This window comes from Amycolatopsis sp. NPDC051716 (assembly GCF_040681595.1).
Lineage (GTDB): Bacteria > Actinomycetota > Actinomycetes > Mycobacteriales > Pseudonocardiaceae > Amycolatopsis.
The window spans coordinates 1-54,329 of sequence record NZ_JBFAZA010000052.1 but is presented as its reverse complement, the minus strand read 5'-3'; the positions used below and the strand labels follow the sequence as shown (position 1 = coordinate 54,329).

Sequence of the window (54,329 nt, the reverse complement as noted above, 5' to 3'; positions counted from 1 at the left end):
CGATCTTGGTCGACGCTGTTCTAGCAGGGACCCCGTTACCCATCTCACCGGGTTGACAGCTCCGCCCACTCCCTAACTTCCCGGCATTGGGGTTAGGCGGGTTCGAGCCGCGTGAACCGGCGGTCGTACAGGAGCGCGGCCGCCGCGAGCGCGGTGAAGAAGAGGCCGATGAAGACGCAGTTCAGCGCGACCTGGCCGTAGCCGAGGGCGCCCGCGTCGACGAACGGGTACGGGTAGAAGCCGGTGACCGCGCCACGCGGGAGCGTGAAGGCGAGCCAGGCCAGCGGGTAGAGCAGCGACCACCAGACCGTGCGCCACGTGAGAGCCCCGCGCGGGCCCGCCAGGAGCCAGCCGAGCACGAACAGGGCCGGGGTCACCTTGTGCAGCATCGTGTCGGAGAACAGCGGAAGTCCGTGCAGGTCGTACCGGCCGGCCAGGGCGACCTGGTAGACGATGCCGGTCACGATGATGCCGGCGAGCGCGTCGAGCCAGAGGACGGTGAACAGCCGCCCGCGCGCCCGGCCCAGCGCGACCAGCGCCGAGGTGAGCACGACCAGCAGGTTCGAGTCGATCGTGAAGAAGCAGAACAGGTTCGCGACCCGCCCGTCCGGGGCGCTCACGGTCGCGACGACCTGGGTGACGAGGCCGGCCAGGGCGACCACGGCGGTGACCGCGAACCAGGCGGGGGTGAACTTCTCGCTGCGCATCGCCGGAGCTTAGCTCCACTGTGGACATGAGTCGCGGACCGGCGAAGCCGCGGACCGCCGGGTGCGCCCCGGTGCCGTCCGCACCGGGGCGCCGGTCGTCACGCCGCGAGCAGCGAGTCCCGGAGCGCGACGAAGGCTTCGTACTCCGCCTTCTGCTCGACCGGCAGCTGGTAGGCGGCGGCCAGGAGCTTCGTCACGGACGGGAGGATGCTGAGCCGGAACGTCCGGCCCTCGGTCGTCTTGATGACGAACCGGCCCTGCAGGTCGCGCTTCTTGACCGAAGCCCGGTTGGCGTCGTCGATCGTCAGCGGCGTGCCCGCCGTGACGGTGCCGTTCTTCTCCTCGAGCGGAACGAGGACGAGATCGGTCTGCCCCGGCTTGAAGCCCAGGGCGAAGTTGGCGACCGAGGTGGTCCGGAAGACCAGGTAGTTCTTCTGCCTGATCTCCGCGGCGTACACCTTGGTGTAGCTCGCCCCGTCGGCGACGGCTCCGTCGAAGGCGGCGTGGATGGCCGCCTTCATCTGTTCCTTGCTGACCACTGCGTGCTCCTCCATGACCGCTCGGGAAGTGAGCGGGATCTCTGTGAAGGAGCGCACTCTAGGGATCATCGCCGTCGGCCATGGCGGGAAAATTCCCGTCAACTTCGGCCCTGAGCAGCACCCGGCGAACCGAGCGGCATCGGCCGTCGTCCACTTTGGCCGCGAAGGGCCGCGGGCACCAGCGACTTTCGTCTGTCCTTGCGTCAGCTCCCTTCCGAGCGGTCGCCGTGCAGCAGGCCGCGGACCGTGTCGATCGTGTCCGCGTCGGCCGGGTCCTTGTCCGGGCGGTAGCGGACCACCCGCGCGAACCGCAGCGCCAGACCACCCGGGTAGCGCGTGCTCACCTGCGCGCTGTCCAGCTCGATCTCCACCACGACCTCCGGCCGGACGTACACCGTCCAGTCGTCGCGGTGGGTCTCGATCTCCTGGAACGTCCTGGTCTGCCACGCCAGCAGCTCGTCGGTCATGCCCTTGAACGTCTTGCCCACCATGATCGGCGGGCCGCCGTCCGGGTCGCGCGCGCCCAGGTGCAGGTTGGACAGCGTGCCGGTGCGCCGGCCGTGACCCCACTCCGCCGCGAGCACCACCAGGTCGATCGTGTGCACCGGCTTGACCTTCAGCCACGCCCGCCCGCGCCGCCCGGCCGCGTACGGCGCGGCCAGGTCCTTGACCATCACCCCTTCGTGGCCCGCTTCCATCGCCGCTTCCAGGACCGAAGCGGCCCGCGAAGTGCCCACCTCGCCGGGGATCACGTGTGCCCCGGCGACCTTGCGCAGCGCCGCGTTGCGCTCCGACAGCGGCGCGTCCAGCAGGTCGACGCCGTCGAGGTGCAGGCAGTCGAAGAAGTACGGCCGCAGCAGCAGCGCCTTGACCTGCTCCTCGCGGGTGCTGCCGAACCGGCTCATCGTGTCCTGGAACGGCCGCGGCCGCCCGGCGTCGGTCAGCGCCAGCGTCTCGCCGTCGAGCACCACCGACTCGCACGGCAGCGCCCGCACGAGGTCCACCAGCTCCTGCACGCTCCCGGTGATCTCGCGCAGCGTCCGCGTCCAGACGTGCACCTCGTCGCCCTGGCGGTGCACCTGGATCCGCGCACCGTCCATTTTGTACTCGACGATCGCCTCGGCGTGCTCGGCGACGGCCTCGTCCAGCGACTCCGCCGGGGACGCCAGCATCGGCTTGATCGGCGTGCCGAGGGTGAGCCGGAACTCCGCCAGCGCGCCCGGGCCGCCGGTCATCGCCGCGACCCCGGTGACGCCGAGCTTCCCGGACAGCATGAAGGCCCGCCGCACCTCCTCGGCCGGCACCTCGGCCGCGGCGGCGATGGCGTCGACCATCACGCCTTCCAGCGCGCCCTGCCGCAACTCCCCGGTGACCAGCCGGAACAGGAACTGCTGCTCGTCCTTCGTCAGCCGTTCGAACAACGCCCGCAGCACTTCCTGCCGGCGCGTCGACGAACCCGTGCCCGCCGCGACCCCGGCCGCCGCGGTCAGCGCCGCGTCCACCTCCAGCACCGAGGCCACCGGTTCGGCGGCGGAGCCCGCGCCCAGCCCGGCCAGGGTGCGCCAGCCCGCACCCAGCCTGTCCTGCGCCGTCTGCCCGGTGAGGTACGCGATCACCGTGGGCAGCTCGGCGATCTCCGCCGCGCGCAGCACTTCGGCCAGGAGGGCGATCTTCGCCTTCCTGGACCTGGTCGCCGCCAGTTCGGCGGACGCGCGGACCAACTCGCTCAGCAGCACCCGGACATCATGACCCGGACCACCGACAGTTTCTAGTCGGCACTGTCAGGTCGGGCGAGCGTTTGTCCTGGTCAGCGGGGCCTCGGCAATCCAGCTGGCCAGCAAGCCGAGCGCGCGTTCGCTCGCCGACCCGGGTTCGGCGTGGTAGATCACCAGGCCCTGGTCCGGGTCGTCGGGCAGCCGCAGCGTCTCGTACCGCAGCCGCAGCTCGCCGACCACCGGGTTCATGATCAGCTTCCAGCCGCGGGCCTTCTCCTGGACCGCGTGCTCGGCCCACAGCTCCCGGAACCGCTCGCTCGCCAGCGAAAGCTCGCCGGCCAGCCGGGCGAAGTGCGGGTCATCGGGGTGCTTGCCGCTCTCGGCGCGCAGGTTGGCGACGACGTCCCGGCACACCTCGTCCCACTCCGGGTGCAGCTGCTTCGCGCGTTCGTCGGTGAAGACGAGCTTGGGCATGCTGAGCTCTTCGAGCCGGCCGAAGTCGAACGAGACCGCGCCGCCGAGGGCGTTCCAGGCCAGCACGTCCAGGTAGCGGCCGAAGACGAACGCGGGCGCCTGGACGGCGTCCAGCAGGTGCTGCAGCTCGGGCCGGACCCGCTGCGGCGCGCTCTTCTCCCGGCGCTTCGGCGCGGCGAGGTTGCGCAGGTACGACTCCTCGCCGGCGTCGAGACGCAGCGCGCGGGCCAGCGCGCCGAGGATCGCGTCCGAGACGTTCTTCCCGCGCCCCTGCTCCAGCCGCGTGTAGTAGTCGACGCTGATGCCGGCCAGCTGCGCCAGCTCCTCGCGGCGCAGGCCCTTGACCCGCCGCTGGGTGACCCCGGACGGCAGGCCGAGGTCGGCGGGGTCCAGGGCGGCGCGACGCGCTTTCAGGAAGGCGCCCAGCTCGGCGGCGTCGCTCATCAGTTGCCGCCGCGGGCCATGCGCAGCACGTCGAGGGCCTCGTCGAGCTGCTCCTCGGTGAGCTTGCCGTCCCGCACGTACCCGCGCTCGATGACGACCTCGCGGATCGTCTTCAGCTCCTTCAACGCCTGCTTCGCGACCGCGGCCGCCGCTTCGTAGCCGATGTACTTGTTCAACGGCGTCACGATCGACGGCGAACCTTCGGCGTAGGTCCGCGTGCGTTCCGCGTTCACCGTGATACCGGCGAACACCTTGTCCGCCAGCAGCCGCGAAACGGCCGCGAGCAGCCGCGCCGATTCGAGCACGTTCCGGGCGATCACGGGCAGGTTGACGTTCAGCTGGAAATTGCCCGCCGCGCCCGCGAACGCGACGGCCGCGTCGTTGCCGATCACCTGCGCGACCACCTGCAGCGTCGCCTCCGGGATCACCGGGTTCACCTTGCCCGGCATGATCGACGAGCCCGGCTGCAGGTCCGGCAGCGCCAGCTCGGCCAGGCCGGTGCGCGGCCCGGACCCCAGCCAGCGCAGGTCGTTGGCGATCTTGTTGAGCGACACGGCGACCGTGCGCAGGTGCCCGGACGTCTCGACGACGCTGTCCTGCGTCGCCTGCGCCTCGAAGTGGTCGCGGGCCTCGGTCAGCGGCAGCCCGGTCACCGTGGCGAGTTCCGCGGCGACCGACGAGCCGAAGCCGTCCGGCGCGTTCAGGCCCGACCCGACAGCCGTGCCGCCGATCGGCAGCTCGCCCAGCCGCGGCAGGCCCGACTTCAGCCGTTCGACGCCGAAGCGGACCTGGGACGCCCACGCGCCCGCCTCCTGCCCGAGCGTGATCGGCACCGCGTCCATCAGGTGCGTGCGGCCGGACTTCACCACGTCGGCCCACTCCGCGGCGCGCACCTCGATGGCGCCGGCGAGGTACTCCAGGGCCGGGATGACGTCCTTGAGCACGGCTTCGGTCGCGGCGACGTGGATGGTCGTCGGGAAGGTGTCGTTCGACGACTGCGACGCGTTGACGTGGTCGTTCGGGTGGACGTCCCGGCCGAGGGCGCGGGAGGCCAGCGTCGCGATGACCTCGTTGGCGTTCATGTTCGACGACGTCCCGGACCCGGTCTGGAAGACGTCGATCGGGAAGTGCGCGTCGTGGGCGCCGGCGGCGACCTCGTCGGCGGCGGCCGCGATGGCGTCCGCGACGTCGGCGTCGAGCACGCCCAGCTTGCGGTTCACGCGCGCGGCGGCGGCCTTGAGCAGGCCGAGCGCGCGGATCTGGGCGCGCTCCAGGCCCCGGCCGGAGATGGGGAAGTTCTCCACGGCCCGCTGGGTCTGCGCGCGGTAGAGCGCGTCGGCCGGCACGCGGACCTCGCCCATGGTGTCGTGTTCGATCCGGTATTCCTGATCAGCCATGACACCGATTCTGGACCTGTTCGCGAATCACCGCGGGGTGGCGTTGCGCACCCTGCGGCGTTCGCCGAGCACCGCGACGACGACGATCGCCGCCACCAGGCCGGCACCGCCCAGACCCGCGAAGACCAGGGCCACGGCCGGGTCCTGCCGTCCGGCGAGCTGCGTCGCGACGCGCCCGTCCGGGTCCTCGACGACGGCCACGCGGCTGCCGACCACCAGCCGCGTGTCGGTTCCCGGATCGAGCGAATCCGGGCTCCCGTCCGGGTTCCGCACGTCGTAGGTGTAGGCGGGCCCGCCTCTCAGCCGGTGCACGGACTCCGCGGTCACCAGCACTTCGACCGGCTTTCCCCGCGCAAGCAGGAGCTCGTCGCCGGCCGCGGTCCAGCCGCCCTGCACCGCGGCCAGCACCGGCAGCAGCCCGAGCAGCGCGAGCAGCAGGCCCGTCCGGGCCAGCCAGCGGCCGAACCCGATGAGGGCCGCGAAAGCGGCGATGACGAACGGAATGAAACCCACCGGCTCGGCGGACGGCAGCCCGAGCCACCCCGCGAAAACGAGCCAGCCGAGCAGCACCACGGCCGCCGCGGTCGCGCTCAGCAGTGTCCGCCGCACCCCCCACGGTGGGCGCCGGTCGTCCGGCCGCCGGTGTCGCACCCCGTCGAGTGAACTCCGATCCCGCTAGGATCGGGTGTGTTCTCGATCACCGCCATCCACCACTGGCTGGAGCGAGCATGACCGACGTTACTGGGGATTCCTACGACCTCGTCATCATCGGCGCGGGCCCGACGGGCCTGTACGCCGCCTACTACGCCGGGTTCCGCGGCCTTTCGATGGCGGTGGTCGATTCGCTGCCCGAGCCCGGCGGCCAGGTGACCGCGATGTACCCGGAGAAGATGATCTACGACGTCGGCGGGTTCGCCGAGATCCGCGGCCGCGACCTGGTCGAGGGCCTGGTGAAGCAGGCCGCGCCGTTCAAGCCGAAGTACCTGCTGGGGCGCAAGGCCGAAAAGCTGGAGCCGGCCGGGGACGGCGTCGTGCTGACCCTTGACGGCGGCGAAACGCTGCACGCCCGCGCGGTGCTGATCACCGCGGGCATCGGCGAGTTCACCCCGCGCCCGCTGCCGGCCGGCGACGGCTGGCTCGGCCGCGGCATGGTGCACTTCGTCCCCTCGCTGCAGGTGCACGCGGGGCAGCACGTCGTGGTCGTCGGCGGCGGCGACTCGGCGTTCGACTGGATCCTCGCGCTGCACCCGGTCGCGGCGAGCGTGACGCTGGTGCACCGCCGCGCCAAATTCCGCGCCGCCGAGTCGATCGTCCGGCAGGCGCGTGAGCTCGGCACCCGGATCATCACCGACGCCGAAGTCACGCGGTTCGTCGAAGCACCCGACGGCGCACTCGAAGCCGTCGACGTCTCGATCAAGGGCGCCGGCGACGAACGGCTCCCGGCCAACGCCGTCGTCGCCGCGCTGGGCTTCACCGCGGACCTCGGCCCGATCGAGAGCTGGGGCCTGGAGATCGACCACCGCGCCATCGCCGTCGACTCGACCATGGCGACCGCGCGTCCGCGCGTCTACGCCGCCGGCGACGTCGCCGCGTACCCGGGGAAGGTGAAGCTGATCGCGACCGGCTTCGGGGAGGCCGCGACGGCCGTCAACAACATCGCCGTCGCGCTCGACCCGGACGCCCACCTGTTCCCGGGCCACTCCAGCAACGCCGAGTGACTCAGGCCTTCGTCTTCTCGGCGATCCAGGGCGCGTAGGCGACGACGGAGGTGTAGATCGACGGCGCGGTCGCGCATTCCGGGTCGTTGTTGCCCGGGCGGCTGGTGACACCGGCGAGCTGCCAGTGGTCGCCGTCGCGGACGATCTCCGGGCCACCGGAGTCGCCGAAGCACGCCCCGGACTTGCCGCCCGGGTTGTCGGTGCACAGTTCGGCCGTGCCGTCGAACCCCGCAGTGCACTTGGTGCCTTCGACGATCTTCGTGTCGAGCTGCTGCAACGTCGTCGGGAGGCCGCCGCAGTTCAGCTTCGGGCAGGTCTGGCCCCAGCCGACGATCCGGGTCGCGGTGCCCGGCGACGCGGCCGTCGCGAGCCCGATCGGCGCGGTCGTGACCGGCGCCGCCAGCCGCAGCAGCGCGATGTCGCCCGCCGGGCTCTGGGTGTTGAACGCCGGGTTCACGACGATCCCGGCGAGCTGGGCGACCTCGCCGCCCTGACCCACGTCGTTCGTGCCGGTCCGCAGCGAGATGTCGGCCGGGGTCTTGCCGTACGCGCAGTGCGCGGCCGTGACCACCCAGGTGGGCGCGATCAGCGCGCCCCCGCAGAACAGCTTGCCCGACGAGGTGTGCAGCGAGACCGTGAACGGGTACGGCTGGTCCGCGGCGACGCCCCCGACGATGGCGGGGGCGGCCGCGGCCGTGCCGGGGACCAGGACGGCGAGGATCAGGACCAGCAGGGCCGGCAGTCGCCTGGTCACGGAACTCCTTACGGCAGCGGGGGCACGACGTCGTCGTCGGGCGCGTCCAGGTGGCCGTCGAAGTTGACCGAGGAGTACGCCCGCAGCTTGTTCAGCCGGTGGTAGCCGTCGATCATTCTGACGGTCCCGGACTTGGACCGCATCACGATGGACTGCGTCGTCGCCCCGCCCTCGCGGTAGTGGACGCCGCGCAGCAGGTCGCCGTCGGTGACGCCGGTGGCGCAGAAGAAGACGTTGTCGCCGCGCACGAGGTCGTCGTTCAGCAGCACGCGGTCGAGGTCGTGCCCGGCGGCGAGGGCCTTCTCGCGCTCGGCGTCGTCCTTCGGCCACAGCCGGCCCTGCAGCTCGCCGCCGAGGCACTTCATCGCGCAGGCCGCGATGATGCCCTCGGGGGTGCCGCCGATGCCGATGAGCATGTCGACGCCGGTGGTCGGGCGGGCCGCGGCGATCGCGCCCGCGACGTCGCCGTCGGAGATGAACCGGATCCGCGCGCCGGCGTCGCGGATCTCCTTGATGATCTGCTCGTGCCGCGGGCGGTCCAGGACGCACACGGTGACGTCGCTGACGCTGCTGTGCTTCGCCTTGGCGACGCGGCGGATGTTCTCCGCGATCGGGGCACCGAGCTCGACCTTGCCGGCCGCGTCCGGCCCGACGGCCAGCTTCTCCATGTAGAACACCGCGGACGGGTCGAACATCGCCCCGCGCTCGGCGACCGCGAGCACGGCGAGGGCGTTCGGCATGCCCTTGGCCATCAGCGTGGTGCCGTCGACCGGGTCGACCGCGACGTCGCAGTCCGGCCCGTCGCCGTTGCCGACCTCTTCGCCGTTGAACAGCATGGGCGCTTCGTCCTTCTCGCCCTCGCCGATCACCACGACCCCGCGCATCGACACCGTCGAGACGAGCTGGCGCATCGCGTCGACGGCCGCGCCGTCGCCGCCGATCTTGTCGCCGCGGCCGACCCAGCGACCGGCGGCCATCGCGGCGGCTTCGGTGACCCGGACCAGCTCCATCGCGAGGTTGCGGTCGGGCGCTTCACGACGACTGTCTGCGGCGGGCATCTGTGCCTCCCGGATCGTGGAACTGGCGGGTAGCCAGTCTGTCAGATACCCGCCGTGTTTCCAGATACCGAGGGCATGGCCTACCTCACTGCTCGGAGTCGTCCTCCACGGACGCCAGGGCGGCCTCGATCCGCTCGCGCGCGCCCTCGAGGTGGCGCTCACAGACCTTCGCGAGCTTCTCGCCCTTCTCCCACAACGCGAGCGACTGCTCGAGGGACAGACCACCGGCCTCGAGCTCGCGGACGACCTCGACGAGGTGGTCGCGGGCCTGCTCGTAGCCGAGTTCCTCGCTGGGTGTCTCACTCACGCTCGGTGTTCTCCGACCTTCCGGGCTGACGGGTGGGCGCTGTTCGCGCACACTACCGCGCTGGCCATCGCGTGGTCGTACCCGACGAACGCCAGCGCGAACTCCTGCCCGTCACCCTCCGCGATCGCCTCTTCGAGGTTCTCCTGCGCCCCGGCCACCCGCCGCCGGTGCCCCGCGCCGTCGGCGAACCACCAGCGCGAGCCGACCTGCATCGACGTCGCCTCGGACAGCCGCCGCAGCTGCGGGCCCAGGTCGCGGCGGGCGGCGGTGCCGCAGCCGGCGAGCAGGGCCGTCCAGCACTCGGCGGCGGCCCGGTCGGTGCGCACCGCCTGGTCCAGCAGCGGCCGCGCGCCGAGCTTCCTGGCCGCGTCCACGGTGAGCGGGAGGAACGTCACCTTCACCCCTGCTCTCCTTCCGTCACCGCCTTGATCGCGCCGTCGCCCACCCGCACGCGCAGCTGGGCACCGGCCTCGACTTCGGAGACGGAGCGGAGTACCTGGAGGTTGCCTTCGGCGTCGACGAACTGCACGACCGCGTACCCGCGGGCCAGCGTCGCCGCCGGCCCGAGCGCGGTGAGCCGGGCGCGCGCGTTCGCGACCTCGGCCTGGTCCTTGGCGAGCAGGCTCAGCATGGCGCGGCGGGCGCGTTCGCGGTGGACGTCGACGTCGTCCTGCCGCCGCTGGACCGGGCCCAGCGGGTCGGCCAGGGCCGGGCGGCTGCGGATCTGGTTGAGCAGCCGAGCCTGGGTGTCGACCCAGCCGTGCAGCGCGCGGCGCCCGCGGTCACGCATCTGCCGGACGCGTTCGGTCTCCTCGCGCAGGTCCGGGACGATCCGCTTGCCGGCGTCGGTCGGCGTCGAACAGCGCAGGTCGGCGACGTAGTCGAGCAGCGGGGTGTCCGGTTCGTGCCCGATGGCGCTGACCACCGGCGTGCCCGTGGCCGACACCGCGCGGCAGAGCGCTTCGTCGGAGAACGGCAGCAGGTCCTCGACGCTGCCGCCGCCGCGGGCGATGACGATGACGTCGATGTCGGGGTCCGCGTCGAAGATCCGCAGCGCGCGCATGACCTGCGGCACCGCCTGCGAGCCCTGCACGGCCGTGTTGAGCACCTTGATCCGGACGTGCGGCCACCGCCCCTGCGCGTTGGCCAGGACGTCCCGCTCGGCCGCCGACGCGCGGCCGGTGATCAGCCCGACGCCCTTCGGCAGGAACGGGATCGGCCGCTTGCGCTGGGCCGAGAAGAGGCCTTCGGCGGTCAGCAGCTTCTTCAGGCGTTCGATCCGGGCCAGCAGCTCACCGATGCCGACCGCGCGGATCTGGTCGGCGCGCAGGCTGATCGTGCCGCGGCCGAAGAAGTACGACGGCTTCGCGTGCACGACGACGCTCGAGCCCTCCCGCAGCGGCGGCTCCATTTCACGGATCAGCCAGTTCGGGCAGGTGACGGACATCGAGACGTCCGCCGACGGGTCACGCAGGGTCAGGAACGCGGTCTGGGTGTTGGGCCGGGAACTGACCTGGGTGACCTGGCCCTCGACCCAGACGGTGCCGAGCCGGTGGATCCAGTCGCCGATCTTGCGCGCGACGGTCCGGACCGGCCACGGCGATTCCGCGGTGCTCGCCGGAGCCGGTGCGGACTCGGTGCTCACCGGCCTTCCGCGCCGTCGCCGTCGTCTTCGGCTTCCTTGGCCCGGTCCGCCTTGCGCGCGTTGGCGATCCGGCGCGACAGCATGCCGGTGAACGAGGAGCGGTCGGCGTGGGTGCGCTCGTACTCGAGGATGGTCTCGAGCTGCTCGATCGAGAACTGGCGCAGCCGGGCCCGCAGCTGCGGGAGGGTGAGCTGGTCGTAGCCGGTCAGCCCGGCCGGGCCCTCGTACCCCGCGGCGCTCGTCCGCGGCGCTTCGCTCTTGGTCTTCTTGTCGACCTTGGGCGTACCGGGCTTGGGCTTCTTCGGCGGTTCGGCTTCGGCGGCTTCGCTGTCGTGCTCGCCGTCTTCGTGGTCCTCGGCGAGCGCGCGTTCCTCCTCGGCCCACGGATCGCCGAGCTCCGCTTCGAGCTCGGCGGCCGACGGCACGCGGCCGTTGATCTCCGAACGCGGTTCGGGCACTTCGGCGACCGGGGTGAGGTTCGGCCGCGCGGGCGGGACGTCGGGCTCGGCGTCTTCGTCGAACGTCGCCCAGCTCGGCGTGTCTTCGATCGGGCGCAGGCTCGACAGGGCGCTGTCGCCCTTGATCGCCAGTTCGGTGACGTGCTGCTGCACCCGCATGGACGCCTGCAGCACCTGGCTGACCACGGTCACCGGGAGGCCGGCCAGCTGCCGGGGAAGTTCGCGAACCCGCTCGGCGGTGGAGACGGCGAGGCCCGCGGCGACCCGGAGGGGGAGCGGGAATGGCTTCATGGGTCCAGCCTGCCGCATGAGCGTCCCTCCTGCCCAACCGGACGGGCGCAGCGCGTGACCTGCGGCACAACCCGGCAGGGGGACGAAGCTCACCCGAAAGGGACTTCGAGTCCGTCTCGGGGCTGCCCGTACCCTGGGGGCATGAGTGCAGCGAGTCCCGGAATCGAGCCCGCGGGTACCCCGACGATCACCGGAACCGCTTCCGGCAAGCGGGTGCTGCTCGCCAAACCCCGTGGTTACTGCGCGGGCGTCGACCGCGCGGTGATCGCCGTCGAGAAGGCCCTCGAGGTCTACGGCGCGCCGGTGTACGTCCGCAAGGAGATCGTGCACAACCGGCACGTGGTCGACACGCTGCGCGAGCGCGGCGCGATCTTCGTCGACGAGACGTCCGAGGTGCCCGAGGGCGCGCTCGTGGTGTTCTCCGCCCACGGCGTCTCGCCGATGGTGCACGCGGAGGCGGCCGAGCGGAACCTGCGCACGATCGACGCGACCTGCCCCCTGGTGACGAAGGTGCACAAGGAGGTCAACCGCTTCGCGAACGACGACTACGACATCCTGCTGATCGGGCACGAAGGCCACGAAGAGGTCGAGGGCACGGCCGGCGAGGCGCCCGACAAGGTCCAGCTGGTCGACAAGGCCGAGGACGTCGACAAGGTCGAGGTGCGCGACCCGTCGAAGGTGATCTGGCTGTCCCAGACGACGCTGTCGGTCGACGAGACGATGGAGCGCGTCGACCAGCTCCGCGAGCGCTTCCCGGGGCTGGCGGACCCGCCGAGCGACGACATCTGTTACGCGACGACGAACCGCCAGGTCGCGGTCAAGGCGATGGCCGCCGAGTGCGACCTGGTGCTGGTGGTCGGGTCGACGAACTCGTCCAACTCGAAGCGCCTGGTCGAGGTGGCCCTGAAGGCGGGGGCCCGGGCGTCGTACCTGGTCGACTTCGCGCACGAGGTCGACGAAGCGTGGCTTTCCGGCGTGACGACGGTGGGCGTGACCTCGGGTGCGTCGGTGCCGGACGTGCTGGTCATGGAGCTGCTCGACTGGCTGGCCGAGCGCGGCTACGGCGACGTCGACGAGGTCACGACGGCCAACGAGAAGATCACGTTCGCGCCGCCCAAGGAACTCCGGAAGGTCTGACCCTGCCCCGGCGGCGGGCCACGCTTGCGGCTCGCCGCCGTGTCGTCCCGCCAATCACGCGTGATGCCTTCCCAATCACGCGTGATGCCGCTCTGATCACAAGTGATGCCCTCCCGACTACGCGTGATGCCCCTCTGATCACCCGTGATGCCTTTGGGGGCACGCGAAACGGCGGTCACCTCGCGCTCGCGAGAGGTGACCGCCGTTCGTCAGCGTTCTTCTTCGTCCCAGGGCCGGTTCCGGCGCGGTGGAGCGTTCCGTCCACCGGACGGGCGGCGCGGCGGCGGGGTTTCGCGGCCGTCCTCGGGCGGGCGCGGGCGCCGTCGTGGAGCAGCGTCCCCGCCGCGCGGCTCGCGCCGGCGCGGGTCGCCCTCTTCCGGACGGGGCGTGCGCCGGTTGGCCGGCGGCGGCTTGCGCGTGCCGCGGGTGCCCGGGTCGCGTTCGGCGGGAGCGCGCGGAGTCCGGCGTTCGCCGTCGGCGGGCGGGCGGGGGCGTCGCGGCGGTTCGCCGTCCCGGCCGCGCCGAGCACCGGCCGGGACCGGGGTCTGCCCGGTCCGGTTCGAGCCGGCCGGCCGCGGCCGCCCACCGGCCGCGGCGCGCGGGGCGGGCTTCTCGTCGTCCTCGTCGGCCCGGCGGTCGGGCTTCTTGGCCTTCTTGGGGGCGTCCGGGTCGCGCTCGCGGAAGATCCGGGCGAAGCCGATCAGCAGCGTGATGCCGGTGGTGATCGCCATCATGGGGAAGCTGTTGATCAGCGGCGTGCCGATGTTCAACGCCTTCGACAGCATGTCGTCGCCCTGCGCCCCGGCCGTCGACCCCGAGGTCAGCAGGATCACACTGGGCACGGTGATGGCCAGCACGAGCGGCGGCATCACCATCGGCCCGAACAGCCCCCGCCGCCGCACCGCGCAGACCGCGAGCACGGCCCCGGCGATGTAGCAGACGATGAAGATCACCGGGATGTTCGTCTGGCTCGGCTTGCCCAGGAGGGCGCCCACGACCGCCAGGCCGAGGCCGATCAGGACCGCCGCCCACCAAGGCAGTCCGCGCCTCGAACCGACGACAGGACGCTCATCCCACGCAACGGGGACGTCGTCGGCATCTGGATCGCTCTGGCGATCGCGAATCGCGGTCACAGGGCAACACCGTATCTCGTGGTTGTGAAGATCTTGCCAGCACCGCCGCCGACGTGGGCCGACAGCCACCTGCGGGCACGATCCGGTGGCGCCGGGTAGCGGCGGTGGAGCGAACCGGGCGGCCCGCTCTCGCCAGGGTCCTCCGTGAGAGACGTCGAGGACAACCTGCGCTCGGAGGGTCGCTCTCGCCGGGCTCACCCGAAAGCGCTTGCCGCGCGCACCAGCAGCGGTCGAAACCCGGCCCGGATTCGCGGTTACCCCTGCTCAGACGCCTCTGCGGCGCTCGACCCGCGCAGCTCGCGCCCGGTGTCTTCGTACCCGGACGGGTCGGCCGAGGTACCCCACGGTCGGCTGGCGTACCCGGACGGTCGGTCCGCGTACCCAGACAGTCGGCTGGCGTACCTCGACAGTCGGCTGGCGTATCTGGACAGTCGACCACCGGCCGACTCCCCGGGTACCTGGGCCGACACTCCAGGTACGCGACTCGACCCTCCAGGTGCGCGGGCCGACTTCCCGGGTGCGCGGGCCGACCCTCTGGGTACTCGCGTGGGCGAGCCCGAGCGAGTGCGAGCCCGGTCAGCTGGCTGCCAGCTCGTCTCCCTTCCGCACCGTCGGCACGGCCGCCGGGCTGCCCGACGCGTCGGTGAGTGGCGCCACCGTGGCCCGGAACGTCTCCAGCGCCTCCAGCTCCCGCCGGCGGGCCGACAGGAACCGCTGCAAGTGCGTGCTCGACAGGTTCAGTGCCTCCACCGCGCCGCCCGCCGCGCGGTGGGCCGCCGCCGCTCCGGCTCGGACCTGCTCGACGTCCGCCTCCAGCGTGCGGTCGCTCGCCGCGAACAACGCCGCCGAGGCCAGCACCCCGAAGCCCGTGGGGCCGCACAGGAACACCCGCCGGTCGATCAGCCAGCGCAGCAGCTCCGGGTCTGTGTCCAGCGCCGCGACCACCGCCGCGTCGGACGGGACGAACATGATCGTGCCGTAGATCGCGTCCGCCCAGCGCTGGTAGCCCTTGCCCGCCAGGTCCGCCGCGCGGGACCGGATCTGCCGCACGTGCGCGCGCAGCGCGTCCATCCGCTCGTCCGGGTCGTCCGTCTCCACCGCCTCGGACCACGTCGCCATGCTCGCCTTCGCGTCCACCGGGACCGTGCGGTCGCCGCCCACCCGCAGCACCATGTCCGGCTTCGCCGAGCCGCCGCCGCCCAGGTCCGTCTGCAGGGTGAAGTGCAGGTCCTCGCGCAGCCCCAGCGCCCGCGCCGTCTCGACCAGCACCTGCTCGCCCAGCTCGCCCCGGCCGCTGATCGACGCGAACGCGACTTCGTAGCGCCGCAACGCCAGCTGCTGCTGGTCCGCCTTGGCCCGCTCGGCCGCCACCAGCCGGGCCGCCGCGTCCGCCCGGCGCATCCCGTCCTGGTACAGCCGCCACAGCACCGCGACGGCGAACAGCAGCAGGACCGCGAGCACGATCGCCGCGGTGGTCAGCACTGTCGCCACTTCGTCTCTCCCTCCGAGCTCCGGGCTCGCAGACATCATGGCGGACCGCACCGACAAAAAACGCACCCGATCCGTCGCTCTGGGTAGCTGACCTGCGAACACATCGATTCCGGTCAGGGCGTGTCCGATCTTGCCCGCTCGTGTTAGTACACACGTTCGAGTGAGCAGGCGGCGTGCCTGCGCGATTTCGTCGGAGCCGGGTCGTACCGTTGGCGCCCGTGAGATTCCTGCACACCTCCGACTGGCACATCGGCCGCACGTTCCACGGCGCCGACCTGCTGGCGGAACAGGAAGCGGTGCTCGGGCACCTCGCCGACCTCGTGGCCGGCGAGGCGATCGACGCCGTCCTGGTGGCAGGCGACGTCTACGACCGCGCGGTCCCCTCCGCCGAAGCCGTGCGGGTGGCCACGAAAGCCGTCGCCCGGATTCGCGCGGCCGGCGCGCAACTGGTCGTCACGCCCGGAAACCACGACTCGGCGCCCCGCCTCGGCGCCTTCGCGGAGTTCGCCGCGGCGGGCGGCCTCCACCTCCGCACCACCATCGCCGGGCTGGCCGAACCGGTGCTGCTCGACGACGAGCACGGCCCGGTCGCCGTCTACGGAATCCCTTACCTGGAGCCGGAACCGGCGCGTCACGCGCTGGGTGTACCGGACGCGCGCGGCCACACCGGCGTGCTCACCGAGGCCATGCGCCGGATCCGCGCGGACCTCGAAACCCGGCCCGGCGTCCGGTCCGTCGTGCTCGCGCACGCGTTCGTGACCGGCGGCGAACCGACCGACAGCGAACGAACCATCGCGGTCGGCGGCGTCGAGCAGGTACCCGGCTCGGTCTTCGACGGCGTCGACTACGTGGCGCTCGGCCACCTCCACGGCCCGCAGACGCTCGCCGAGCACCTGCGGTACTCCGGCAGCCCGCTGGCGTACTCGTTTTCCGAGGCCCGCCAACGCAAATCGGTCTGGTTGGTCGACGTCGATCGAACCGGCCTCGCCGAGGTCCGGCGCCACGAGCTGCCCGTGCCGAGAGCACTCGCCACGCTCACCGGCGAGCTCGAAGACCTCCTGCTGGACCCGGCGCACGACGCCTACCTCGACCACTTCCTGTCGGTCACGGTCACCGACCGGGTGCGCCCGGTCGACGCGATGCGGCGGCTGCGCGAGCGGTTCCGGTACGCCGTGCACCTGGAGTGGGAGCCGGCGGGCGGGCACGCCGGCGCCCCGCTGCGCTATTCCGACGCCGTCCGTGGCCGGTCCGACATCGAGGTCTCGCGCAGCTTCCTCGACGACTGCCGCGGCGCCCCGCCGACCGAGCGCGAAGAACAGCTCCTGTTCCGGGCCCTGGAAGCGGCCGACCGGGGGGCCCTCGCGAAATGAGGCTGCACAGGCTGGAGGTCGAAGCCTTCGGGCCGTACTGCGCACGCGAAGTGGTCGACTTCGACGTGCTCGGCGCCGACGGTCTCTTCCTCCTGCACGGCGAAACCGGCGCGGGCAAGACGACGCTGCTCGACGCGATCGCGTTCGCGCTGTTCGGCGTGGTCCCCGGCGCCCGCAACGAGGCCAAGCGGCTGCGGTGCGACCTCGCCGAGCGCGACCAGGTCACCGAGGTCGCGCTGGAGCTCACCGTGCAGGGCCACCGGCTGAAGATCGTGCGCAACCCGGAGTACCAGCGGCCGAAGCGGCGCGGCGAGGGCACGACCACCCAGCAGGCGCGGGTGTCGCTGAGCTGGGTCGGCACCGCGCCCGCCGGCCTCGCGCCGGAGGGCCTGATCCGGATCGAAGAGGTCGCGCGCACCGTCGAGCGGCTGCTCGGGATGACCGCGGCCCAGTTCTTCCAGGTGGTGTTGCTGCCGCAGGGCGAGTTCGCCCGCTTCCTGCGTTCGGACACCGCCGAGCGCGAGAAGCTCCTGGAGCGGCTGTTCGGCACCGAGCGCTTCGCCGACGTCGAACGCTGGTTCGCCGACCTGCGCGCCGAACGCGGCCGGGAGCTGGAGGCGCGGCAGCGGGACGTGCGGGAGCTGCTGGCCCGGTACGCGCAGGAGGCCCAGCAGGAGCCCCCCGAGACGGACGTGGCCGAGTGGGTCGACGTCGTGCTCACCGAATCGCGGGCGCGAGTCGGCCAGGTGACGGCCGAGGAGGAGCGGGCGCGCTCGGCCGCACAGCGGGCGGACGTCTACCTGCAGGAAGAACGCGCGGGCGCGGAAAAGATCCGCCGGGTGCGCACCGCGCACCTGCGGCTGCTCGAGATCACCGAACAGGCGCCGCAGCGGGCCGAGTGGGCGCAGGAGGTCGCCGCCGCGCGGCGGGCCGCCGGGGTCGCCGTGGAGGCCGACCTGCTGGATCGGCGGGCCGCCGAACTGGCCGAAGCCGAGCAGGCGGAGAAGGCCCGCGGGGCCCGGCTCCGGGAGTTCGGCACCCGGGCGACCGGTGACCTGAAGGCGCGGGCGGCCACCGCGCGCGAAGAGGCGGGCGCGGTCGCGGAACTGGTCGCCGAGGCCGAGCAGCAAGAGCTCGACGGCATGCGGCGGGACGACCGGAAGCTCGCCGCGGTCACGGCCCGCGAGCAGGTCGAGGCGTTGACCACCGAGCTGGCCGCGATCCCCGGCCAGCTGACGAAACTGCGGGCGGACGCCCTCGAAGCCGCCGAAGCCGAAGCCAAGCTCGACGGCGCCAAGGCGAAGGTGGACGAGCTGCGCGCCTTCGCCCGCGATGCCGCCGAACTGCCCGAGGCGCAGGCGAAGGTCGGCCGGGGTGAGGCGAAGCTGCGCGAAGTCGTCGACGCGCACCAGGCGGCCCGGCAGCGCCGGCTCGACCTGCGGGAGCGACGGCTCGACGGCATGGCGGCCGAGCTGGCAGCCGCGTTGCCGGACGGCGCGCCGTGCCCGGTGTGCGGGTCGGCCGAGCACCCGGCGAAGGCGAGCCGGGACGTCGAGCTGGTCGACCCGGCGGAGGAACGCGCGGCCGAGGAAGCCGAGCAGGCGGCGGACGCGGTGCGGCAGCGGGTGGTCGTCGCCCTGGAGGAAGCGAAGGCGCGGCTGGCCGGCCTGATCGAGCGGCTGGCCGGGCGCACGGCCGAGTCGATCACCGCCGAGCTGGCGGACGCCCGCGCCACCGTCGCCACGTTGACCGGGCAGGCGGCCGCCAAGGCCAAGCTGGGGCACCAGGTCGTCCTGCTGGAGCGGGACCTGGAAGCACGCACCGAGCGCCTTCGCCGGGCCGAACAGGCGGCGACCGAAGCCACGACCGACGTCCGCGCCCTGGAGGAGCGGCTGGCCGAGCGGGAGCGCCGCCTGGTCGCCGGCCGGGGCGAATTCGCGGACGTCGGCGCGCGGCGGACGCACCTTCTCGGGCTCGCCGAGGCGCTGGAGGCCGTCGCGGAGGCGCGCACAGCGGTCGCCGGTGCCCGGGAACGCGTCACCCAGCAGCGAGCGCTGGTCGACGCGGCGGTCGCGGCGAAGGGGTTCGCCTCGCTGAAGAAGGCCCGCGCCGCGATGCTGCCGGACGAGCAGATCGAGAAGCTGGAGCAGGGCATCGCCGAGGCCGAGGCGGCCGCCGCGGGCGCGCGGGCGCTGCTGGCCGAACCGGACTTGTTCGGGATCTCGCCGGACGACGTCGCGGACGTCGCGCGCGCGGCCGACGCGGCCCAGCTGGCCCGGGCGCGTGCCGACTCCGCGTACGCGGCGCTTCGGGCGGCCACCGCGCAGCACGAGGAGCTGACCCGGCTGGCCGGCCTGCTGCGCGCGGCGCTGGCTGGGCTCGCCCCGGCCGAGGCGGAGTACGCCGAGCTGCGAGCCCTCTCGGAGGTCGTCAACGGGCGCGGGCAGAACAGCCGCAAGATGTCGCTGCGGTCGTACGTGCTGGCGGCGCGGCTCGAAGAAGTCGCCGTCGCCGCCACGCACCGGCTGCGCACGATGAGCCAGGGCCGGTACTCGTTCGTGCACTCGGACGCGGCCGGGGCGCGCGGCACCCGCGGCGGGCTCGGCATCGACGTGCTGGACGACTACTCGGGCACCATCCGCCCAGCGAAGACCCTGTCCGGCGGGGAGTCGTTCCTCGCGTCGCTGGCCCTCGCGCTGGGGCTGGCGGACGTCGTCGCGGGGGAGGCCGGCGGCGTGCTGCTGGACACCCTGTTCGTCGACGAGGGGTTCGGCACGCTGGACGCCGAAACCCTCGACGTCGTGATGAACATCCTCGACGAGCTGCGCGCCGGCGGGCGCGTGGTCGGGCTCGTGTCCCACGTCGAGGAGCTGCGGCAGCGCATCCCGACGCGGCTGCGGGTCCGGAAGTCCCGCACGGGCTCGACATTGGAGGTGCGCGCGGGCTGATCACCCGGCCAAGATGGACCCATGACCGACCAGCCGCCGAACGGCCTGCCCCGCTACCGCGTGCTCACCGGCCCGGACGACGCGAAGTTCTGCCACCGGGTCAGCGAAGCGCTGGAACTCGGCTACCGCCTCTACGGCTCGCCGGCGGTGACCCACGACGGCGAGCAGGTCATCGTCGCCCAGGCCGTGCTGTGGCCGGGCGAACAGGGCTAGGCAGCGGCGTGCCGGAGGTACATCCCGGCGTAGGAACACCACGGCGTCCACGCGCGCGCCCGCTCCGGCAGGGAGTCCGGCGCGATGCCCAGCGCTTCGGCGCCGCGCCGGACCCGGGGGTCGCCGGTGAGCAGGACGTCCGGGGCGCCGAGGACGCGCATCAGCACGTAGTCCGCCGTCGACGCGTCGACCCCGGGGCAGCCCAGCAGCTCCGCGCGCAGTTCGGCCGCCTCCCGGCCGACGTGGACCTCCAGGCGTCCTTCGGCCAGGGCGGCGGCCACGCCGGTGACGGTTTCGCCGAGCCCGGCCGTCGCGATCCGGGCTGCCGTCGGGAAGAGCCCGCGCACGCCCCACTCGCCCGGCACCTCCTCGCCCGGCGGCACCTCGCGCAGCAGGGCGCGGAGCAGCAGTTCCTCGCCGTCGACGGCGCCCGGCACCCGGATCCCCGGCACGGCCGCGACCACCGGGGCCAACGCCGGGTCGGCGCTGAGGACGCGGGCGACCGCCGCGGGGTCGGCGTCGAGGTCGAGCAGCCGGCGCACCCGGCTGACCGCGCTGCCGAGATCGCGCAGGTCGGTCAGCATCAGCTCGCAGCGCACGTGGTCCGGCGCGGGCGTCAATCGCACGACTCCGGTGCCGTGGGCGAGCCGCAGGGTCCGCGCGTAGGTCTCCGAAGTGACTTCCTCGACGCCCGGCACCGCTTGGTCCGCGAAGAAGCGAAGCAACCCCGAAGCGTCGAAGGGCGGCCGGAACGGCAGCCGCAGGCTGAGCCGGGTCCCGGTCACGTCGCTCTGCCGGCCACGTCGTGAAGCCGCGAAGGCCCGAAGCTGCGAAGGCGTCGTCGCGAACACCTCGCGGATCGTCTCGTTGAACTGCCGCACGCTGGAGAAGCCCGCCGCGAAGGCGACGTCGGTCAGCGGCAGCTCGGACATCTCGATGAGCAGCCGCGCCGAGTGCGCGCGGTGCGCCCGGGCGAGGGCCAGCGGGCCCGCGCCCAGCTCGGCGGTGAGCACCCGGCCCAGCTGGCGTTCCGAGTAGCCGAGCCGCCGCGCGAGGCCGGGGACGCCGTCGCGCTCGACGGTCCCGTCGGAGATCAGGCGCATCGCCCGCGCGGCGAGGTCGGCGCGCACGTTCCAGTCCGGCGAGCCGGGCACGGCGTCGGGCAGGCAGCGGCGGCAGGCGCGGAAGCCGTTGGCCTGCGCGGCCGCCGACGTCGGGAAGAAGCGGACGTTCTGCACCTTCGGCGTCGACGCCGGGCAAGACGGACGGCAGTAGATGCCGGTGGTGCGGACGGCCATGATGAACTGGCCGTCGAAGCGCGGGTCGCGGGCGGTGACCACGCGGTAGCAGCGTTCGGCGTCGCGCCAGGGTGAGAGCGTTTCGGTGACCATTGATCCGAGCATGCCAGCAGGTCAGTGCGGTCGCTGGCGGAAATCCGCCACGGCGTTGGGTGCGTGGGGCGTGGGCGGGGCAGCCACGTAGACTGCGGGGTCGTGAGCCTCACCCTCGGTATCGTCGGCCTGCCCAACGTCGGCAAGTCCACCCTGTTCAACGCGCTGACCCGTAACAACGTGCTCGCCGCGAACTACCCGTTCGCGACGATCGAGCCGAACGTCGGGGTCGTGCCGCTGCCGGACCCCCGGCTGGACAAGCTGGCCGAGCTGCACAAGTCGGAGAAGATCGTGCCGGCCGTGGTGTCCTTTGTGGACATCGCGGGCATCGTGAAGGGCGCGTCCGAGGGTGCCGGGCTGGGCAACAAGTTCCTGGCGAACATCCGTGAGGCCAACGCGATCTGCCAGGTCATCCGCGTGTTCGACGACCCCGACGTGGTGCACGTCGACGGCCGCATCGACCCGTCGAGCGACATCGAGACGATCAACACCGAGCTGATCCTCGCCGACCTGCAGACCCTCGACAAGGCGCTGCCGCGGCTGGAGAAGGAAGCGCGGACGAAGAAGGAGAACAAGCCCGCGCTGGACAACGCCCAGAAGGCGAAGGAGATCCTCGACGCCGGGCGCACGCTCTTCCAGGCGCAGAAGGAAGTCGACTTCGACGCGCTGCGCGAACTGAGCCTGCTCACCACGAAGCCGTTCCTCTACGTCTTCAACGCCGACGAGCCGGTGCTCACCGACGAAGCCCGCCGCGAGGAGCTGACCAAGCTGGTCGCGCCGGCGGACGCGGTGTTCCTCGACGCGAAGGTCGAGGCGGAGCTGCTGGAGCTGGACGACGAGGAGTCGGTCCGCGAGCTGCTCGAGTCGGTCGGCCAGCCGGAGCCGGGGTTGTACTCCCTGGCCCGCGCGGGTTTCCACACCCTCGGCCTGCAGACGTACCTGACGGCGGGCCCGAAGGAGTCCCGGGCGTGGACGATCCCGCAGGGCGCGACGGCCCCGCAGGCGGCGGGCGTGATCCACACGGACTTCGAGCGCGGCTTCATCAAGGCGGAGATCGTCTCCTACGACGACCTGATGGCGGCGGGTTCGATGGCGGCCGCCCGGGCGGCGGGCAAGGTCCGCATGGAGGGCAAGGACTACGTGATGGCCGATGGCGACGTGGTCGAGTTCCGCTTCAACGTCTGAGTGAGCGTCAACTACTGACTGTTGCTTTCATTGGACGCAGGATATACTGCGTCCAATGAAAACGTCGCCGAGCCTGCTCCCCCTGCTGCGGTCCCGCATGCAGGGTGAGGTGCTGGCGCGGGTCCTGCTGCACCCGGAGCGCGAGTACAGCATCACCGAGCTCGCCGAAGCCTCCGGCGTCACCCCCACGGCCGTGTTGCGCGAGGTCGAACGGCTCGTCGGCGGCGGCATCCTGGAAGACCGGCGGGTCGGCCGGAGCCGGCTCGTCAAAGCCCGCACGGACACCCCGCTCTACCGGCCGTTGAGCGAGGTCATCGCGGTCACCTTCGGGCCGCTGCCGCTGCTCGCCGAGGCCCTGTCCGGGCTGGCGGGCGTGCGGGAGGCCTACATCTACGGGTCCTGGGCCGCGCGCTACCGCGGCGAACCGGGCCCGCCGCCCGGGGACGTCGACGTGCTCGTCGTCGGTTCGCCCGATCCGGACGCGCTCTTCGACCTGGCCGAGGGTGTGTCGCGGCGGCTGGGCCACGAGGTCAACGTGCACCGGATCTCGCCGGAGTCGTGGGCGGCGGACACGGCGGATCCGTTCCTCACCAGCGTGCGCGAACGTCCGCTGGCCCGGCTGAACCTCGACCAGGAGGCCTGATGCCCCAGTGGAACCAAGGGCGTGAGCGGATCGACGCCTTCATGGCCCGCGGCGCCATCGAGCGCGTCCCGGCGTCGCGGGAGGCGGCCGAGGCCGAACTGGCCCGGGCCCGCACCCACCTCGCGTCAGCGCGGCAGCTGCAGGACACCGACCCGGAAGGCGCCTACACGCTGGCCTACGACAGCGCGCGCCGCGCGTTGGCGGCGGTCCTGCAGAACCAGGGCCTGCGGGTGACGAGCCGGGGCGGCCACGTGACCGTCTACGAGGCCGTCCTCGCCCAGCTGGATCCGCCGCTGGGCTCGCTCCTGCGGCCCTTCAACCGGATGCGGGCCCGGCGCAACGAGATCGCCTATCGATCGTCGGAGACTCCGGCGATGACCGCCGAGGACGTGGCGGCCGACGTGCCGAAGGTGCTCGCGCTCATCGAAGTGGCGGAGAAGGCCATCCCGAACATGCCCCGGTACTGATCGTGGCGAGCCCTCGCCCGCTGACGCCGAACGAGCGGACGGCACTGGACACGCTGCTCGCGGCCGACTTCCCCGGTGCCGCGGAACTGCGCGCGCAGGCCACCACGGCCCGGGTGGTCGGCCGCTGCGGCTGCGGCTGCCCCACGATCGACCTCGCCGTGGACGACGCGACCCCGCGCTCGCCGAAGATGGAATCGGTGGCGGTGGAGGCCGACGTCCCGGACGGCGGCCTCATCGTGTTCGTCGACGAAGGCCGCTTGTCGTGCCTCGAGTACTGGTCCACGGCCGACGAGACCCCGGCCGAGTTCCCGCCGCCCGGGCAGATCACCTTGTAGCCCGCCGGACCCGGAGGTCCGGCAGGCTTGGGCGGACTAGCCGAGCAGGCCCAGCACCGCGATCACGATCAGCACCACCGCGGGGGCGAGGGCGTTGATCCAGGCGCGCTGGGCGGGGGTGAGGGCGGCGGTGCTGTTCATGGCGTTTCCTAGGGGCCGAACCGATGCTTCCGCAGGAACAGCGCGCTGATCATGCCGCCCGTTAACAGCTGTGATCGAACTCTCAGCCGTCCAGGTGACGGCGGTTGCGGGCGGTGAACCAGAGCACCCCACCGGCCGCCGCCACCATCGTCGCGAACGCCGCCGTGCCGACCACGATTGCCTGAGTCATCTGTCTCTCCTTCCCGAAGGTTCCGGTAACCGAGAGACGCCGAACCCGGGCGAAGGTGCACTGAGCGTAGCCGAGATCACACCGCGGCGAGCACCGCGTCGATCCGCGACGCCAGGTCGAAGTCCTTCGCCGTCAGGCCGCCTGCCGAGTGCGTGCTGAGCCGGAAGGTCAGCGTGCGCCAGCGGATGTCGATGTCCGGGTGGTGGTCGGCGGCTTCGGCGAGGTCCGCCACCCGGTTCACCACCTCGATCGCCTGGGGGAAGCTCGCCAGCTCCACCTCGCGCGCGATCACCGCGCCGGACCGCGTCCAGTCCGCACCGAGCCGGGCGTCGGCCTCGTCGTCGTTCAAGATTTCCGTCATGTCTCCATGGTCGGCCGTCCTGGACTACGCTGCACGGTTGCCACGGGAGTCCGGTGAGCCGGGCTGAGAGGCGGGGTCACCCGCGACCGTTCGCACCTGACCGGATCATGCCGGCGACGGGAGGGCTTCCCTCCGCGTCGGCGAAGTGCAGGAGGGTAGATGAAACGCAGGGCTGTGCGCGCCGCGACGGCCATCGCCGCCGTCGGTGCCGTCGCCGCGGCGTGCTCGCTGTCGGACGGTGACGGTGGCACGCAGCAGACGCCCACCGTCACCCTCGTGACGCACGATTCGTTCCTGGCGCCGCAGGAGGTGCTCGACGCCTTCCAGAAGCAGTCGGGCATCAAGGTCTCCGTGCTCAAGCAGGGCGACGCCGGTTCGCTGACCAACAAGCTCGTGCTGACGAAGGCGAATCCGATCGGCGACGTCGCGTACGGCGTCGACTCCACCTTCGCCTCGCGGGCGCTCAGCGAAGGCGTCTTCGACTCCTACACCAGCCCGGAAGCCGACCGTGGGCCGCAGCGCTACGCCGTCGACCCCGAGCACCGGCTGTCCGCGGTCGACGTCGGCGACGTCTGCGTCAACGTCGACACGAACTACTTCACCACCAAGGGGATCCCCGCACCGGAGACCTACGACGACCTGGCCGACCCGAAGTACAAGGACCTGCTGGTCGCCGAGGACCCGGCGACGGCGTCGCCCGGGCTGGCGTTCCTCCTCGGCACCGTCGCCAAGTACGGCGACGCCGGCTGGAAGGACTACTGGACGAAGCTGAAGGCCAACGGCGTCAAGGTCGTCAGCGGCTGGGAAGAGGCCTACACCAAGCAGTTCTCCGGCTCGTCCGGCAAGGGGCCGCGGCCGATCGTCGTCTCGTACGCGTCGTCGCCGGCCGCCGAAGTCGGGGACGACGGGAAGCCGCGCACCAAGGCGCTGCTCGACACCTGCTACCGGCAGGTCGAGTACGCCGGCGTGCTGGCGAACGGCAAGCAGGTCGAGAACGCCCGCAAGGTCGTCGACTTCCTGCTCTCGCAGCAGTTCCAGGCCACGGTCGCGGCCAACATGTACGTCTACCCGGCGCGCCAGGGCGTCGACCTGCCCGCGGGCTGGGCGCAGGTGGCCCCGCTGCCGCAGAGGCCGCAGGCGCTGCCCGCGGACCAGGTGCAGGCCGGACGCGAGAAGTGGATCGGCGAATGGCGCACGCTCCTGCAGTGAGCTCCGAGGCTCCACCGCGGAGTCCCGGGAAAGCGACAGCGCCACCGCGGACCGCTCGCGGGCTCGGCCTGGCGCTGCTCGGGCTGGCCCCGATCGGGTTCCTGGTGGTGTTCTTCGCCTGGCCGGTGCTGGCGATCATCGGACGCGGGTTCGCCGCGGGCGGGCTCGACGTCGTGCTCGGCGACGCGCGGACCTGGCAGCTGGCCGGGTTCACCGTCGCGAGCGCGGCCGCGTCGACGGTGGTCGCGGTGCTGGCCGGGCTGCCGGTGGCGTTCCTGCTGGCCCGGGTGCGGCTGCCCGGCGTCGGCCTGGCCCGGACGCTGGTGCTGGTGCCGTTCGTGCTGCCGACCGTGGTCGTCGGGCTGGCGTTCCGGGCGCTGTGGCCGGACGGCGGCGTGCTGCCGATCGTGCTGGCCAACGCCTTCTTCAACGTCGCCGTCGTCGCGCGGACCGTCGCCGGGCTGTGGGCGCGGCTCGATTCGCGGACGACCGACGCCGCCCGCGCGCTCGGCGCGTCGCCGTGGCGGGCCTTCCGGTCGGTGACGCTGCCCGCGCTGGCACCCGCGGTCGCGTCCGCCGCGGCCGTCGTGTTCCTCTTCTGCGCCACCAGCTTCGGGGTCGTCCTGATCCTGGGCGGGGCGCGCTACCGGACCCTGGAAACCGAGATCTACCTGCGGACGGTCGACCTGCTGGACCTTTCGGGCGCGGCCGCGCTCTCGCTGATCCAGTTCGCGGCCGTGGTCGCCGCGCTGGTCCTCGGCGGGCTGGCGCGGCGGCGCAAGGAGGGCGCCCGGATCGGCTCCGGCGGAGCACGGCCGCCGAGGGGCGGCGAGTGGTGGATCGTCGGTGCCGCGGGGGTCGTCCTCGCGTTGCTGGTGACACCGATCGTCGCGCTCCTCGCCGAATCGGTGTCCACAGAGGACGGCTGGAGCCTCGCCGGGTACCGGGCCCTGACGAGCACCGGCGAGAAGGGCGCACTTCAGGTGTCCGGCTGGGACGCCGCGCTGAACTCGCTCAAGGTGGCGATCGACGCGACGTTGCTCGCGCTGGTCGTCGGCGTGCTCGCGTCCGTCGTCCTCGTGGCGCTGCGGCGCTCGCCCGCCAAAGCCGCGCGCGGGCTGGGCGAGACGATGGACGCCGTGCTGATGCTGCCGCTCGGGGTGTCCGCGGTGACCGTCGGGTTCGGCTACCTGGTGACGCTCGACGCGCTGCCCGGCGACCTGCGGACCTCGCCCTACCTGGTGCCGCTGGCCCAGGCACTGGTGATCATCCCGCTGATCGTGCGGATGGTGCTGCCGGTGCTGCGCTCGGTCGACGTCCGGCTGCGGCAGGCCGCCTCGACGCTCGGGGCGAGCCCGCTGCGGGTGTGGCGGGAGATCGACCTGCCGCTGACGCTGCGGCCGCTGGTCGCGGCGGCGGGCTTCGGGTTCGTCGTGGCTCTCGGCGAATTCGGCGCGACGAGCTTCCTCGCCCGGCCCACGGCGCCGACGCTGCCGGTCGCGGTCGCGACGTTGATGGCGCGCCCGGGTGAGCTGAACAACCAGATGGCCTATGCGGCGTGCGCGTTGCTGATGCTCGTGACGGTGCTGGCGGTCGCGCTGATCGACCGGCTCGGGCGCGACGGGGTGGGAGAGTTCTGATGGCGTTGTCGGTGCGGGACCTGACCGTCCACTACGGATCGTTCGCGGCGGTGCGCGACGCCCGGCTGGACATCGCCGACGGCGAGGTGCTGGCGCTGCTCGGCCCGTCGGGCTCGGGCAAGTCGACGCTGCTGCGCGCGATCACCGGCCTCGAGCCGTCGGCGCGCGGCTCGGTGAGCTGGGACGGCGAGGACCTCGGCGCGGTCCCGGTCCACCGGCGCGGCTTCGGCCTGGTGTTCCAGGACGGCCAGCTGTTCGCCCACCGCGACGTCGCCGCGAACATCGCGTTCGGCCTGCGGATGCACGGCGTGCCGCGCGCGCAGTGGGCGCCGCGGGTCGCCGAGCTGCTGGAGCTGGTGGGCCTCGCCGGCTTCGAGAAACGGCGGGTGACGGAGCTGTCCGGCGGCCAGGCCCAGCGGGTGGCGCTGGCCCGGGCGCTGGCGCCGAAGCCGCGGCTGCTGCTGCTCGACGAGCCACTGTCCGGTTTGGACGCGGGACTGCGTGAGCAGCTGGCGATCGACCTGGCGGACCTGTTGCGGCGCAGCAAGATCACCGCGCTGCTGGTGACGCACGACCAGGAGGAGGCGTTCACGCTGGCCGACCGCGTGGCGGTGCTCGACGCGGGGGAGGTCCGCCAGGAAGGTGCGGTCCGGCGGGTGTGGCGGAATCCGGCGGACGACGACGTGGCCCGCTTCCTCGGCGTGACGACGTTCGCCGACGGTGTGGCCGCGGCCGGGCACGTGCACACGGAGCTGGGGGACCTGGAACTCCCGGACGCCGCCGACGGCCCGGTGCGGCTGGGGTTGCGGCCGCACGCGCTGCGGGTGGCGAAGTCCGGAGTGGACGGTGAGGTGGTGGCCGCGGTGCACCGGCGCGAGCACGTGCGGCTCGTGGTGAAACTCGCGGACTCCACAGTGGACGCCGTGGCGCCGGCCGCGTCGGACCTGCGCGCCGGGGACGCGGTGAAGCTGGAGCTCGACCCGGACGGCGTCGCGCTGGTCGGTTGACGCCGTCCGGAAGGAACCTCAGCCGTCTCGGGTCGACAGGCGGGCGTAGGCCAGCGAAAGCCCGATGACGATGTAGCAGGCCGCGCGCAACGCGCCTTCGCCCAGCATCTGCGTGCCCATCGGGTCCTGCAGGACCTCCGCCGGGGCCAGCGACCAGTTCTGCGTCAGCAGGAACGGGTGCAGCCAGTCCAGCGACGTCAGGAACCCGAGGATCGTGAACACGATGTCGCCCGCCAGGACGGAAGCCACCACCAGCATCGGGTGCTCGGTCCAGCTGGACAGCGCCAGCGCCACCGCGCCGACCGCCCACAGCTGCAGCACCACCCAGCCCGCCACCAGCAGGATCCGCGCCAGCGCACCGCCCAGGGACAACGTGGTGCCCGACAGCGTGAACAGCGAATCCGTGCCGTTGATAATGAGCCCGGTCACCACGCCCGTCACGCACATCGCCAGCACCGACACGACCGACACCGTCGCGACGCCGAACGCCTTGACCGCCAGCAGCCGGCCGCGGCCGACCGGAGCGATCAGCCAGCCGCGCAGCGTGCCGTGCGAGGTCTCACCCGCGATCGCGTCCGCGCCCGCCATGGCCGAAGCCAGCGGCAGCAGCAGCGCGAGCGACATCACGATCGCCGCGATGGGCAGCACGAACGCGTTGTTGACCGCGGACGAGAGCAGCGCTCCGCCGCCTTCGTCCGGGCCGCCGCCGGCGTTCGGGTTGTCGTCCACCAGCGTCAGGCCGATGCCGATCACCACCGGGATCAGCGCCAGCAACCCGAGCACGGCCAGCGTGCGCGGCCGCCGGAAGATCCAGCGCAGCTCCGCGGCCAGCAGCCGCGGCAACGGCACCGTGTCGTGGCCCGTGCGGGCCGCCGGTGCGTCGAGAACCGCCGTCGTCATTCCGCCCCCTCGGTCAGCCGCGCGAACAGGTCTTCCAGGCCGGTGCGGGCCCGCGTCGCCTCGTGGACCGCGACCCCCGCGCCCACCAGGACCTGCAGCACCCGCGGCGCCTCGGCCGCGGTCAGATCGGCCCGGATGCCGTCCGGCGTGAGCCGGGCGCCGATCCGGTTCTCCCGCAGCACTTCCACCGCCTGCTCCGCGTCCGGCGTGCGGACCAGCAAGGCCGCGTTCCCGGACTCCAGCAGCTCCGCCAGCTCGCCCTGCGCGACGACGTTGCCGGACTGCAGGACGGCCACGTGCGTGCACGTCGCTTCGACCTCGGCCAGCAGGTGCGACGACACCAGCACGGTGACGCCCTCGGCGTGCAGCTCGGCCACGATCCTGCGGATCTCCCTGGTACCAGCAGGGTCGAGGCCGTTGGTCGGCTCGTCGAGCACGACCATCTTCCGCGGCACGAGCAACGCCGAAGCGAGCCCGAGCCGTTGCTTCATGCCGAGCGAATACCCCTTGTACCGCCGGCGCGCCGCCCCGGTCAGGCCGACGCGCTCCAGCGCCGTGTCCACCGCGGCAGGGATCCCGGCGGAGGACAGCCGCGGTTCCGCCGCGGCGAAGCGCAGCAAGTTGTCGCGCCCGGAGAGGAACGGGTGGAAGCCCGGCCCCTCGACCAGCGCGCCGACGTCCGGCAGCGCGTGCGCGGCGGCGTCCGGCATCGGGCGGCCGAGCAGCTCGACCTCGCCCTCGGTCGGCCGGACCAGGCCGAGCAGCATCCGGATGGTGGTCGTCTTGCCCGAGCCGTTCGGCCCGAGCATCCCGACGACCGCGCCCTGCGGGATGTCGAGGTCGACGTGATCGACCGCGACGGTGCTGCCGTAGACCTTGCGCAGTCCCCGGGTCCGCGCGGCGAGCGGGACCGCCGGGGCGGACGCCTCCGAAGAGACGTCCGCCCCGGACTGGACAGTGGTGCTGGTCACTTCTGACCCAGCGCTTCGTACAGGACCTGCTCCGGCACCGCACCGGCGGCGAACCGGCCGTCGTCGGTCAGCACCGCGCTGCCGACCTTCGTGGTGACGAGGTAGCCGCTGCCCCACGCGCCGTTGACCTTCTTCGCGAACCGCTCGAGCAGCGCCTTCGGGTCCGCGTTGCCGCCGCGGCCTTCACGGCCGGACTGCTGCTTCGGCGCCGCGTTCAGCGCGTCCGCCGGGACCTTGCCGGTGACGACGGTGTCCCAGCCGTCGCCGACGACCTTGACGTCCTGCTTCGCCTGCTCGGCGAGGTCCTTGTGCTGCTGGTCGATCGTCGGCGTCTTCTCCTGCACCTTGGCGCCCTTCGGCGGGGTGAAGGTGAAGAGGTCGGCCGGCTGCTGGGTGAACTCGATCTCGGTGAACGCCACCTCGAGCGCCGGCGTCGCCGTGCCGTTGCTCAGCACCGACATCCGCAGCGGCATCCGCGTCTGCGAGTCGACCGCCACGCGGATCTCGCGCAGCAGCGTCCGCTCGGTCGGCTTCGGCGTCAGGACCAGCTCGTAGGCCGGGCGGCCGGCGACGGTCGCGGTGCCGTCGACCGAGACCGTGCTGCTCTCGCGGACCTTCGCGAGCAGTTCCGTCGAGGCCGCCAGCGGGTCGGCGGTCTTGTCGCTGCCCGCGCCCTTCTGCTGGGCCACGTCGGCCGGGATGGTCACCTTGGTCGCGGTGTTCGTCTTGGAGCTGTAGTCCCAGACGGTGGTGCCGTCGTGGACGACGGTCTGCTGGCTCGCGCCCTGCGTGACGGCCAGCCGGCTCTTGCCCGCTCCGTCGGTGAAGAGGTGGGCCGAGTCCATGTTCAGCGCCGACGCGCCCGGCACCGCGTTCCCCAGTGCGGGCAGGCCCAGGTCGTTGCTCACCTTCACCGTGCCGTCGAACGCGCCCGGCTTCGCCTTGGCCACCGACTGGACCAGGTCCTCGGCGCTCACCTGCGGCAGCGCCGGCTTGTCGTCGGCGCTGGCCGGCATCGCGACAAACGCGAGGCCACCGGCACCGAGCGCGGTGCCGAGGACCGCGGCGGTGATGCCCTTCGTCTTCGGTTTCATGCGTCTCTCCCTGTGGTGTTCCCGGGCTTGAGTGTGCCCGGCTCCCTGGCCACGACGCTTCCCTCTCGAGGCTGAGATACCCCTGAAGGTTCTCCCTCTCCGGCTGAGATCGCGCTGAGAACCGACGCACGACCTGCGAAAACCGGCCATGATGAGTCTCGTGAAACCTCGGGTGCTGGTGGTCGACGACGAACCGGGCGTGCGGAAGGCGCTGCAGCGCGGGCTGCGCGCGGAGGGCATGGACGTGGTCACCGCCGCGGACGGGCCCACCGGCCTGCAGCTGGCGAGCACCGGCTCGTTCGACGTCGTCCTGCTCGACATCATGCTGCCGGGCCTGTCGGGCTACCGCGTGCTGGAGCGGCTGCGCAAGGACGGCGTGACCACGCCGGTGCTGCTCGTCTCGGCGAAGGACGGCGAGGTCGACCAGGCCGACGGCCTCGACCTCGGTGCCGACGGCTACCTCGTCAAGCCGTTCTCGTTCGTGGTGCTGGTCGCGCAGGTCCGCGCGGTGCTGCGCCGGGCCGGGCCGGAAGCCGGCCGCGGCACGCTGCGGCTCGGCGCGCTGGCCGTCGACCGCGGGCTGCGGCAGGTGCACTGGCACGACGAAGAGGTCGGGCTGAGCCCGCGGGAGTTCGCGCTGCTGGAGGTCCTCGTCGGGCGGGCCGGCACGGTCGTCACGAAAGACGAGCTGCTGCGCGCGGTCTGGGGCGAGGAGCAGGCGGTGACCCGCAACCTCGTCGAGGTCTACGTCGGGTACGTGCGCCGCAAGCTCGACGCGGTCGGGGCCGGCGCGTTGCTGCGGACCGTGCGGGGGCACGGCTACCTGGCGTCCGACGCACAGCTCGACGAGGTCATCACCCCGTGACCGGCTGGTGGCGGGGCCGGACCCTGCAGGCCCGGATCACCGTGCTGGCCGCGACGATCACCCTGGTCTGCCTGCTCGGGCTGGCGGCACTGGCCGCGTCGAACCTCTCACCCCGGCTCATCGGCTCGGTCGACCACGAGCTGACGAGCGCGCTCGGCCCGGCCGGGGCCGAGGTGAGCGCGGGCCGTCCGCTGTCCGGGTCCGCCCCGGTGACGCTGCGGGTGCTCGACATCGCGGGCGCACCCGTGGACGGCGGCACCCCGACCGGACTCTCCGCTTCGGACGTCTCGGCGCTCAAGGCGGGGCAGCCGATCCAGCGCGACGGCGCGCGGTACCTGGGGACGGTCGTCAGCGCGCCGGACGGGGCGCAACGGCTGGTCGTCGCGGGCGCCGGCCTGGTCGGGTTCGCCGCCGCGGTGCACTACGGCGGAGTGTGGCTGGTGGTCGTCGCGGTGGTCGGCGCGCTGGTCGCGGGCTTCGCGACGTGGCTGGTGGTGCGCCTGTCGCTGCGGCCGGTCGCGCGCATGCGGGGTTCGGTGCGGTCGCTGCCGCCGGCGGCGCGGCTGGCGCTGCCGGACTCGCACGACGAGCTGCGCGCGCTGGCGGAGGAGTTCAACGCGCTGCTGGAACGCCAGGAACAGGCCAGCGACCGGCTCCGGCGCTTCACCGGCGACGCCGCGCACGAGCTGCGCTCGCCGGTCGCCTCGATCCGGGTGCAGGCCGAGGTCGCCGTCACCAACCCCGATCCGGAGCTCGCGCAGGAGACGTTGTCGGACATCTTGACCGAGGCCGAGCGGCTGTCGTCGCTGCTGGACGGGCTGCTGTCGCTGGCCCGCTCGGACGCGGGGGAGGTGCCGCCCGCTTCGCCGGTCGAGCTGGTGAGCGAGGTCCGCGCGGCGGTGGCCCGGCTCCCGGCGGGGACCCCGGAGACCCGGGTGAGCACGGCGGTCGCCCAGGCGTGGGCGTCGGCCGCGCACGCGGAGGTGGAGCTGGTGCTGGACAACCTGCTGCGCAACGCGTGCCGCTACGCGCGCGGCCAGATCGTGGTGTCGGTGCTGGCGTCGCGGTCGTCGGTGCGGGTCGTGGTCGACGACGACGGGCCGGGGATCGCGCCGGAGCACCGCGAGAAGGTGTTCGACCGCTTTTACCGGATCGCGGACGACCGGGCCCGGTCCTCCGGCGGCACGGGACTGGGCCTGGCGATGGTGGCGGAGACGGTCCGGCGCCGAGGTGGCCGCGTCCAGGTCGGCGAGTCCCCGGACGGCGGCGCGCGGTTCGTGGTCGTCTGGCGCGCGGTCCCCGCAGGCTGACGCCGGTCCCGGCTCAAGCGCCCCAAGGTGGCCTTCGGTGCGTTGAACGCACCCAATGTGGCCTTCGGTGCGTTGAACGCACCCAATGTGGCCTTGGGGCGTTTGGTCGTCTGGCGTGCGGCCGGCGGCGGGGCTTCCGGGTAGGTTCCGGGACTGTGAACGCTGTGATCGTGGGAGCCGCCCTGGTGCGGGACGGCAAGCTGCTGGCCCAGCAGCGGGCCTGGCCGCCGAAGCACGCGGGGCAGTGGGAACTGCCCGGCGGCCGGGTCGAAGAAGGGGAGTCCGAAGCGTTCGCGCTGGCTCGCGAGTGCAGCGAGGAGCTCGACGTCGTCGTCGAGGTCGGCGGCCGGGTCGGGGAGGACATCCCGCTGCCCGGTGGCCGGGTTCTCCGCATCTACGCCGCGAAGCTCGTTTCGCCGGGGGACGAGCCGCGGGCCGTCGAGCACCGAGCCGTGCGCTGGCTCGGGCCCGACGACCTCGACGACGTCGACTGGCTGCCCGCCGACCGGATCCTGCTGCCGGCCTTCCGCGCGCTGCTCAGTGACCAGTCCGGCCAAAAGTAGGCCGCCCCGCGCTCGGCACGCGACCGTTGCTACGAAGTCATGCGGCCGTGACTGTGGCCGGAGTGGTCACCGATCGGCGCAGCAGCGCCGATCATGCGCAGTGCTGCTTCGAGCCGGTGCGAGCCGCGTTCGCGGGCGCGCTCCGCGCCCGCCTTGCGCACGCGATCCAGCTCCGAGACGTCGTCGAGCAGCGAAGACGCGCGTTCCCGCAGCGGCCGCAGCTCTTCGATCACCGCGTCGGCGACGGCGTCCTTCACCGCTCCGTACGACGAAAACTCGTCAGCCAGTTCCGCCGGCGACCCGCCGCGGCAGGCGGCGAGGATCTCCAGCAGGTTCGCCATCCCCGGGCGCGTCTCCGGGGCGTGCACCGGCACCGAACCGCCGTCGGTGACCGCGCGGCGGATCTTGCGGCGGATCTGGTCGGGCTCGTCGAGCACGAACACCACGCCCACCGCGTCCCGGGCCGACTTCGACATCTTGCGCGTCGGGTCGGCCAGGTCCTTCACCCGCGCGCCGGCCGGCGGCAGCACCGCGCGCGGGATGGTGAACACGTCGCCGTAGGTGCCGTTGAACCGCTTCGCCAGTGTCCGCGTCAGCTCCACGTGCTGCCGCTGGTCCTCGCCGACCGGCACCTCGTCCGCGCCCTGCAGGAGGATGTCGGCGGCCATCAGCGCCGGGTAGGTCAGCAGCGACAGCCGCACCCCGGCCTGACCTTTGGACTTCTCCTTGAACTGGATCATCCGCGCGGCCTCGCCGTAGTTGCAGGTGCACTCCAGGACCCAGGTCAGCGCGCCGAGCTCGCGGGCCAGGTCGGACTGGACGAACACCCGCTCGGGATCGATGCCGGCGGCGATCAGCACCGCCAGCTGCTCGCGCGCCAGTGATCGGAGTTTCGATGGGTTGTGCGGGGTCGTCATGCCGTGCAGGTCGGCGACGAAGTACAGGTCCTCCGCGCCGCCCTCGATGGCCCAGCGGCGGACGGCGCCGAGGTGGTTGCCGAGGTGGACGTGACCGGAGGGCGTGATGCCGGACAGCTTGCTCATCGTGGGTTCCTTCCGCGGGGGGCCACCCCGGAGAAGGCACGAAAAAGGCCGCCCGTCCGGGGCGGCCACTGGCTGGTTCAGCGCAGGGTCAGCAGGCCGCCGAGGGCGGCCACCAGCTGGACGTCTGCGCGTGCATGGCGCCGACTATAGCTCGATCCGTCACCACTTCGCATCGTCCGGACGCGCAGGCGCGCGAGCGGGTCTACCGTCTTAACCATGTATGTCGTCCTGCTGAACTACACAGCACCGATCGAGGAAATCGACTACGCGCTCCCGGACCACGCCGAGTGGCTGAACAAGCAGTACGAACGCGGCCTCTTCCTCGCGTCCGGGCGGCGGAACCCGCGCACCGGCGGCGTGATCTTCACGCGCCCGATGTCCCGCGGGAAGCTCGACGCCGTCCTGGCGTCCGACCCGTTCTGCGTGAAGCACCTCGCGAAGTACGAGGTCATCGAGTTCTCGCCGACGAAGACCGCGCCGGAGCTCCGGCTGCTCAACGAGGCCGTCCCCCACTAGCACTCAGGCGGCCAGATCCAGCTTCGCCTTCTGCAGAGCCAAGACCGGGCACTTCTTGCAGCGCGGCTTCGACCGGCAGCACTTCTTCTTGACCTTGCCGGCCTTCATCAGCTTGCGCACGACCTTCCGCGGGTCTTTCGGCTTCTTGCCCACGGGCACGCACCTTCCGGATCGGCGACCTTCACCGGGTTTCCACGTTAGGCCAGCCTAACCGACAGGGGGGCGTGGGGCCGCTCACAATGGGGTGGCAGGTATCCTGGGTGAGGTCCGCGTGTGACCAGAGCCGGTCACGTGGTGCCCGAGGGCATACAGCCGAACGGCTTGCGCGGCCATCCAACCCTTGAAGTTCAGGAGTTCTCGCGTGCCCGCAGCCAGCGCTACCGTCGAAACCGGCCGGCCGACCGGTAAGACCCGGCCCGACCTGCGCAACGTCGCGATCGTCGCCCACGTCGACCACGGCAAGACCACGCTGGTGGACGCGATGCTCCGCCAGTCCGGCGCCTTCGCCGAGCGCGCCGAGCTCGTCGACCGCGTGATGGACTCGGGCGAGCTCGAGCGCGAAAAGGGCATCACGATCCTCGCGAAGAACACCTCGATCCACCGCCAGACGCCCGAGGGCCAGGTGACGATCAACGTCATCGACACCCCCGGCCACGCCGACTTCGGCGGCGAGGTCGAGCGCGGCCTGGCCATGGTCGACGGCGTCGTCCTGCTGGTCGACGCGTCCGAGGGCCCGCTCCCGCAGACCCGGTTCGTGCTCCGCAAGACCCTCGAAGCCGGCCTGCCGGTGATCCTGCTGGTCAACAAGACCGACCGGCCGGACGCCCGGATCGCCGAGGTCGTCGAGGAGACCCACGACCTGCTGCTCGAGCTGGCCAGCGACATCGAGGACGCCGACCACGACGCGATCCTCGACCTCCCGGTCGTCTACGCCTCCGCGCGCGCCGGCAAGGCGAGCCTGGAGCAGCCCGCCGACGGCGAGATCCCCGAGAGCGAGAACCTCGACCCGCTGTTCGACACCCTGCTCCGGCACGTGCCGCCGCCCGCCGCCGACCTCGACGCGCCGCTGCAGGCGCTGGTCACCAACCTCGACGCGTCCAACTTCCTCGGCCGCATCGCGCTGATCCGCATCCACGCCGGCAAGCTGCGCAAGGGCCAGACCGTGGCCTGGATGCGCGAAGACGGCAACGTGCAGAACGTCCGCATCTCCGAGCTGCTCGTCACCGAGGCGCTCACCCGCGTCCCGGCGACCGAGGCCAGCGCCGGCGAGCTCGTCGCCATCGCGGGCATCCCGGACATCACCATCGGCGACACCCTGGCCGACTCCGACAACCCGGTCGCGCTGCCCCGGATCACCGTCGACGAGCCCGCGATCTCGATGACCATCGGCGTCAACACCTCGCCGCTGGCCGGGCGCAACGGCGGCGACAAGGTCACCGCGCGGCTGGTCAAGGCGCGCCTCGACCAGGAGCTGATCGGTAACGTCTCGATCCGCGTCCTGCCGACCGAGCGCCCGGACACCTGGGAGGTCCAGGGCCGTGGCGAGCTGGCGCTGGCCATCCTGGTCGAGCAGATGCGGCGCGAGGGCTTCGAGCTGACCGTCGGCAAGCCGCAGGTGGTGCTGCGCACGATCGACGGCAAGCTCCACGAGCCGTTCGAGCGCCTGTACATCGACTCGCCGGAGGAGCACCTCGGCGCGATCACCCAGCTCCTGGCGGCGCGCAAGGGCCGCATGGAGGACATGAGCGGCAACGGCAGCGGCCGGATCAAGCTGGAGTACGTCCTCCCGTCGCGCGGCCTGATCAGCTTCCGCACCGACTTCCTCACCGAGACCCGCGGCACCGGCATCGCGAACCACGTGTTCGAGGGCTACTTCCCGTGGGCGGGCGAGATCCGCACCCGCCACAGCGGCTCCTTGGTCGCCGACCGCACCGGCCCGGTCACCGCGTACGCGATGATCCAGCTGGCCGACCGCGGCACCTTCTTCGTCGAGCCGGGCGCCGAGGTGTACGAGGGCATGGTCGTGGGCGAGAACCCGCGCTTCGAGGACCTCGACATCAACATCACCAAGGAGAAGAAGCTGACCAACATGCGTCAGTCCTCCGCCGACGTGATGGAGACGCTGGCCCGCCCGCGCAAGATGGGCCTGGAAGAGGCGCTGGAGTTCTGCTCGGTCGACGAGTGCGTCGAGGTCGCGCCCGAGGTCGTCCGGGTCCGCAAGGTCACCCTGGACGTCAACACCCGCGCGAAGGAGCGTTCGCGCGCCAAGAGCCGCGACAACGCCTGATCCCCGCCTTCGGAAAAACCTCCCGGTGCTCGTCACCGGGAGGTTTTTTCGTGTCCGTTCCCTTACGCTGGGTCGGCCGGTGGCGAACCCAGCGTCATGAATTCCGCCGTTCTTCTCCTTATATCTTTATAGGGGTCGCGGCGGTTTCAGCGCCTGGCGCCGACCACCGGCGTGAACCGTTTTCGTGTCCGGCCCGTGTTCGTTCCGCCGTTCCGGAACGGTCCGGGAACCCGGACGGTGTTCCGCGCGTCCTCTCCCATAGCGCCCACCTTGGGGCGGCGGGGCCGCCCGATCCGGGTATGGGAATCTCGGTTTCGGCGGCGAAGGGGGTCGTGGGAGCATGACTGACCCGATCGGGCGAAACTGGGAGGAACGGGGCGTGCGGGTGAATCGCAAGGCGGTGCCGGTGCTGGCACTCGCGGCCGTGCTGCTCACCGCCTGTTCCAACACCCCGCCACCCCCGGTCGTGTCGTCGTCGGTCGCGCCCGTGTCCACCACCGGCAAGACGCCGTCGCAGATCGTCGTCGGCGTCGACGACGTGCTCGGCGGGTACAACCCGCACAACCTCGCGGACTCGTCCCAGGTGACCTCCGCGCTCTCGCAGCTGCTGCTGCCCTCGGTGTTCCGCCAGAAGGACGACGGCACCACCCAGCTCGACAAGAACCTGATGAAGTCCGCGGAGGTGATCTCGCAGCAGCCGTTCGTGGTGGCCTACGAGATCCGGCCCGACGCCTCCTGGTCCGACGGCGCGCCGATCGCCGCCGAGGACTTCGACTACCTGCGAACCCAGCTGCGCGACCAGCCCGGCGTGATCGAGCCCGCCGGCTACCGGCAGATCACCGACCTGCAGTCCCGCGAAGGCGGCAAGCGCGTCGAGGTCACCTTCGCCAAGCCGTACCCCGGCTGGCAGACGCTGTTCTCCGACCTGCTGCCCGCCCACCTGCTCAAGGACGCGCCCGACGGCTGGCGCGGGGCGCTCGCGTCGAACTTCCCGGCCATCGCCGGCCCGTTCTCGATCAAGAGCCTGGACACCGCCCGCGGCGAGGTGATCCTCGAGCGCAACGAGCGCTACTGGGAGAAGCCCGCCGCGATCGACCGGATCGTGCTCCGCCGGTCGGACCAGAACACGCTGCTGGCCGCGCTGCGCAGCGGCAACGACCAGTTCGCGCTGGCGCGGACCACCGGTGACGAGCTCAAGCTGCTCGGCGAGCTCGGCTCCTCCGTGCGGCTGCACACCGTCGCCCGCCCGCTCGTGGCCGACGTGCTGCTGCGCCCGGTCAGTGCGACGCTGCAGGACGCCCAGGTGCGCGCCGGGGTGGCCGCGCTGATCGACCGCACCAAGCTGATCACCGAAGGCGTCAACGGCGGTCCGTCGTCGGCGCTCCACGCCGACGCCCAGGTGACCGCGCCGTCGGTGAAGGGCTACGCGGCGACGATCCCGCCCGGGCCGCCCACCGCCCCCGACGTCGCCAAGGCCGAGCAGTCGCTGACGGCGGCCGGCTACACCAAGACCGCGGGCACCTGGCGCAAGAACGGGCGGGCGCTCTCGCTGGTCATCGCCTCCCCGGCCACCCAGGAGCCGTACGCGACGATCGCCAAGGAGCTCACCGGCCAGCTCGCCGCGCAGGGCATCGAGGTCAACGCGATCACCCCGCAGCCGCGCGACCTGTTCAGCGGCCTGCTGGCGATGCCGGTCGTCGGCGGGGTCCAGCAGCCGACCGGCGACTCGGCGGGCAACGTCGGGATCGACATCGCCGTCGTCCCGCAGGCGGTCGGCGGCGACACCGCTTCGGTCCTCGCCTCGACCTTCGGCTGCCGCCCGGAGCAGACGGCCGAGGGCGTGGACAAGACCAAGCCCGTCGTCCCGGGCAACGCGGCCGGCTTCTGCGACCCGGCGCTGCAGCCGTCGATCGACGCGGCGCTGTCGGGATCGACCTCGGTCACCGAGGCGCTGACCACCCTAGAGCCTGAACTTTGGCGCCAGAACGTGGTGATTCCGCTGTTCCAATTGGCTGACACCCTGGCGATCGGATCCGGCATCTCGGGCGTCACGCCCGGTCCCCCCATGGTGGGCCCGTTCGGGTCGGCGGTGAACTGGACTCGCGGCCCGAAGTAATCGGTTGGCTACGCATTCAGTACTACCGGGTGATCTTTACCAACGCCTTCGAGTGGGGTGTTGTGAATCCATGAGGTAACCGTCGTATTTCTGGATGTCGACTGGAAGTCACCCTTTGGTCACGATCGACCCGGAACTGGTGACTGTCGGTGCTTTTCCTTTCTAGCGTGCTCCCGCAGTGCGCCAGTTGAGTGTCGCTTGGCGTGTCGTAGGCTCCGGCCCATCCAAACCGGAGCGGTGTGGGCCCTTGTCCCGATATTCAAGGGCTCAGTGCTAGGAGGGCACACTTCATGAGGAGATCCAAAGCTGTCTCCGCTTTGTCGCTCGTCGCCGGCGCTTCGCTGTTGCTGAGCGCCTGCAGCGGCGGCGATTCGGGTTCGGGCAACACCGACCAGAACGGATCGTCGACCGACGTCAAGGCGATGGCTGCCGGCAAGGCCGAGACCGGCGACCTGTTCAAGCTCGCGGACACCCCGGGGTACGACGGCACGGTCACGATCGGTATCGACGACGGGTACTCGGGGTACAACAACCAGACCCCGGACACCAACAGCTCGTACAACAACTACGTCCTGACCGCGGTGCTCTCCGGTACGTTGAAGCTCGACGGCAACAACAAGGTGCTGCTGAACAGCGACGTCTTCCAGTCGTGGGACATCACGCAGAAGGACCCGCAGCAGGTCACCTACAAGATCAAGCCGAACATCAAGTGGTCGGACGGTCAGGCCTACGACTGCAAGGACATGTACCTGGCGTGGCTGTCGCAGAGCGGCCTGGCCAAGGGCCCGGACGGCAAGAACCCGTTCAACTCGGCGTCGACCACCGGTTACTCGCTGATCAGCAAGGCCGAGTGCAAGGACCCGCTGACCTTCGTCACCGACTACAGCGAGCCCTACCTCGACTACAAGGGCCTGTTCAACTCGCCGGCGATCATGCCCGCGCACATCCTCGAGGCCAAGACCGGCATCGCGGACATCACCAAGCTGGCCCCGACCGGCGACGGCGCGCAGATCAAGGCCGCCGGTGACTTCTGGTCGAACGAGTGGAAGGGCTTCAAGGCGGACATCATGCCGTCGTCGGGCCCGTACAAGATCACCGCGTTCGACGCCAACCAGAAGGCCGTCACCCTCGAGAAGAACCCGATGTGGGCGGGCGGCAAGGGTGGCCCGTCGAAGATCATCGTGAAGGCCATGGAAGACACCAAGGCCATGGCGACCGCGCTGCAGAACGGTGAGATCGACGTTGCCGCGTCGACCCAGCCGGACGCCACCGCGGCCCAGACGATGAAGGGCCTCGCGGCCCAGGGCGTGGTCTACGGTTCGGCCCCGCAGCTGACCTACGAGCACCTCGACCTGAACTTCAAGCGCATGTTCGCCGACAAGGACCTCCGCAAGGCGTTCCTCGAGTCGGTCAACCGCAAGGAGATCACGGACAAGCTGCTCAAGGAGGTCCAGGCGGACGCGGAGCCGCTGAACAGCGTCGTCTTCTTCCAGGGTGAAGAGGGCTACACCGACCTGTACGGCAGCAAGGCGGGCCTGGGCGCCGACGCGGCGGCCAAGACGCTGACCGACGCCGGCTGGGCCAAGGGTGGCGACGGCATCTTCGCGAAGAACGGTGTGCGTGCTTCGTTCAAGATCACGCACAACCAGAACGCGCGCCGCAGCCAGACCGTCGAGATCATCATCTCGCAGGCCAAGGCGGCCGGCATCGAGGTCAAGGACGAGACCGACGCCAACTTCCTCAAGGGTGGCCGCGTCTCGACCGGTGACTACGACGTCGCGCTGTTCGGCTGGTCGGCCCAGCCGTTCAAGGCGGAGTCCCGCTCGATCTACGTCTGCCCGGACAACGGTGGTGAGCAGAACTACCAGAACCTGTGCGACCCGAAGATCGACGAGGCCTACACCGCCGCGGTGAAGGCGACCGACGAGCAGGTCAAGCTGCAGAAGTACCAGGAAGCCGACAAGGCCATCGCGGACGACTACGCGACCCTGCCGCTGTTCCAGACGCCGAGCATGTGGGCGTTCAAGGGCATCGACCGCGTCTACATGCAGTCGTACGACGGTGTCCTGTGGAACGTCGGCGAGTGGGAGAAGAAGAAGTAGGGCTCGTCCCGCCTCTTCTTTCCCCTCGCTCCAGATGACCTGGGAGGTACCGGGACCCGGCCACAAGCCGGGCCCCGGTACCCACCGGAAGTAGCTGTTGACCGTAGGGTTACCGCCACTACGGTAGACAACCGGGTAGCGGTCCAGCGCACTTCTGACGACCAGGCCCGGATGAGGAGCAGTTCGTTGAACCTGGTGATCTACATCCTTCGCCGTTTGGCGATATCGATCCCCGTCCTGCTGGTCGGGACGTTCTTGTGTTTCGTCATGGTCGCCGGCACCGGTGACCCGCTGGGTGAGCTGCGGCAGAACCCGACCATCAGCAAGGAAGCGCTGGCCGCCACGGCCGCCAAGCTCGGTCTCGACCAGGGCATCGTGCCCCGCTACTTCACGTGGCTGGGTGACTTCCTGAGCGGGAACTGGGGCATCTCGATCGCGCAGGGCAACGCCCTCGCGCCGGTCGCGCCCAAGGTGATGGCCGCCTTCGGCGTCACCCTCAAGCTGGTCGTCGGCGCCGAGATCCTCGCCCTGATCATCGGCATCATCGTCGGCGTGCTCGCCGCGGTGAAGCAGTACTCGATCATCGACTACCTCGCGACCACCCTCGCCTTCCTGCTCTTCTCGATGCCGATCTTCTGCGTCGCGATCGTGCTGAAGCGCTATGCGATCGAGATCAACGGCTGGGTCCGCGACCTCGGCCTGCAGGATGTCCTCGGCAACCCGTGGCTCCGCACGACCAGCCCGGAACAGCTGAAGACCGACGGCGTCGGCGACTTCATCACCAGCACGATCGGCGCGTACCTGCTGCCGACCCTGTCGATCATGGCGATCAGCTTCGCCGCGTACAGCCGGTTCCAGCGCGCCTCGATGCTCGAGGTGATGAGCTCGGACTACGTGCGCACCGCGCGCGCCAAGGGCCTCGGCAACGGCCGGGTCATCTTCCGGCACGCGTTCCGCAACGCCCTGATCCCGGTGTCGACGCTGTTCTCGGTCAACTTCGGCTCGGTGCTCGCCGGCGCGATCATCACCGAAACGGTGTTCAACTGGCACGGTATGGGCACATTGCTGGTGGAAGCCGTCTCGAAGAACGACACTCAAGTGATGATGGGTTGGCTCGTGGTGATCGCCAGCAGTGTCATCGTCGCCAACCTGATCGCCGACCTGATGTACGGCATCCTGGACCCGAGGATTCGCGTTGGCTGACTTGAACTCTCTCATCGCGGCGAGCGAGACCGAAACCAAGGACGGCACGCTGCCGCCGGAGGCGCTGCCGGAACCGCGCAGCCAGGGCCGGCTGGTCCTGCGGAAGTTCCTGCACCACAAGCTGGCGATGGCGTCGTCGGCCGTGCTGATCCTGATCGTGCTGCTCAGCATCCTGCTGCCGATCTTCTGGAAGCACGGCTACCAGGACAGCTCGTTCCCGTCCTTCGCCAAGCCGAGCAGCGACTTCCCGCTCGGGACGACGCAGGTCGGCAAGGACATGGTATCGCAGGTGCTGCGCGGCACGCAGTACTCGCTGCTGATCGCGCTCACGGTGTCGATCCTGGCGACGGTGATCGGCGTCGTGTTCGGGGCGATCGCCGGCTACCTGCGCGGGTTCTCCGACTCGGCCATCTCCCGGGTGACGGACCTGTTCCTGATCATCCCGCAGATCGCCGCGGCGGCCATCCTCGCCAAGGTGTTCGGCGGCGGCTCCTGGTACATCGTCGCGCTGGTGCTGGCGGCGTTCGGCTGGATGCAGATCGCCCGGATCACCCGCGCCGAGGCGATGTCGCTGTCCCAGCGCGAGTTCGTCGACGCGGCCCGCGCGTCGGGCGCCGGGACGTTCCGGATCATCTTCAAGCACCTGGTGCCGAACATGGTCGGCAGCATCACGGTCAACGCGACCCTCGCGGTCGCGCAGGCCGTGCTGGCGGAAGCCGCGCTGTCGTTCATCGGCCTGGGCGTCCAGCTGCCGGACACTTCGCTCGGCCGCGTCATCCTGGAGAACTACGCCCAGCTGCAGACGCGGCCGGCGCTGTTCTTCGGGCCGTTCATCGTGCTCGTGCTGATTTCACTGACGATCAACTTCATCGGTGACGGTCTTCGCGACGCCTTCGACCCGCGTCAGCGGAGAATGAAGGCCTGAACGCGTGCCGCGGGGGTGACCGGTTCCGGTCGCCCCCGCGTCCGTTTTCCAGCGGAGATCGCCGGACCTGGGGGTTTCGGATGAATCTCGTGCTTTACGTGTTCCGCAGGCTGGCCATCTCCGTCCCGGTCCTGCTGGTGGGCACGTTCCTGTGCTTCGTCATGGTGTCCAACACCGGCGACCCGCTCGGCGAGATCCGCAGCAAACCGGGGATCAGCGCCGCGGCCATCGCCGAGACCGAGCACAAGCTCGGCCTCGACCAGAGCGTCGTCGCCCGCTACTTCAGCTGGCTGGGGCACTTCCTGACCGGCGACTGGGGCATCTCGATCGCGCAGGGCAACGCCTTCGCCCCGGTCCAGCCGAAGGTGCTGGCCGCGTTCAAGGTCACCCTGGAACTGGTGCTGACGGCGTCGGTGCTGGCCCTGGTCTTCGGGGTGCTGGTGGGGGTCCTCGCCGCCGTCAAGCAGTACTCGATCTGGGACTACCTGGCGACGACGCTGGCCTTCCTGATGTTCTCGATGCCGATCTTCTGCGTGGCGATCGTCCTCAAGGGCTACGCGATCCGCGCCAACATCTGGGTGCGGGACCTGGGCCTGTCCGACGTCCTCGGCGACCCGTGGCTGCGGACGACGAGCCCGGAGAGCCTCTCGGCCACCGGCGTCGGCGACGCGCTCGCGAAGTACGTCGGCGCGTTCCTGCTGCCGACGCTGTCGATCATGGCGATCACGTTCGCCGCGTACAGCCGCTTCCAGCGGGCGTCGATGCTGGAGGTCCTGGGCGCCGATTACGTCCGCACAGCGCGCGCCAAGGGCGTCTCGAACAGCCGCGTGATCTGGCGCCACGCGTTCCGCAACGCGCTGATCCCGGTGATGACGCTGTTTTCGGTCAACTTCGGCGCCACGGTGACGGGCGCGATCATCACCGAGACGGTGTTCAACTGGCACGGCATGGGCACGCTGCTGGTGGAGGCGGTCAACAAGAACGACCCGCAGGTGCTGATGGGCTGGCTGGTGGTGATCGCGGCGAGCGTGGTGATCGCGAACCTGGTCGCGGACCTGCTGTACGGCATCCTCGACCCCCGCATCCGCGTCGGCTGACACGGCGCTCTGGCCCGGAAACGCCGAAGGGCCCGCACCACCCGGGTGCGGGCCCTTCAACGTAGGTACGTCAGTCGGCCACCGGGGCCAGCTTGCCGGCTTCCCAGGCCGCGCGGCGCTCGGCCTGCAGGATCGGGTCCGCGACCGGGGCCGCCGACAGCAGGCGCCTCGTGTACTCCTGCTGCGGCGAGTGCAGCACCTGGTCGCGGGTGCCGACCTCGACCAGCTTGCCGTGCTGCATCACCGCGACGCGGTCGGCCAGCAGGTCGACCACCGCCAGGTCGTGGCTGATGAACAGGCAGGCGAACTGCAGCGACTGCTGCAGGTCCAAGAACAGGTCCAGCACGCGGGCCTGCACCGACACGTCCAGCGCCGAGGTGGGCTCGTCCGCGATGAGCAGGGCCGGGTCGAGCGACAGCGCGCGGGCGATGGCCACGCGCTGGCGCTGGCCGCCGGAGAGCTCGTGCGGGTAGCGGTTCATGTAGTGGCCGCCCAGCTCGACCTTGTCGAGCAGCGAGCGCACGCGCGCCGACAGCGCCTTGCCGGACAGCACCTTGTGCAGCACCATCGGCTCCGCGATGGACTCGCCGATCGTCATCTTCGGGTCCAGCGTCGACGCCGGGTCCTGGAACACGATCGAGAAGAACCGGCGAAGCGGCCGGATCTCCTTCGCCGACATCGTCGTGATGTCCTTGCCCGCGATCGCGATCGTGCCCTGGGTCGCGCGCAGCAGGCCGACGGCGCAGCGGCCGACGGTCGACTTGCCCGAGCCCGACTCGCCCACCAGGCCGACGATCTCGCCCTTGGCGATGGTCAGCGAGACGTCGTCGACCGCGCGGTTCTTGGCCTGGCCGCGGCGGCCCGGGTACTCGAGCACCAGGTTCTTGATCTCGAGGGCCGGGGCGGCCTCCTCGATCACGGCCTCCAGCTCGGCGTCGGCCAGCCGGATCTCCTCGGCGATCTTGGCCGCCTCGGTGCTGTCGCTGGCGATGCCGGCGTCGTCGAGCAGGCGGCGGCCCTCGGGGCGCTGGCCGAGCACCGGCACCGCGGCGAGCAGCCGCCGGGTGTAGTCCTCCTTCGGCGACGCGAACAGCTCGCGCACCGGCGCCTCTTCGACGATCTCGCCCTGGTACATCACGATGACGCGGTCGGCCATGTCGGCGACGACGCCCATGTCGTGGGTGATCAGCACGATCGCCGTGTCGAGGGTGTCCCGCAGCTTGCGGAGCAGGCCGAGGATCTCCGCCTGGACCGTGACGTCGAGCGCCGTGGTCGGCTCGTCGGCGATGATGACCTTCGGGTCGCACGCGATCGCCATGGCGATGACGACGCGCTGGCGCAGGCCGCCCGAGAGCTGGTGCGGGTACTGCTTGAACCGCAGCTCGGGGTTCGGGATGCCGACCATGTCGAGCAGCTCGACCGCGCGCTTGTCGGCGGCGTCCTTGGCGATGTCGAGGTGGGACCGCAGGGCCTCGCGCAGCTGCCAGCCGACCGTGTAGACCGGGTTCAGCGCCGTCATCGGCTCCTGGAAGATCATCGCGACCTGGTTGCCGCGGATCTTCTGCATGTCCTTCTCTTTGAGATCCGCCAGGTTGCGCTCGCCGAGGCGCAGCTCACCGGCGATCCGGCTGGTCTTGGGCAGCAGGCCCAGCACCGACATCGACGTGACGGACTTGCCGGACCCGGACTCCCCGACCACGGCGACGATCTCGCCGGGCTGCACGTCGAACCCGATGCCCTTGACGGCGTCCACGACGCCGTCCTCGGTCTGGAACGACACGCTGAGGTCGGAGATGGACAGGACGGATCCGGACACGCCGGCGACGTTCGCCGAAGTTGCTTCAGTGCTCACCAAGATGCCCTTCGTGGGGGTACAGACGGTCACGACGCGGCGGTCGCGACTCGCGCGAGGATAACCGAGGGTGTCCCCGACGAAGGTCGGAGCACGGGAATTACGCTCAACCCGTGATCTCCCCGGTATCGCGAAGGCTGCTGTTCGTCCACGCCCATCCCGACGACGAAAGCATCACCACCGGCGCCTCGATCGCACGATACGCCGCCGAAGGCGCCGAGGTGACCGTGGTGACCTGCACGCTGGGTGAGGAGGGCGAGGTCATGGCCGGCCTGCCCGAGCTGGCCGGGCTGCGCGCCCAGGCGGCCGACCAGCTGGGCGGCTACCGCGTCGCCGAGCTGAAGGCCGCCTGCGCCGCGCTGGGGGTGTCGCGGCACTACTTCCTGGGCGGGCTCGGCCGGTGGCGGGATTCGGGCATGGCGGGCACGCCGCCGGCCTCGCACCCGCGGGCGTTCACCGGGGGCAGCGCCGAGGAGCAGGCCGCCCAGCTGGCGGCGGTCCTCGACGAGGTCCGGCCGCAGGTCGTCGTCACCTACGACGCCTTCGGCGGGTACGGCCACCCCGACCACATCCGCGCCCACGAGATCACGATGGCGGCGGCGACCCGGGCCGGCTCGGTCGAGCGGGTGTTCCACACCGTGACGTCGAAGAGCGCGCTGCGTGCCGGGCTGGCCGCGCTGCGTGCGGGCGAGCCCCGCTACCGCGTCCCGGACGACGACGAGCTGCCCGCGACGCCCGACGAGGAGATCACCACGGTGCTCGACGTCGCCGCGTACGTCCCGGCGAAGCTGGCGGCACTGCGCGCGCACGCCACGCAGCTGGCGGTGGTCGACGGCGACGTCCCGGCCTTCGCGCTGACGAACGAGATCGCCCAGCCGATCCCCGCGAAGGACTCCTTCGTGCTGGCCCACGGCCCGGCCGCGGGTGCGGCGGACGACCTGTTCGGCGGGCTGTGACCGTGGACGAGCGGCTGACGCTCGAGCAGGGCCTGCTGCTCGCGCTGCTCGCCGTCGACACGGTGCTGCTCGCGCTGCTGGAGCTGTTCTTCCTGCCGCTGCGGATCGGGGTGGTCCCGGTGCCGGTGATGGTGCTCGTGGGCGCCGTCACCACGCCGTGGCTGGTGTGGACCACGGCGAAGCTGGTGCGCCCCGGGCTTTCCTGGGTACCCCTGGCGCTGTGGGTGCTCGTCGTGTTCGGGGTCGGCCTGCTGGGCCCGGGCGGTGACCTGGTGCTGATCCAGGACTGGCGGGCGTTGCTGCTGCTCGGCGCGAGCGCGCTGCCGGGCGCGATGGTGCTCGGCGGCGCGCCGCGCCGGGCGGTGGGAAGGGGAGCGGGACGTGGGTGAGTCGATCTCCGATCGGCAGGTCGTGGCGGTGCTGCGGCCGTTCGTGCGGGCGTGCGGGCCGATGCTGGACGCGCTGCGCGAGTCCGACCCGTTCGGGCTGCAGGCGCGTGCCTCGGAGGACTTGGCCGAGGTCGAGTCGGGCTTGAAGGCGAAGCTGATCCACGGCGTCACGTCGGTGAAGGTGCCGGGCACGGCGGCGTGGGCGCGGATGACGGGGTACGACCGGTCGAGCTGGTGGATGAACCGCGTCGGCCGGTTCACGGCGCTGCTGACGTCGATCCCCGGGCTGGGTGGCGCGCTGGCCGACCGCCTGCCGGTGCAGGACGCACTGGGCGCGGCGTCGCAGGGGCTGCTGCTGTGCGCGATCGCGGGCGAGTACGGGGTGACCGACGTGGGCACCCGGGTCCGGCTCATCGCGTGGGTGCTCTTCGAGCGCGAGATCGACCCGGATCTCGCGGCGGGCAAGCACGCGGAGCACGACGAAGCCGCGGAGGCGGACGAAGCGGCGAAGCTGACCGAGGAGCTGAGGGCGTCGGAGAAGAAGCACGGCAAGGCGACGGTCAAGGCGGCCGGCCGCACGCTGTGGCGGCTCGGCCGCGGGCTCCTCGGCATCACGGGCGAGCTGGAGAAGCGCCCGCGCGGCAACCTGTTCCACCGGGCGCTGGGCATGCTCCCGGTCGTCGGTGCGGCGGGCGACTACCTCGGCGAGCGGTCGGGGTTGCGGGTCGTGTGGAAGCGCGCGCACGTGTGGCTGACCGAGCGCCGCACCTGATCTTCCCCGGCGGCGCCCGGTCCAAACCTCACTTCCAGAACTGGAAGAGGAAGAACCCCGACGAGGCACCGGGATAGCCCCCCAGCGCGTCGAAGATCCAGCCGGCACCGTCCCACAGGGCGGCGTTCGCCGGGGGGAACAGGAACAGGACCGCGAACAGGATGATCGGCGCCCACGGGCGCACCTGCGCGCCGAACGCCCGCGCCTGCGCCGGCAGGTACGGCTCGATCGCACCCCAGCCGTCGAGGCCCGGGATCGGCAGGATGTTGAGGATGAACGTCACGACCTGCAGCAGCGCGAGGAAGGACATCGCGATCACGAGGCCGTAGGCCATCGGGACGAGCGCGACCACCAGGCACAGCGCCGCGCCGACCGCGAGGTTGCTCAGCGGCCCGGCCAGCGACACCCAGGACGACGTCCCCCGGGAGCGCAACGCGCCGCGGTTGATCCAGACCGCGCCGCCCGGCAGCGGGATGCCGCCGATGAACAGGAAGATCAGCGGCAGGACGATCGACAGGACGGGGTCGGTGTACTTCCGGACATCGAGGTTCAGGTAACCCTTGTGGGCGACGCTGTAGTCGCCGCCGCGGTAGGCCACCATCGCGTGGCCGAACTCGTGCAGTGACAGTGACGCCACCCAACCGGCGGCGACGAAGATCACGACACCGGCCACGGCCAGTGCGTCGTGATCTCGGACGAAGAACGGATTGACGTGACCGAATGCGGCCATCACGCCACCGACGGCGGTGAGCGCGAGGATGCCGAGGAAGACCGGGCTGGGACGCACTGCTGACTTCTGCACGTGCTCCAGTCTTCCGTATGCCCGGTGTGAAGTTACCGGCGTGTCCCCTTGCGCGATCGGGCCGGAACGTCCCCCGAACTCGCTACTCCGCTTGACCTGACCGCACTACACGGGTGTAATCACAGTGATGTCATTCGCCGCCGAGAGGGGACGGCGAGTGTCGTTTCACCACCGCCAGCCTGGGGAGTGCTAGGGAGCGAGGAGGCGGACGTGCGGTTGGAAGCCGATGGGAAGGAATGGGGGCACGTCATGAGTTGGGGCGAGATCCCGGAGCAGGCTCTGGGAGATCTCACCGAGCTCATCGATGCCACCGAAGAAGAGCAGGATTGGCAGGAACGCGCCCTGTGCGCGCAGACGGACCCGGAGGCGTTCTTCCCCGAGAAGGGCGGTTCCACCCGCGAAGCCAAGCGGATTTGCCTGGGCTGCGAGGTCAAGGACGAGTGCCTGGAGTACGCACTGGCCCACGACGAACGCTTCGGCATCTGGGGCGGTCTGTCCGAGCGGGAGCGCCGGAAGCTCAAAAAACGAGCGGTTTAGGGACAGGTGTGTTCGCGGAACGCGCGAACCCTGATCGCTCGTTTCAGTGTCTTCTGGGGGTGCAACCCCCAGAACCCGCCCGGGGGCAAGCCCCCGGACCCCCGCGCGTGGCTGGGTTCGCGTTGACCTCGCCTGATTGCTTGGGTGAATCGCCGGTGACGCTTGCGTCACCGGTGATTCCGCTGTGCGGGGCGCTCGGCGTGGGTTCACCACCGGGTGACTGGTCGGGGCCGTAGGGTGGCCGCACCGACTGCCGCCTGATCTGGAGCGTTCGTTGCCCCGCACCGCCGCGCCGCCCGTCCCGCGCACCGCGCCCGTTCTGGCCATTGTGGTCTGTCACGACGGCGAAAACTGGCTGCCGCTGGCGCTTTCCGCGTTGCGCCGCAGCACCGTCCGGCCCCGGCACGTCCTCGCCGTGGACACCGGCTCCACCGACGCGACCCCGCGGCTGCTCGCCGAAGCCGCCGAGGATCCCGGCCTGGATTCGTCCCCCGTTCTCTCCGGGGTCATCACACTGCCGAGTGATACCGGCTTCGCGGCCGCGGTCGCCGAAGCCGTCGCGCACGCCACCGAGCGGTGGGGCGACCCCGGTTCCTGGCTGTGGCTGCTGCACGACGACTGCGCGCCCGAACCCGACTGCCTCGATCAGCTCCTGCACGTCGCCACGAAGGAACCGTCGGCCACCGTGCTCGGTGCCCTCGGTCTCGACTGGACCGATCCGCGGCTGATCGTCGAAGCCGGGCTGTCCACCGACGCGTCCGGGCACCGCCAGCAGGTCGCCACGACCGGCGAGGACCCGGTGGCGGTGCTCGCCGTGCCCAGCGCCGGCTCGCTCGTGCGCCGCGACGCCTGGGACTCCCTCGGCGGCTTCGACCCCGATTTCCCGTTGCTGCGGGAGGATCTCGACTTCGGCTGGCGCGCGAACGCGGCCGGGGGCGTGGTCCTGTCCGTCCCGCTCGCGCGGGTGCGGCACGCCCGCGCCGTGACCACCGGACGGCGGGCGGCGGACGCGCTCCCCGGGCCGCCGGCCGCCGCGAACCGCGCCCACGGGCTGCGCGTCTTCCTGGTGAACTGCTCGCCGTTTTCCTTCTGGCTCGGCATGATCCGGCTCCCGGTGCTCGCCGTGCTGCGCGCGCTGGCCTTCGTCCTGCTGCGCCGCACCGGCGAAGCGCGGGCCGAGCTCGCCGCCGCCGGGTACCTCCTCAGTGGACGCGGCGGATTGCGCGCCGCGCGGGCCCGCCGGCGGCGGAATCCGCGGCCGGGCACGGTTCGCGGGCTCTTCACCGGACGCGGGACCCGGCTGCGCAACGCCGTCCGCGCCGGCGTCGTCGGCCTGGTGCGCCGCGGCGTCGAGAACGACGTCGCGCTCGGCCGGGTGCCCGAGACCGTCGAAACCGAGTCGGCGTGGGTGACGCCGGAAGCGCTCGACGCCCGCGAGAACCGTCCGGTCGGCCCCGACGCGCTGCCCGCGGGCGCGCTGCGCGGCGTCAGCTCACGCGGGTCCGGGCTGCGCCGCCCGGGCACGCTCGTCGCCGTCGCGCTGCCGGAAACCCCGGCGCCGCTCGCCGAAGACGCGACCGAAGCCGAAGAGCCGGAGCCGGAACTCGTCTTCGTGGAGGTCAACCGCCGCCGGGTGCTGGCGGCCACGATCTTCGCGCCGCCCGTGGTCCTGCTCGTGGTGCTGACCACGCTCGGGCTGTTCGTCAACCGCGCCCGGCTGGGCCTCGACCTCTTCGGCGGCAAGCTGCTCCCGGTCGCCGGCCTGGGGGAGCTCTGGACGTCCTACCTGACGCCGTGGCACGCGATCGCGGGCGGCACCGGGGCGCCCGCGTCGGCCACCCTGCCGGTGCTCGGCGCGCTCGGCGCGGTGTTCGCGCCGATCGGCGGCCCGGCCGCGCTGGTCGCCGTGCTGCTCCTCGGCGACATCCCGCTGGCCGCGCTGAGCGCGTACGCGGCGACGCGGCGGCTTCGCGTACGCCGCTGGGTGCGCGCGGTCGTCGCGGCGACGTACGCGCTGTTGCCGGCCGCGACCGCGGGCGTGGCGCAGGGCCGGCTGGACGTCGGCGTGGTGCACCTGGTGCTGCCGCTGGTGGCCGCGGGCATCGCCGGGCTGCTCGTGCACGCGGACACGCGCTGGCTGCACGTGTCCGCGCTGTCGGCGTTCGGGGTGGCGCTGCTCGGCGCGTTCTCACCGCTGGCGCACGGGCTCGCGCTCGCCGGGCTGCTGATCGGGTTCGTCGTGCTGCCCGCCCCGACCGGGCTGGCGCGCCGGATCGCGTCGGTCGGGATCGTGGTGCTGCTGCCGCTGGCGCTGCTGCTGCCGTGGCCGACCGTGCTGCTGAAGCACCCGGGACTCCTCGTCCAGGGGCTCGGCGGTGCGACATCGGCCGTCTCCGGCACCGATCTGGCCGGGCTCGACCCGGGCGGGCCGGGCGCCTGGCCGATCGGCGTCGCGGTGATCGCCGCGGCGCTGGTGGCGCTGGTCGTCCGGCCGACGAAGCTCGCCGCCGGCGGGCTCGCGCTGGCGGCGCTGGGAGCGGGCGGGCTGGTGCTGGTGCGGCTGGTCACGGCACCCCCGTTGCAGGGCGGCGCGCCGTCACACGGCTACACGGGCGTGCCGCTGCTGATCGTCGGCGCCGGGCTGCTGTGGGTGGTGCTCGGCTCGTGGCAGCGCGGCGGCCCGACCGGCGTCCCGGCGACCTGGCTGCCGAAGGTGATGGCGGTGGCCGGAGTGGCGGTGTTCCTGGCGCTGGCGACCGGCGCGGTGATCGTCGGCTCGCAGGGCCCGCTACGAGCCGGTGAGCGGCCGTCGCTGGCCCCGGAGGTCGCGGCCGAGCTGACGGCGTCGGGCAGGTCGGTGCTCGACCTGGCCCCGGACGCGACGCGCCAGATCACCGGCCGCCTCCCGCACTACGGCGACGACGAGCTGGCCCCGACGCCCGGAACACCGGCCCGCTTGGCGTCCTGGCGCCGCGACCTGGGCCAAGGCGACGCGGCGGCGGTCCAACGCTCCTTCGCGGCGGCTGCGGCCGCGGGCGTCCAGTTCGTGGTGCTCCCGCCGGGCGTGGACCCGCAGGCCTACCCGCCGCTGGCGAAGGACCTGCTTTCGGTGGCCGCCCCGACATCGGACGGCCGCGGAGTGCTCCGCCTGCTCCCGCCGGCGGGCCAGGTGATCTTGATCTCCCCGGAGCAGGCGAAGGCAGCGGTCACGGGAGGCGGCGCACCGGGCACGGCACCGGGCGTGGCGCCGGTCCGCGCGGAGCTGCCGGACGTCCGCGTCCGCGTATCCGACGGCCCGACGGGCCGCCTCCTGGTACTGGCGGCGGAGCAGGAACCGGGCTGGAAGGCGTCGGTCGCCGGCAAGCCGGTACCGATCGTGCCGGCGTGGGGCCACCAGGTAGCGGTGTCGGTGCCACCGACGTCCGCGGAGGTGACGGTGGAGTACCCGGGAACGGAAAGAAACCTCCTCCTCCTGGCCCAGCTGGCGGCGGTGCTCTTCACCCTGCTGACGGCGGTCCCGGCCCGCCGGGCCCCCAGCTCCCCGCGCGGCGAAGGCTTGTAATCGCAGGAGCGGGGTGGTCATCCCGTCGCCTGAGGCCGTGAAATCACTTTGAGCCGGGCCCGCAACACAGAGCGCAGCGCGAGAAGACAGCGCAAGCTT

The 54,329-nt window shown here is 71.7% G+C and carries 51 protein-coding genes and 1 riboswitch; of the genes, 27 read left to right on the top strand and 24 right to left on the bottom strand.

Annotated elements, in window-relative coordinates:
- Nucleotides 1-92 precede the first annotated feature (92 nt).
- The 6 genes from AB0M30_RS43425 to AB0M30_RS43400 form a co-directional block, all read right to left on the bottom strand.
- Nucleotides 93-707, bottom strand: a complete 615-nt coding sequence (locus AB0M30_RS43425) for a Pr6Pr family membrane protein (RefSeq protein ID WP_364597226.1) — start codon at nucleotides 705-707, stop codon at nucleotides 93-95.
- Between the two features lie 98 nt (nucleotides 708-805).
- The gene (locus tag AB0M30_RS43420; protein ID WP_364597224.1) at nucleotides 806-1,246 is read right to left on the bottom strand and encodes a hypothetical protein; all 441 of its coding nucleotides are present in this window, start codon (nucleotides 1,244-1,246) and stop codon (nucleotides 806-808) included.
- Between the two features lie 203 nt (nucleotides 1,247-1,449).
- A complete protein-coding gene (locus AB0M30_RS43415) occupies nucleotides 1,450-2,982 on the bottom strand; it encodes an ATP-dependent DNA ligase (protein WP_364597221.1) in 1,533 nt (510 codons plus the stop codon).
- Nucleotides 2,983-3,027: 45 nt separating this feature from the next.
- The gene (locus AB0M30_RS43410; RefSeq protein ID WP_364597218.1) at nucleotides 3,028-3,879 is read right to left on the bottom strand and encodes a helix-turn-helix transcriptional regulator; all 852 of its coding nucleotides are present in this window, start codon (nucleotides 3,877-3,879) and stop codon (nucleotides 3,028-3,030) included.
- The gene (locus tag AB0M30_RS43405) at nucleotides 3,879-5,276 is read right to left on the bottom strand and encodes a class II fumarate hydratase (protein ID WP_364597215.1); all 1,398 of its coding nucleotides are present in this window, start codon (nucleotides 5,274-5,276) and stop codon (nucleotides 3,879-3,881) included. Before AB0M30_RS43405 ends, AB0M30_RS43410 begins: the two co-directional genes overlap by 1 nt.
- Nucleotides 5,277-5,303: 27 nt before the next feature.
- Nucleotides 5,304-5,927, bottom strand: coding sequence for a hypothetical protein (locus tag AB0M30_RS43400; protein WP_364597212.1), 624 nt, complete (start codon nucleotides 5,925-5,927; stop codon nucleotides 5,304-5,306).
- Between the two features lie 77 nt (nucleotides 5,928-6,004).
- Between AB0M30_RS43400 and AB0M30_RS43395 the strand changes: the two genes are divergently transcribed.
- Complete coding sequence (locus tag AB0M30_RS43395) at nucleotides 6,005-6,994, top strand: NAD(P)/FAD-dependent oxidoreductase (protein WP_364597209.1); 990 nt, start codon at nucleotides 6,005-6,007, stop codon at nucleotides 6,992-6,994.
- Between the two features lies 1 nt (nucleotide 6,995).
- Here AB0M30_RS43395 and AB0M30_RS43390 read toward each other — a convergent pair whose 3' ends face one another.
- From AB0M30_RS43390 to AB0M30_RS43365, 6 genes are all read right to left on the bottom strand, one after another.
- Nucleotides 6,996-7,748, bottom strand: a complete 753-nt coding sequence (locus tag AB0M30_RS43390; protein WP_364597206.1) for a serine protease — start codon at nucleotides 7,746-7,748, stop codon at nucleotides 6,996-6,998.
- Between the two features lie 8 nt (nucleotides 7,749-7,756).
- Entirely contained in the window at nucleotides 7,757-8,806 is a 1,050-nt protein-coding gene (glpX, locus tag AB0M30_RS43385) for a class II fructose-bisphosphatase (RefSeq protein ID WP_364597203.1), read from the bottom strand.
- 85 nt (nucleotides 8,807-8,891) lie between these two features.
- Entirely contained in the window at nucleotides 8,892-9,113 is a 222-nt protein-coding gene (locus tag AB0M30_RS43380) for an exodeoxyribonuclease VII small subunit (protein WP_103337055.1), read from the bottom strand.
- On the bottom strand, nucleotides 9,110-9,514 hold the full coding sequence (locus AB0M30_RS43375) for a hypothetical protein (protein ID WP_103337056.1): 405 nt from the start codon (nucleotides 9,512-9,514) through the stop codon (nucleotides 9,110-9,112). Before AB0M30_RS43375 ends, AB0M30_RS43380 begins: the two co-directional genes overlap by 4 nt.
- Complete coding sequence (gene xseA, locus AB0M30_RS43370) at nucleotides 9,511-10,758, bottom strand: exodeoxyribonuclease VII large subunit (RefSeq protein ID WP_364597199.1); 1,248 nt, start codon at nucleotides 10,756-10,758, stop codon at nucleotides 9,511-9,513. The genes AB0M30_RS43375 and xseA overlap by 4 nt, the downstream gene beginning before the upstream one ends.
- Nucleotides 10,755-11,507, bottom strand: a complete 753-nt coding sequence (locus tag AB0M30_RS43365) for a lipid droplet-associated protein (protein WP_364597197.1) — start codon at nucleotides 11,505-11,507, stop codon at nucleotides 10,755-10,757. Before AB0M30_RS43365 ends, xseA begins: the two co-directional genes overlap by 4 nt.
- Nucleotides 11,508-11,648: 141 nt before the next feature.
- Between AB0M30_RS43365 and AB0M30_RS43360 the strand changes: the two genes are divergently transcribed.
- Nucleotides 11,649-12,644, top strand: a complete 996-nt coding sequence (locus tag AB0M30_RS43360) for a 4-hydroxy-3-methylbut-2-enyl diphosphate reductase (RefSeq protein ID WP_364597194.1) — start codon at nucleotides 11,649-11,651, stop codon at nucleotides 12,642-12,644.
- A 209-nt stretch (nucleotides 12,645-12,853) separates the two neighbouring features.
- Here AB0M30_RS43360 and AB0M30_RS43355 read toward each other — a convergent pair whose 3' ends face one another.
- Entirely contained in the window at nucleotides 12,854-13,777 is a 924-nt protein-coding gene (locus AB0M30_RS43355) for a DUF6542 domain-containing protein (protein WP_364597191.1), read from the bottom strand.
- Nucleotides 13,778-14,353: 576 nt separating this feature from the next.
- Nucleotides 14,354-15,268 (bottom strand): DNA recombination protein RmuC, encoded by a 915-nt coding sequence (locus AB0M30_RS43350; RefSeq protein WP_285986141.1) that lies wholly within the window; start codon nucleotides 15,266-15,268, stop codon nucleotides 14,354-14,356.
- A 218-nt stretch (nucleotides 15,269-15,486) separates the two neighbouring features.
- Here AB0M30_RS43350 and AB0M30_RS43345 point away from each other — a divergent pair, with 218 nt between their 5' ends.
- From AB0M30_RS43345 to AB0M30_RS43335, 3 genes are read left to right on the top strand one after another with little or no spacing between them, the layout of a single operon-like run.
- Nucleotides 15,487-16,638 (top strand): exonuclease SbcCD subunit D, encoded by a 1,152-nt coding sequence (locus tag AB0M30_RS43345; protein WP_364597188.1) that lies wholly within the window; start codon nucleotides 15,487-15,489, stop codon nucleotides 16,636-16,638.
- On the top strand, nucleotides 16,635-19,586 hold the full coding sequence (locus tag AB0M30_RS43340; RefSeq protein ID WP_364597185.1) for an SMC family ATPase: 2,952 nt from the start codon (nucleotides 16,635-16,637) through the stop codon (nucleotides 19,584-19,586). Before AB0M30_RS43345 ends, AB0M30_RS43340 begins: the two co-directional genes overlap by 4 nt.
- A 21-nt stretch (nucleotides 19,587-19,607) precedes the next feature.
- On the top strand, nucleotides 19,608-19,799 hold the full coding sequence (locus AB0M30_RS43335; RefSeq protein WP_364597182.1) for a DUF1737 domain-containing protein: 192 nt from the start codon (nucleotides 19,608-19,610) through the stop codon (nucleotides 19,797-19,799).
- Here the strand turns inward: AB0M30_RS43335 and AB0M30_RS43330 are convergent.
- Nucleotides 19,796-21,190 carry an AlkA N-terminal domain-containing protein gene (locus AB0M30_RS43330; protein WP_364597238.1) on the bottom strand — a complete coding sequence of 465 codons (1,395 nt, stop codon included), beginning with the start codon at nucleotides 21,188-21,190 and terminating at the stop codon, nucleotides 19,796-19,798. The two genes, AB0M30_RS43335 and AB0M30_RS43330, sit on opposite strands and share 4 nt — an antisense overlap.
- Before the next feature lie 102 nt (nucleotides 21,191-21,292).
- Here AB0M30_RS43330 and ychF point away from each other — a divergent pair, with 102 nt between their 5' ends.
- Genes ychF through AB0M30_RS43310 form a run of 4 tightly spaced genes read left to right on the top strand, consistent with a single transcriptional unit; the run spans nucleotide 21,293 to nucleotide 23,820 of the window.
- Nucleotides 21,293-22,375 carry a redox-regulated ATPase YchF gene (gene ychF, locus AB0M30_RS43325; protein ID WP_103337064.1) on the top strand — a complete coding sequence of 361 codons (1,083 nt, stop codon included), beginning with the start codon at nucleotides 21,293-21,295 and terminating at the stop codon, nucleotides 22,373-22,375.
- A 55-nt stretch (nucleotides 22,376-22,430) separates the two neighbouring features.
- Nucleotides 22,431-23,018, top strand: coding sequence for an ArsR family transcriptional regulator (locus AB0M30_RS43320; RefSeq protein ID WP_364597178.1), 588 nt, complete (start codon nucleotides 22,431-22,433; stop codon nucleotides 23,016-23,018).
- Entirely contained in the window at nucleotides 23,018-23,485 is a 468-nt protein-coding gene (locus tag AB0M30_RS43315; RefSeq protein WP_364597175.1) for a hypothetical protein, read from the top strand. Before AB0M30_RS43320 ends, AB0M30_RS43315 begins: the two co-directional genes overlap by 1 nt.
- Nucleotides 23,486-23,487: 2 nt before the next feature.
- Nucleotides 23,488-23,820: a hypothetical protein gene (locus AB0M30_RS43310; protein ID WP_364597172.1), complete on the top strand. Its 333-nt coding sequence runs from the start codon at nucleotides 23,488-23,490 to the stop codon at nucleotides 23,818-23,820.
- 407 nt (nucleotides 23,821-24,227) lie between these two features.
- Here the strand turns inward: AB0M30_RS43310 and AB0M30_RS43305 are convergent, their stop codons facing one another.
- Entirely contained in the window at nucleotides 24,228-24,512 is a 285-nt protein-coding gene (locus tag AB0M30_RS43305; RefSeq protein WP_103337068.1) for a 4a-hydroxytetrahydrobiopterin dehydratase, read from the bottom strand.
- 32 nt (nucleotides 24,513-24,544) lie between these two features.
- Nucleotides 24,545-24,652, top strand: a riboswitch (TPP riboswitch).
- A gap of 19 nt (nucleotides 24,653-24,671) precedes the next feature.
- On the opposite strand from AB0M30_RS43305, the gene AB0M30_RS43300 reads away from it, so the two are divergent.
- The 3 genes from AB0M30_RS43300 to AB0M30_RS43290 all read left to right on the top strand — a co-directional run bounded on the left by AB0M30_RS43300 (nucleotide 24,672) and on the right by AB0M30_RS43290 (nucleotide 28,368).
- Nucleotides 24,672-25,721, top strand: a complete 1,050-nt coding sequence (locus AB0M30_RS43300) for a thiamine ABC transporter substrate-binding protein (protein ID WP_364597168.1) — start codon at nucleotides 24,672-24,674, stop codon at nucleotides 25,719-25,721.
- A gap of 83 nt (nucleotides 25,722-25,804) precedes the next feature.
- Nucleotides 25,805-27,361 carry an iron ABC transporter permease gene (locus AB0M30_RS43295; RefSeq protein ID WP_364597235.1) on the top strand — a complete coding sequence of 519 codons (1,557 nt, stop codon included), beginning with the start codon at nucleotides 25,805-25,807 and terminating at the stop codon, nucleotides 27,359-27,361.
- Nucleotides 27,361-28,368: an ABC transporter ATP-binding protein gene (locus AB0M30_RS43290; protein ID WP_364597165.1), complete on the top strand. Its 1,008-nt coding sequence runs from the start codon at nucleotides 27,361-27,363 to the stop codon at nucleotides 28,366-28,368. Before AB0M30_RS43295 ends, AB0M30_RS43290 begins: the two co-directional genes overlap by 1 nt.
- An 18-nt stretch (nucleotides 28,369-28,386) precedes the next feature.
- On the opposite strand, the gene AB0M30_RS43285 is transcribed toward AB0M30_RS43290, so the two are convergent.
- The 3 genes from AB0M30_RS43285 to AB0M30_RS43275 are packed head-to-tail and all read right to left on the bottom strand — an operon-like array spanning nucleotide 28,387 to nucleotide 31,333.
- Nucleotides 28,387-29,268, bottom strand: coding sequence for an ABC transporter permease subunit (locus tag AB0M30_RS43285; protein WP_364597162.1), 882 nt, complete (start codon nucleotides 29,266-29,268; stop codon nucleotides 28,387-28,389).
- Entirely contained in the window at nucleotides 29,265-30,239 is a 975-nt protein-coding gene (locus AB0M30_RS43280; protein ID WP_364597159.1) for an ABC transporter ATP-binding protein, read from the bottom strand. The genes AB0M30_RS43285 and AB0M30_RS43280 overlap by 4 nt, the downstream gene beginning before the upstream one ends.
- On the bottom strand, nucleotides 30,236-31,333 hold the full coding sequence (locus tag AB0M30_RS43275) for a sigma-E factor regulatory protein RseB domain-containing protein (RefSeq protein ID WP_103337073.1): 1,098 nt from the start codon (nucleotides 31,331-31,333) through the stop codon (nucleotides 30,236-30,238). The genes AB0M30_RS43280 and AB0M30_RS43275 overlap by 4 nt, the downstream gene beginning before the upstream one ends.
- 148 nt (nucleotides 31,334-31,481) lie before the next feature.
- On the opposite strand from AB0M30_RS43275, the gene AB0M30_RS43270 reads away from it, so the two are divergent.
- The 3 genes from AB0M30_RS43270 (at nucleotide 31,482) to AB0M30_RS43260 (ending at nucleotide 34,071) form a co-directional block, all read left to right on the top strand.
- On the top strand, nucleotides 31,482-32,198 hold the full coding sequence (locus AB0M30_RS43270; RefSeq protein WP_364597156.1) for a response regulator transcription factor: 717 nt from the start codon (nucleotides 31,482-31,484) through the stop codon (nucleotides 32,196-32,198).
- Entirely contained in the window at nucleotides 32,195-33,508 is a 1,314-nt protein-coding gene (locus AB0M30_RS43265) for a HAMP domain-containing sensor histidine kinase (RefSeq protein ID WP_364597153.1), read from the top strand. Before AB0M30_RS43270 ends, AB0M30_RS43265 begins: the two co-directional genes overlap by 4 nt.
- Before the next feature lie 155 nt (nucleotides 33,509-33,663).
- A complete protein-coding gene (locus AB0M30_RS43260) occupies nucleotides 33,664-34,071 on the top strand; it encodes an NUDIX domain-containing protein (RefSeq protein ID WP_364597150.1) in 408 nt (135 codons plus the stop codon).
- Nucleotides 34,072-34,100: 29 nt separating this feature from the next.
- Here the strand turns inward: AB0M30_RS43260 and trpS are convergent, their stop codons facing one another.
- Both trpS and AB0M30_RS43250 read right to left on the bottom strand, forming a co-directional pair.
- Nucleotides 34,101-35,114 (bottom strand): tryptophan--tRNA ligase, encoded by a 1,014-nt coding sequence (gene trpS, locus AB0M30_RS43255; RefSeq protein ID WP_364597147.1) that lies wholly within the window; start codon nucleotides 35,112-35,114, stop codon nucleotides 34,101-34,103.
- Between the two features lie 77 nt (nucleotides 35,115-35,191).
- Nucleotides 35,192-35,332, bottom strand: a complete 141-nt coding sequence (locus AB0M30_RS43250) for a hypothetical protein (RefSeq protein WP_364597144.1) — start codon at nucleotides 35,330-35,332, stop codon at nucleotides 35,192-35,194.
- Here AB0M30_RS43250 and AB0M30_RS43245 point away from each other — a divergent pair.
- Complete coding sequence (locus tag AB0M30_RS43245; protein ID WP_364597141.1) at nucleotides 35,331-35,630, top strand: YciI family protein; 300 nt, start codon at nucleotides 35,331-35,333, stop codon at nucleotides 35,628-35,630. The genes AB0M30_RS43250 and AB0M30_RS43245 overlap by 2 nt on opposite strands.
- Nucleotides 35,631-35,633: 3 nt before the next feature.
- Here the strand turns inward: AB0M30_RS43245 and AB0M30_RS43240 are convergent, their stop codons facing one another.
- Complete coding sequence (locus AB0M30_RS43240; protein WP_360162754.1) at nucleotides 35,634-35,783, bottom strand: hypothetical protein; 150 nt, start codon at nucleotides 35,781-35,783, stop codon at nucleotides 35,634-35,636.
- Between the two features lie 208 nt (nucleotides 35,784-35,991).
- Here AB0M30_RS43240 and typA point away from each other — a divergent pair, with 208 nt between their 5' ends.
- From typA to AB0M30_RS43210, 6 genes are all read left to right on the top strand, one after another.
- A complete protein-coding gene (typA, locus tag AB0M30_RS43235) occupies nucleotides 35,992-37,917 on the top strand; it encodes a translational GTPase TypA (RefSeq protein WP_364597138.1) in 1,926 nt (641 codons plus the stop codon).
- Between the two features lie 379 nt (nucleotides 37,918-38,296).
- The gene (locus tag AB0M30_RS43230) at nucleotides 38,297-40,033 is read left to right on the top strand and encodes an ABC transporter family substrate-binding protein (protein WP_364597135.1); all 1,737 of its coding nucleotides are present in this window, start codon (nucleotides 38,297-38,299) and stop codon (nucleotides 40,031-40,033) included.
- A gap of 290 nt (nucleotides 40,034-40,323) precedes the next feature.
- Nucleotides 40,324-42,135: an ABC transporter family substrate-binding protein gene (locus AB0M30_RS43225; RefSeq protein ID WP_364597132.1), complete on the top strand. Its 1,812-nt coding sequence runs from the start codon at nucleotides 40,324-40,326 to the stop codon at nucleotides 42,133-42,135.
- 186 nt (nucleotides 42,136-42,321) lie between these two features.
- Entirely contained in the window at nucleotides 42,322-43,338 is a 1,017-nt protein-coding gene (locus AB0M30_RS43220; RefSeq protein ID WP_364597129.1) for an ABC transporter permease, read from the top strand.
- A 1-nt stretch (nucleotide 43,339) separates the two neighbouring features.
- Nucleotides 43,340-44,263 (top strand): ABC transporter permease, encoded by a 924-nt coding sequence (locus tag AB0M30_RS43215; protein WP_364597232.1) that lies wholly within the window; start codon nucleotides 43,340-43,342, stop codon nucleotides 44,261-44,263.
- 80 nt (nucleotides 44,264-44,343) lie between these two features.
- The gene (locus AB0M30_RS43210; protein WP_364597126.1) at nucleotides 44,344-45,360 is read left to right on the top strand and encodes an ABC transporter permease; all 1,017 of its coding nucleotides are present in this window, start codon (nucleotides 44,344-44,346) and stop codon (nucleotides 45,358-45,360) included.
- A gap of 70 nt (nucleotides 45,361-45,430) precedes the next feature.
- Here AB0M30_RS43210 and AB0M30_RS43205 read toward each other — a convergent pair whose 3' ends face one another.
- Complete coding sequence (locus AB0M30_RS43205; protein ID WP_364597124.1) at nucleotides 45,431-47,212, bottom strand: ABC transporter ATP-binding protein; 1,782 nt, start codon at nucleotides 47,210-47,212, stop codon at nucleotides 45,431-45,433.
- A gap of 113 nt (nucleotides 47,213-47,325) precedes the next feature.
- On the opposite strand from AB0M30_RS43205, the gene mshB reads away from it, so the two are divergent.
- The 3 genes from mshB to AB0M30_RS43190 are packed head-to-tail and all read left to right on the top strand — an operon-like array spanning nucleotide 47,326 to nucleotide 49,329.
- Nucleotides 47,326-48,168: an N-acetyl-1-D-myo-inositol-2-amino-2-deoxy-alpha-D-glucopyranoside deacetylase gene (gene mshB, locus AB0M30_RS43200; RefSeq protein ID WP_364597121.1), complete on the top strand. Its 843-nt coding sequence runs from the start codon at nucleotides 47,326-47,328 to the stop codon at nucleotides 48,166-48,168.
- The gene (locus tag AB0M30_RS43195; protein ID WP_360186455.1) at nucleotides 48,165-48,557 is read left to right on the top strand and encodes a hypothetical protein; all 393 of its coding nucleotides are present in this window, start codon (nucleotides 48,165-48,167) and stop codon (nucleotides 48,555-48,557) included. Before mshB ends, AB0M30_RS43195 begins: the two co-directional genes overlap by 4 nt.
- A complete protein-coding gene (locus AB0M30_RS43190) occupies nucleotides 48,550-49,329 on the top strand; it encodes a hypothetical protein (protein ID WP_103337087.1) in 780 nt (259 codons plus the stop codon). The genes AB0M30_RS43195 and AB0M30_RS43190 overlap by 8 nt, the downstream gene beginning before the upstream one ends.
- A 28-nt stretch (nucleotides 49,330-49,357) precedes the next feature.
- On the opposite strand, the gene AB0M30_RS43185 is transcribed toward AB0M30_RS43190, so the two are convergent.
- The gene (locus AB0M30_RS43185) at nucleotides 49,358-50,116 is read right to left on the bottom strand and encodes a site-2 protease family protein (protein WP_364597229.1); all 759 of its coding nucleotides are present in this window, start codon (nucleotides 50,114-50,116) and stop codon (nucleotides 49,358-49,360) included.
- A gap of 264 nt (nucleotides 50,117-50,380) precedes the next feature.
- Between AB0M30_RS43185 and AB0M30_RS43180 the strand changes: the two genes are divergently transcribed.
- Entirely contained in the window at nucleotides 50,381-50,668 is a 288-nt protein-coding gene (locus tag AB0M30_RS43180; protein WP_161790928.1) for a WhiB family transcriptional regulator, read from the top strand.
- A gap of 274 nt (nucleotides 50,669-50,942) precedes the next feature.
- Nucleotides 50,943-54,230 carry a glycosyltransferase family 2 protein gene (locus AB0M30_RS43175; protein ID WP_364597117.1) on the top strand — a complete coding sequence of 1,096 codons (3,288 nt, stop codon included), beginning with the start codon at nucleotides 50,943-50,945 and terminating at the stop codon, nucleotides 54,228-54,230.
- Nucleotides 54,231-54,329 lie beyond the last annotated feature (99 nt).

What these genes read in the sequence shown, in the direction of transcription:
- AB0M30_RS43425 (WP_364597226.1), bottom strand. Translation starts at nt 707, where the DNA reads ATGCGCAGCGAGAAGTTCACCCCCGCCTGGTTCGCGGTCACCGCCGTG.
- AB0M30_RS43410 (WP_364597218.1), bottom strand. Translation starts at nt 3,879, where the DNA reads ATGAGCGACGCCGCCGAGCTGGGCGCCTTCCTGAAAGCGCGTCGCGCC.
- AB0M30_RS43405 (WP_364597215.1), bottom strand. Translation starts at nt 5,276, where the DNA reads ATGGCTGATCAGGAATACCGGATCGAACACGACACCATGGGCGAGGTC.
- AB0M30_RS43395 (WP_364597209.1), top strand. Translation starts at nt 6,005, where the DNA reads ATGACCGACGTTACTGGGGATTCCTACGACCTCGTCATCATCGGCGCG.
- glpX (WP_364597203.1), bottom strand. Translation starts at nt 8,806, where the DNA reads ATGCCCGCCGCAGACAGTCGTCGTGAAGCGCCCGACCGCAACCTCGCG.
- AB0M30_RS43365 (WP_364597197.1), bottom strand. Translation starts at nt 11,507, where the DNA reads ATGAAGCCATTCCCGCTCCCCCTCCGGGTCGCCGCGGGCCTCGCCGTC.
- AB0M30_RS43360 (WP_364597194.1), top strand. Translation starts at nt 11,649, where the DNA reads ATGAGTGCAGCGAGTCCCGGAATCGAGCCCGCGGGTACCCCGACGATC.
- AB0M30_RS43340 (WP_364597185.1), top strand. Translation starts at nt 16,635, where the DNA reads ATGAGGCTGCACAGGCTGGAGGTCGAAGCCTTCGGGCCGTACTGCGCA.
- AB0M30_RS43335 (WP_364597182.1), top strand. Translation starts at nt 19,608, where the DNA reads ATGACCGACCAGCCGCCGAACGGCCTGCCCCGCTACCGCGTGCTCACC.
- AB0M30_RS43330 (WP_364597238.1), bottom strand. Translation starts at nt 21,190, where the DNA reads ATGGTCACCGAAACGCTCTCACCCTGGCGCGACGCCGAACGCTGCTAC.
- AB0M30_RS43320 (WP_364597178.1), top strand. Translation starts at nt 22,431, where the DNA reads ATGAAAACGTCGCCGAGCCTGCTCCCCCTGCTGCGGTCCCGCATGCAG.
- AB0M30_RS43315 (WP_364597175.1), top strand. Translation starts at nt 23,018, where the DNA reads ATGCCCCAGTGGAACCAAGGGCGTGAGCGGATCGACGCCTTCATGGCC.
- AB0M30_RS43305 (WP_103337068.1), bottom strand. Translation starts at nt 24,512, where the DNA reads ATGACGGAAATCTTGAACGACGACGAGGCCGACGCCCGGCTCGGTGCG.
- AB0M30_RS43300 (WP_364597168.1), top strand. Translation starts at nt 24,672, where the DNA reads ATGAAACGCAGGGCTGTGCGCGCCGCGACGGCCATCGCCGCCGTCGGT.
- AB0M30_RS43290 (WP_364597165.1), top strand. Translation starts at nt 27,361, where the DNA reads ATGGCGTTGTCGGTGCGGGACCTGACCGTCCACTACGGATCGTTCGCG.
- AB0M30_RS43285 (WP_364597162.1), bottom strand. Translation starts at nt 29,268, where the DNA reads ATGACGACGGCGGTTCTCGACGCACCGGCGGCCCGCACGGGCCACGAC.
- AB0M30_RS43275 (WP_103337073.1), bottom strand. Translation starts at nt 31,333, where the DNA reads ATGAAACCGAAGACGAAGGGCATCACCGCCGCGGTCCTCGGCACCGCG.
- AB0M30_RS43270 (WP_364597156.1), top strand. Translation starts at nt 31,482, where the DNA reads ATGATGAGTCTCGTGAAACCTCGGGTGCTGGTGGTCGACGACGAACCG.
- trpS (WP_364597147.1), bottom strand. Translation starts at nt 35,114, where the DNA reads ATGAGCAAGCTGTCCGGCATCACGCCCTCCGGTCACGTCCACCTCGGC.
- AB0M30_RS43245 (WP_364597141.1), top strand. Translation starts at nt 35,331, where the DNA reads ATGTATGTCGTCCTGCTGAACTACACAGCACCGATCGAGGAAATCGAC.
- AB0M30_RS43250 (WP_364597144.1), bottom strand. Translation starts at nt 35,332, where the DNA reads ATGGTTAAGACGGTAGACCCGCTCGCGCGCCTGCGCGTCCGGACGATG.
- AB0M30_RS43225 (WP_364597132.1), top strand. Translation starts at nt 40,324, where the DNA reads ATGAGGAGATCCAAAGCTGTCTCCGCTTTGTCGCTCGTCGCCGGCGCT.
- AB0M30_RS43210 (WP_364597126.1), top strand. Translation starts at nt 44,344, where the DNA reads ATGAATCTCGTGCTTTACGTGTTCCGCAGGCTGGCCATCTCCGTCCCG.
- AB0M30_RS43180 (WP_161790928.1), top strand. Translation starts at nt 50,381, where the DNA reads ATGAGTTGGGGCGAGATCCCGGAGCAGGCTCTGGGAGATCTCACCGAG.